Source organism: Pseudomonas sp. PSPC3-2 (genome assembly GCF_049897085.1).
Classification (GTDB): Bacteria; Pseudomonadota; Gammaproteobacteria; order Pseudomonadales; family Pseudomonadaceae; genus Aquipseudomonas; species Aquipseudomonas paraveronii.
On the sequence record NZ_JAFCVO010000003.1, the window covers coordinates 166211 to 222353 of the forward strand.

Sequence of the window (56143 nt, forward strand, 5' to 3'; positions counted from 1 at the left end):
ATCCGGCCCAGGCTTTTCAGGCGGCTGACCACCGCCATCGTGACCTGGGGCGGAAACTGATAGACGTCATGCAGCAGTCCATCGATGCGAAAACGCACGCGGCCCTGGTCGCGACACGGCTCGATGTGGATATCGCTGGCCCGCTGGCCGAACGCGTACTGCAACAGCCAGTCGACGATATTGACGATATGCGCGTCGTTGGCATCCGGCGCCTGGTCGCCGGCGCCGAGGTTGAGCAGGTCGAAATGGCCCGGCGCAGGCGTTGTTTGATCGGCCCCGCTGACCGACTTCGCCAGGCGGTAAAACTCCCCGATGCAGCGCTGGATGGCCTGGGGGTTGGCGACCACGCGCTTGATCGAGCGCTTGAGCACCTGCGCCAGCCCGGCTTCCCAGGCGCTGACATACGGCTCGGCGCTAGCAACTGTGATGCTCTGCGCATCCACGGCCACCGCAAGAATGCCGTGGCGCTGGGCGAACGCGTGGGACATCAACGGCACCAGCGTCGCCACATCGATCTTCAGCGGGTCGATACGCAGGTAAGGTTGCCCGCTACGCTGCGCCAGCCATTGCGTCAGGGTTTCCAGGCAAGGCCCCTGGGCCGCGATGCACTCCAGGGGATGCTGGTTAGGTACGGGCGGCAGCGTCGACAAGCGCTGAGCCACATCGAATGTGACCATGCCTTGTTCGACCAGGGCCGGTAACAACGTGGGCAATTCCAATCGCTGATCAACAGACATTGAGGTATTCCTGGGTGGCACCGGGTGTATTCCCAGGCTAGTCAGCCCCTGGTTCGCTGCCTTCCAGTGTGTATTGCAGGCTTTTACCGGGCGCCTGCCACCACCGCCTGAGGCCGCCCGGAATCAGCCGCCCACATCTCCAGCGAGCACACGCTGATCAGGTTTCGAATCTTTTCACCGATCACTTGGGCGCGGTGCCAGCTCAGGCCATCGATCACGATATCGAGGGTCAGCAAGTCATCCTGGCGATTCACAACGACCTGCCGGGGCGTCAGGAACTGCAGCGCGAAATAGTTGAGCACCCGGCACAGCACGTCGGGTTCGGCCTCGGCGACGATCTGGTAATGGGCCTGGCAATGGGGATTATTGACGGCCCACGCATCGACGCGGGTAGCGGAGTAGGTGGTTTCGACGGCGTGCATGCTGACTCTCCAGATTTGACTGAAGAAATTTTTACATTCGCCAGCGGAGATTTCTTATCTAAGATGAGCCTGATTCGCAGAAAAATGCACAAATCAATTCAAGATAGCCACAACAATAGGTATTTCTATGCACAGCGAGCTGGACGTCTACGACCGCCGTATCCTGGCCCTGCTGCAAGAGGACGCCTCGCTCTCCAGCGCGCAGATCGCCGAGCAGGTCGGCCTGTCTCAATCGCCATGCTGGCGGCGAATCCAGCGGCTGAAGGAGGAGGGCGTGATCCGCGGTCAGGTCACGCTGCTGGACCGTAAGAAGATCGGCCTCAATACGCAGATTTTTGCCGAGGTCAAACTCAATGCCCACGGGCGCTCCAACTTCACCGAGTTCACCGAGGCGATCCGTGGGTTTCCCGAAGTCTTGGAGTGTTATGTGCTGATGGGGGCGGTGGATTTTCTGCTGCGCATCGTCACGTCGGATATCGAGGCGTATGAGCGGTTTTTCTTCGAGAAGTTGTCGATGGTGCCGGGGATTCAGGAGGTCAATTCGATCGTGGCGTTGTCGGAGATCAAGTCCACCACTAGCTTGCCAGTATTGCGCTGACAGGGCTGGCCTCATCGGGAGCAAGCCCCCTCCCACATTGGAATGCATTCCAAAGTGAGAGGGGGCTTGCTCCCGATGGCGATATTACAGACGCAGCAGGGTCTTCCAGGCACGGTTCTGATACACCGCAATCGCCTGGTGCATGCGCGCATCCAGCGATTCATCGGTGATCGGCTGGTTGGCCAGTTGCACCAGCTTGTTCAATTCACCGTACAGGCGGTCGAGTTCCGGGATGTCTACCACCTGGCGTGCGTGGTGCAGCCAGGCCTGGATGCGTTCGATGCGCGGCAGTTGCTCGGCCAGGTCTTCCGGTTGCTGCTGATAGCGCGGCAGTTGCAGGGCGACGGCATCTTCGGCCAGCAGGCGTGGCAGCCAGTTGGTGATTTGCGCAGCGCCCTGGCGGTTGCCGCGCACGTTGCGGTCGGCGGTCCAGGTGCGGTTCAGCAACCAGCGGGAGGTGTTCAGCGAGAACAGGCCCCAGCGCACGTCGGTCAATTCCTCGGCGAATTGCTCCGGCGCGGCTTTGCGAATGTCTTCATCGTCGTCACCGGCCTGGACCAGCGGGCGCCAGTCTTCCAGCAACGCGTCCAGTGCGCTGCGCAGTTCGCTGGTGGATTGACGCGGCGCGGCCTGGCCGAGGCTGCCGAGCAGGGCGCGCAGTTCGCCAAGGTTGTCGACCCAGTCCTGCAGCAGGCGCCAGTGGCCATTGAAACGGTATTGCTCGGCCAGGCGCTGGCTGCTGCCCAGCAGGTGCCACATGATCGCGGCGAAGGCATCGTCCAGTGGCATTTCGGCGTGCAATTGCGGCGCCGGCAGGCTCAGGGAATAGCTGCTGGCGTCATACAGGCGGTAGCCGCGTTCGGCCTTGCTGATGTCACATGGCATTAGCGCCAGGGTCGCGGCCAGTTCGGCGGCCAGTTCCAGCAGGGCGGCGGGTTCACCTTCGCGCAGTTCCAATTCCAACTCGCAGATTTCTTCTTTCTGCTTGCCGGCCACCACATGGCCCAGGTCCAGTGCGGCTTCGATCACCACCTTGGTCTTGCCCCGGCCCCAGGCGATTTCGGCGCGTTCGCGCACGAAGTCGGTGGTGAAGATCGGCTTGAGGGTCTTTTTGTCCAGCTCGGCGAGTTCCTCGGGCCAGCATTCGCCGTCGAGTTTTTTCACGTCGAGCTTGGCTTTGGGCAGTTCCCAGTTGTACTCGTTACGCTCCGACAAGCCGGCGACGCTTTGGCCGCGGGTCTTGAGGGTCTGGATCACGGTGTCACCGTCCTTGCGTAAACGCAGGGCGACTTTGGCCTTGGCCAGGTCGCGCTCGGGGGTGTCGAAGTACTGGTTCATCAACTCAAGGTGTTCCCAGCCACTTTTGTTGCGTTTTTTCAGTAGCGGGTGCTCACGTAGCGCGGCGAGTGTTTCGCGGCTGACGCGGAGCTTGATTTCGGTTTCTTTCTGCATGGCCGGAAAATCCAGGATCGGGAGCGCAGCCGGGAAAAAGAGTGGCTGCCAAGGTCGTGCAGTGTACAGGACTGAGCCCGGCAACGCGCCGCAACGGTTTATTGTGTCGTGCAGATGCCTCTATAGTGAGGTTCATCCGGGAAGTAGGGAGACTGCGCATGCCGTTACCGTCCATGAAAGAGCAATTCGCCGCCTTGATTGCCACGCCGTCGGTCAGTTGCACCCAAGCGTCTCTCGACCAGAGCAACCGTCCGGTGATCGACCTGCTCGCCGGCTGGCTGGGCGACCTGGGCTTCGCCATCGACATCCAGCCTGTCAGCCCCGGCAAGTTCAACCTGCTCGCCAGCTTCGGCACGGGCCCCGGTGGCCTGGTGTTGGCCGGCCACAGCGATACCGTGCCGTATGACGCCGCGCTGTGGAAGACCGACCCTCTCAAGCTGACGGAGGTCGACGGTCGCTGGGTAGGATTGGGCAGTTGCGACATGAAGGGTTTTTTCGCGCTGGCCATCGAAGCGGTATTGCCACTGCTCGATCAGCCGTTCAAGCAACCGCTGTTGATTCTCGCCACCTGTGATGAAGAAAGCTCCATGTCCGGTGCCCGTGCATTGGCGGCGGCCGGGCGCCCGCTGGGGCGTGCGGCGGTGATTGGTGAGCCGACGGGCCTCAAGCCGATCCGCCTGCATAAAGGCGTGATGATGGAACGCATCGACATCCTCGGTCGCAGCGGCCATTCGTCGGACCCGAGCTTGGGCCACAGCGCCCTGGAAGCCATGCACGACGCCATCGGCGAACTGCGCGGCCTGCGCCTGGCCTGGCAGCGCGAGTACCGCAACCCGCAGTTCAGCGTGCCGCAACCGACCCTGAATTTCGGCTGCATCCACGGCGGCGACAACCCCAACCGCATCTGCGGCCAGTGTTCCCTGGAGTTCGACCTGCGGCCCTTGCCCGGCATGGACCCGCAGGTGTTGCGCGCGGCGATCCGGCAGAAGCTCGAACCGGTGGCTGAGCGCCATAAGGTGAAGATCGACTATGCGCCGCTGTTCCCTGAAGTGCCGCCATTCGAGCAGGCCGAAGACGCGGAGCTGGTGCGGGTTGCGGAACGATTGACCGGTCATCGCGCCGAAGCAGTAGCGTTCGGCACCGAAGCGCCTTATCTTCAGCGCCTTGGTTGTGAAACCCTGGTGCTTGGCCCTGGCGATATTGCCTGCGCCCACCAGCCGGGCGAATACCTCGAAATGTCACGCTTGACGCCTACAGTGCGTCTATTGCGGGAACTGATCGAGTATTACTGCCTGACACCGGCCTGATTTAACCCCTGCCCATGCGTACATAAGGAGAGCGAGCGTGTCCCCAAGCCTGTTCCGACGATAACCATCAGCCTGCTGTGCGTTTTCACGACTCATCCTTTTTAGGCTGCTTTTTATTACAGGCCCAGGTTCCATGCCCGACTACGTCAATTGGCTTCGTCACGCTTCGCCCTACATCAACGCCCACCGCGACTGCACCTTTGTGGTCATGCTGCCCGGCGATGGTGTGGATCATCCGAACTTCGGCAATATCGTCCACGACCTGGTGCTGCTCCACAGCCTGGGCGTGCGACTGGTGCTGGTCCACGGTTCGCGCCCACAGATTGAAGCGCGCCTTGAAGCACGCGGCCTCATCCCGGCTTACCATGACGGCCTGCGCATCACCGATGCTGCCACGCTGGAGTGCGTGATCGACGCGGTCGGCCATCTGCGCATCGCCATTGAAGCGCGCCTGTCGATGGACATGGCCTCGTCGCCGATGCAGGGCTCGCGCCTGCGCGTGGCCAGCGGCAACCTGGTGACGGCGCGCCCGATCGGCGTCCTTGAAGGCGTGGACTTCCACCACACCGGCGAAGTGCGTCGGGTCGACCGCAAAGGCATCAATCGCTTGCTGGACGAGCGCTCCATCGTCCTGTTGTCGCCCCTGGGTTATTCGCCCACCGGCGAGATCTTCAACCTGGCCTGCGAAGACGTCGCCACCCGTGCCGCCATCGACCTGGCCGCCGACAAACTGCTGCTGTTCGGCGCTGATCCTGGCCTTATCGATGAAAATGGTCGCCTGGTGCGCGAACTGCGTCCGCAACAAGTGCCGGCGCACCTGCAACGCCTGGGCAGTAACTACCAGGCGGAATTGCTCGATGCAGCTGCCGAGGCGTGCCGTGGCGGCGTAGCGCGTAGCCATATCGTCAGCTACGCCGAAGACGGCGCCTTGCTCACCGAACTGTTCACCCGGGACGGCGGCGGTACGCTGGTGGCCCAGGAACAATTCGAGCTGGTGCGCGAGGCGGCGATCGAGGACGTTGGCGGCTTGCTCGACCTGATCAGCCCGCTGGAGGAACAAGGCATCCTGGTACGCCGTTCGCGGGAAGTGCTGGAGCGTGAGATCGAGCAGTTCAGCGTGGTCGAACGCGAAGGCATGATCATCGCCTGCGCGGCGCTGTATCAGATCGCCGATTCGGATGCGGGGGAGCTGGCGTGCCTGGCGGTCAACCCGGAGTACCGCCACGGCAGACGCGGCGATGAGCTGCTGGAGCGCATCGAGACCCGCGCCAGGGCGCAGGGTTTGAAGACGCTCTTCGTGCTAACCACACGCACGGCGCACTGGTTCCGCGAGCGCGGCTTTGTGCCCAGCAGTGTGGAGCGCCTGCCTTCGGCGCGGGCATCGCTGTACAACTATCAGCGTAACTCGAAGATTTTCGAGAAGGCCCTGTAAAACCCAGCCCTCCCGGCCACTGAGCTGACCCCCATGGGCGCTGGCTTGCCTGCGATGCAGACGTAACGCTATCGCAGCCAAACCAGCCCCCCACTTCGAATATCGCTACGCCCCACGGGCGAAGGGTGCGTCAATGTGCCTACCATCCCCCCTACTAAAGTTTTAGAAATCTTGATCTCAGCCGATATGATCAAGTCGGCAATGGGTAAATTGTATGAAATTGCTGCTGTCAGACGGCTCGGTCGGCGGCGCTGACAGCGCGATGAAATGTTAGCGATACAAAAACTGTAACAAATTGACGGGAAGATGGGCGTTTAGCCATGATGGCGTCGCCTTTTTTGATCGCTGGTTGACGGTCTGTAACGGTGCGTTCAGATCTAAAAGATCTGAAAAACGGAAAAATAATACCCTTTAGGAATTAGCTGGTGCGGCGGTTGGTCTATTCTGACGTGCCCCGCTTCATGCAAAGGCTTATTCCAAAGTAGTATGAAAAAGAATGAAATAATTCTTTTTGGGTGTATGAAAAACTCATTACCCTGCAGGGACCAAATAAACTGCGATTAGACGAAGGTAGTAGACATACAAGGTTACGATTGACTTGGCGGTCACTATCTGGCGCTAATCGCGCATCTGTGGATCTCGGGCGTTAGACCCGAGACCAAAGAAATACAAAAATTAGAAATGAGAGGAGCGGTACATGAAGAAGTCCACATTGGCATTGGCAGTAGCACTCGGGGCAATCGCCCAGCATGCAGGCGCCGCCGGTTTCATCGAAGACAGCAAGGCCACACTGGGTCTGCGTAACTTCTACATCAACACTGACAACCGTGATGGCCAGCCAACGGCTGCCTCGAACACCCGTAGCAAGAACGCCGAATGGGGCCAAGGCTTCGATCTGCGTTTCATCTCGGGTTTCACCCAAGGTACCGTTCAGTTCGGCGTTGACGCCATTGGCCTGTACGGCCTGCGTCTGGACTCCAGCCGCGCAGACCACGGTAACTACAACGGCACCGGCTCCGGCGGCACCGTCTTCCCAAGCGATGGCAATAAGGCTGTGGACGACTACGCCAGCCTGGGTCTGACCGCTAAGGTCAAGATCTCCCAGACCGTGGCAAAATTGGGCACCCTGCTGCCAAACAACCCGGTGATCAAGAGCAACGACGGTCGCCTGTTGCCTCAGACCTTCCAGGGCGGCGAGATCGTTTCTAACGAAATCAAAGACTTGACCCTGACCGCTGGTCAAATCGAGTCGGCCAAGGGCCGTAACTCCAGCAACAACGAAAACCTCTCGATTGCTGGCGCGAACAAAAGCTCCAACTACGACACCGGCAAGTTCAGCAACAAGTTCTACTACGCCGGTGCTGACTACAAGGTCACCAAAGATCTGACCGCTTCGTACTACTTCGGCGAGCTGAAAGATTTCTACTCCCAGAACTTCCTGGGCCTGGTACACAACTGGGCAATCGGCCCTGGTGTGCTGAAAAGTGACCTGCGCTACTACCGTAGCCGTGACAACGGTGCGAACGCCAACACCTCCGGCTACTACACCAGCGGTTACTACGACGATGGCACCAAGCCGGTTACCAGCGGCAAGGTCGACAACGACCTGTACAGCTACCTGGCACTGTATTCGGTCAGCGGCCACACCTTCGGTGGCGGTTATCAGTACACCAAGGGTGACAGTGACTTCCCTTGGCTGAACCAGGGTGACGGTTCGTCGGCCAGCATCACTACCGACATGCAAATCCAGAAGTTCGCCCGTGCCGGCGAGCGTACCTGGCAAGCGCGTTACGCTTATGACTTCGCCCAAGTGGGTGTACCTGGCCTGACCGCGGGTGTGGTTTACCTGAAAGGTACCAACATTCAAACCACCACTGGTGACAAGTCTGAATGGGAACGTGACATCAGCCTGGCTTACGTTATTCCACAAGGCCCACTGAAAAACCTCGGTGTTGCTTGGAAAAACGCTATGTGGCGCACCGACGTTGCTACTCGCGACCAGGACGAAAACCGCCTGATCGTCAGCTACTCGATCCCACTGTTGTAAGCCTGTAAAACCTTGCCCGGCGCAATGCCGGGCAAGGTGTCTTGCTTTTCAAGTCGGGCTCAACCCCCGCAAGCCCTTCCTGAATCCCTCTTTTTACAGCGTCTCAAGGCCTTCTCGAACCTTGGAATGAATGTTGATCCTCGCCCGTTCATAGGTCTAGTGAACACATTTTTAATATTCCTATATCGTCTAAATAAATCGATATTTATTCTTTTTAAATAATCTGTAATCCATGCACAGTGGGCTCCATAAGCATTCATCAGGAGCCACACCATGAGCCTAAGACTGGGCGACATCGCCCCCGATTTCGAACAAGATTCCAGCGCCGGCAAGATTCGTTTCCACGAGTGGCTGGGCGATAGCTGGGGTGTGCTGTTTTCCCACCCGGCGGACTTCACGCCGGTATGCACCACCGAGCTGGGCTTCACCGCCAAGCTCAAGGACGAATTCGCCAAACGCGGCGTCAAGGCCATCGCCCTGTCGGTAGACCCGGTGGACTCGCACCACAAGTGGATCGAAGACATCAACGAAACCCAGAACACGATCGTCAACTTCCCGATCCTGGCTGACGCCGACCGCAAGGTCTCGGACCTCTACGACCTGATCCACCCGAACGCCAGTGACACCCTCACCGTGCGCTCCTTGTTCGTGATCGACCCGAACAAGAAGATTCGCCTGACCATCACCTACCCGGCGAGCACCGGGCGCAATTTCCACGAAATCCTGCGGGTCATCGACTCGTTGCAACTGACCGATAACTACAAAGTCGCCACGCCCGCCAATTGGCAGGACGGCGATGAAGTGGTGATCGTGCCGTCGCTCAAGGATGAGGAGGAGCTCAAGAAGCGCTTTCCCAAGGGTTATCGAGCGGTGAAGCCGTACCTGCGTCTCACCCCGCAACCCAACCGCTGACACAGGACCCATGTGGGAGGGGGCTTGCTCCCGATGGCGGTGTGTCAGGATTGAATGTGTCGACTGACACACTGCTTTCGGGAGCAAGCCCCCTCCCACAGGTTGACCGCATTTCAAGTCACACATAGCAGGGGTTTTCAGGCCGTTTCGACGGCCTTTTTTTCGCCTGGCGATTGATTGGTTTTATATTCTTTTAAAGAATAAACAAATGAAAAAATAAGATTTATAGATATATAAATCTGCTGATAAGGTTTGTTCCATCTTGGCGCCATCGCCACACAGCGAACCGCCGACACTTGCTAAAGGAATTTCCTACATGCTGGTCGTAACACTTGGAGGCAGTCCCAGCCAGCGTTCCCGCTCCGGGGTCTTGCTGGATAAAACCCGTCAGTGGCTGCAACAGCAGGGCGTGGAAGTGGTGAGTTATCAGATACGCGACTTTCCGGCCGAAGACTTGCTGTATGCGCGTTTCGACAGCCCCAAAGTCATCGACTTGTTGCAACAAGTGGCCAACGCCGATGGCCTGGTGATCGCCACGCCGGTGTACAAGGCCTCGTTCTCGGGCGCGCTGAAAACCGTGCTCGACCTGCTGCCCGAACGCGCCCTGGCCCACAAGGTGGTGTTGCCCATCGCCACCGGCGGCAGCATCGCCCACATGCTGGCGGTGGACTACGCGTTGAAGCCGGTACTGTCGGCGTTGAAAGCCCAGGAATTGCTCCACGGGATCTTTGCCGAAGACAGTCAGATCGCCTACGGCGAAGGCAGTGCCCAGGCGCAACTGGTGCCGATCCTCGAACAACGCTTGAACGAGGCCCTGGAAACCTTTTACGCCGCCATGGCCCGTCGCCCGAAACCGCTGGACCCGCATGTGTTGAATGAACGTTTGTTGAGTGCTCGCTGGAGCATTTAAGCCTTACCGATTCAAGAAGTACTCACCTTACTCAGCCGCCAACGGCCAAGCAGGTGCAGCCAACCCCCCAATCGCATTTTTGGAGAGAGCGCCATGCGCACTGTCATCTTGCGTCGTGGTCTGGTCGCACTGTTTGCTGCGGCTGTGTCCTTCGGCGCCATTGTTCAAGCCCACGCCGCCGAAACCCTGCGGATCGGCTATCAGAAATACGGCACCCTGGTGCTGCTCAAGGCCAAGGGCACCCTGGAAAAGCGCCTGGCCGCCGACGGTGTGCAGGTGCAGTGGACCGAGTTCCCGGGCGGCCCGCAATTGCTCGAAGGCCTGAACGTCGGCTCGATCGACTTCGGCGTCACCGGTGAAACCCCGCCGGTATTCGCCCAGGCCGCCGGCGCCGATCTGCTCTACGTGGCCTACGAGCCGCCGGCACCGACCAGTGAAGCGATCCTGGTGCCGAAAGACTCGCCGATCAAATCGGTGGCCGAGCTCAAGGGCAAGAAAGTCGTGCTCAACAAAGGCTCCAACGTTCACTACCTGCTGGTGCGTGCCCTGGAAGATGCCGGCCTGAAATACACCGACGTGCAGACCGTGTTCCTGCCGCCCGCCGATGCGCGTGCTGCGTTCGAGCGTGGCAGCGTGGACGCCTGGGTCATCTGGGACCCGTATCAGGCCGCCGCCGAGAAACAACTGCAAGCCCGAACCCTGCGTGACGGCACCGGGATTGCCGACAACCATCAGTTCTACCTGGCCACCAAGCCCTACGCCGAAAAACACCCCGAAGTGATCAAGGCGCTGGTGGAAGAAGTGCGCGCGGTGGGCGACTGGTCCAAGGCCAACCCGCAGGAAGTCACCGAACAAGTTGCGCCGCTGCTCGGCCTGCCGGCGGACATCACCCTGACCTCGGTGAAACGCCAGGGCTACGGGGCGCTGTTCCTGACTCCGGCCGTGGTCGCCGCGCAGCAGAAGATTGCCGACAGCTTCTATCAACTCAAATTGATCCCCAAACCCTTGAGCATCAAGGACGTGATCTGGACGCCACCCGCTGCTGTGGCCAAAGCGCCGTAATCCGACTTCTTCAGGAGACAACTCCATGAGCCTCACTATTTTCTGGTTCCTGCCTACCCACGGCGACGGCCATTACCTTGGCACCGCCGAAGGCGCTCGCGCCGTCGATCACGGTTATCTGCAGCAAGTGGCCCAGGCGGCTGACCGCCTCGGCTTCGGCGGGGTGTTGATCCCCACCGGGCGCTCCTGCGAAGACTCGTGGCTGGTGGCCGCTTCGCTGATCCCGGTGACCCAGCGTTTGAAGTTTCTTGTGGCCCTGCGCCCCGGGATCATTTCCCCGACGGTGGCCGCGCGTCAGGCCGCGACCCTCGATCGCCTGTCCGGCGGCCGTGCGCTGTTCAACCTGGTGACCGGCGGTGACCCGGAAGAACTGGCCGGCGACGGTTTGTTCCTCAGTCATGAGGAGCGCTACCAGGCTTCGGTGGAGTTCACCCGCATCTGGCGCCGCGTGCTGGAAGGCGAAACCGTGGATTACGACGGCGAACACATCAGCGTCAAAGGCGCCAAATTGCTTTACCCGCCGATCCAGCAACCGCGTCCGCCGCTGTACTTCGGCGGCTCCTCCGAAGCCGCCCAGGACCTGGCAGCCGAACAGGTAGACATGGTGCTGACCTGGGGCGAGCCACCGGCTGCGGTCGCGGAAAAGATCGAACAGGTACGGGCCAAGGCCGCGAAACTCGGGCGCACTGTGCGCTTCGGCATTCGTCTGCATGTGATCGTGCGCGAAACCAACGATGAAGCCTGGAAAGCCGCCGACAAACTGATCTCGCACCTGGACGACGACACCATCGCCCGCGCCCAGGCCTCCCTGGCGCGTTTTGATTCGGTCGGCCAGCAGCGCATGGCGGCCTTGCATGGCGGCAACCGCGACAACCTCGAAGTCAGCCCCAACCTGTGGGCCGGCGTCGGCCTGGTACGCGGCGGTGCCGGCACCGCGCTGGTGGGCGATGGCCCGACGGTTGCGGCGCGGGTCAAGGAGTACGCGGCGCTGGGCATCGACACGTTTATTTTCTCCGGTTATCCACATCTGGAAGAGTCGTATCGCGTCGCCGAGTTGCTGTTCCCGCACCTGGATATCGAACGTCCCGAGTTGCCGAAAAGCGCTGGGTACGTCAGCCCGTTCGGCGAAATGGTCGCCAACGACATCCTTCCCAAAGCTGCGTCACAGAGCTGAGGCGGCGCCATGAATCTGGAAAAACTGAGCCACCGCGTGGCGCCTTGGGTGCTGCCGGTGTTGCTGTTGGCGGTGTGGCAGTTGTCGGTGTCGGCGGGTTGGTTGTCGACGCGCATTTTGCCGGCGCCGAGTGCGGTGATCGAGGCCGGGGTCAACCTGGTGCGCAGCGGCGAAATCTGGACGCACCTGGCCATCAGCGGCTGGCGTGCGGGCCTGGGCTTTGTGATCGGTGGCAGCATCGGCCTGGCCCTGGGCTTTATCACCGGGTTGTCGACGTGGGGCGAGCGCCTGCTGGACAGCTCGGTGCAGATGATCCGCAACGTGCCGCACCTGGCGCTGATCCCGTTGGTGATCCTGTGGTTCGGCATTGACGAGACCGCGAAAATTTTCCTGGTCGCCCTTGGCACGCTGTTCCCGATCTACCTCAACACGTATCACGGCATCCGCAATATCGACCCGGCGCTGGTGGAAATGGCGCGCAGCTACGGCTTGTCCGGCTTCAGCCTGTTCCGCCAGGTGATCCTGCCGGGCGCGCTGCCGTCGATTCTGGTGGGGGTGCGTTTTGCCCTGGGCTTTATGTGGCTGACGCTGATCGTGGCGGAAACCATCTCGGCCAGTTCCGGCATCGGTTACCTGGCGATGAACGCGCGTGAATTCCTGCAAACCGACGTGGTGGTGCTGGCCATCGTCATGTACGCGGTCCTCGGCAAGCTGGCCGACCTCGCGGCGCGTGGCCTGGAGCGTGTGTGGCTGCGCTGGCATCCGGCCTATCAAGTGAATAAAGGAGGTGCGGCATGACCGCTCAACAACCTCCGCGCCTGCTGAACGGCATTCCGCTGGCGGTGCGCAAGTTGCGCAAGGCCTTTGGGTCGCGGGAAGTGCTCAAGGCCATCGACCTGCACATTCCGGCGGGCCAGTTTGTCGCTGTGGTCGGCCGCAGTGGCTGCGGTAAAAGTACCTTGCTGCGCCTGCTGGCCGGCCTGGACAAAGCCAGTAGCGGTGAGCTGCTGGCCGGCGCCGCGCCGCTGAGCGAGGCGATTGAGGACACGCGATTGATGTTCCAGGAAGCGCGTCTGCTGCCATGGAAAAAGGTCATCGACAACGTCGGCCTCGGCCTCAAGGGCAACTGGCGTCCCAAGGCGCTGGAGGCGCTGGAAGCGGTCGGCCTGGCCGAGCGTGCCAATGAATGGCCGACCGCCTTGTCCGGTGGCCAGAAGCAGCGTGTGGCCCTGGCGCGTGCGCTGATTCACCAGCCGCGTCTGCTGTTGCTCGATGAGCCGTTGGGCGCGCTGGATGCGTTGACCCGCATCGAGATGCAGCAACTGATCGAAAACCTCTGGCAGAAGCACGGTTTCACCGTGTTGCTGGTGACCCACGACGTCAGCGAAGCCGTGGCCATTGCCGACCGGGTGATCCTGATCGAAGACGGCGAAATCGGCCTCGACCTGATCGTCGACCTGCCGCGTCCACGCGCCCGAGGCTCGCATCGCCTGGCGGCGCTGGAAGCACAAGTGCTCAACCGCGTGTTGTCGCTGCCCGGTAGCCCGCCGGAACCCGAACCTGTTTCACCGCTGCCTACGCAATTGCGTTGGGCGCAATAACTCACTTGTCCCCTAAAGGAAAAACGACATGACTATTAAAGCCATCAACGTGCGTAACCAGTTCAAAGGCACCATCAAGGAAATCGTCGAAGGCGACGTGCTCTCGGAAATCGACGTGCAAACCGCGTCCGGCATCGTGACGTCGGTGATCACCACCCGTTCGGTCAAGGAGCTGGAGCTGGTGATCGGCAGCGAGGTGATTGCCTTTGTGAAATCCACCGAGGTGTCGATCGCCAAGTTGTGATCGCTTGAGGCCGCTATCGGGAGCAAGTCGAATCGTCGCAAGCCCCCTCCCACATTTTGATCTGTGAATACATTCAACATGTGGGAGGGGGCTTGCTCCCGATGAGGCCCGGCCCGGAGACGCATCCATCAGGCAGTAACGCCCCGCTTGGGCAAATACGCCGGCAAATACAGCCCCATATACGCATCGAACACCCGCATCCCTTCCTCCGCCATACGCGGCGTGATCAGCCCATGCTGATGCACCGAGCGCGCATACACGCGATCACTCAGCTCCAGCGCTAACGCAAACACATCCATGTCCGCAGGCAAGCTCGGCACTTCAAAGTGCCGGTTGAATACGGCCAGCATCAAGTCACCCAACTCCAGATCGTGCTGGCGGTCCGCCTGATTCACTTCGGTCAAACCGTGCTGGGTCAGGATCAACTGGCGGGCGGCGGCGTCGTTGCTGTAGATGGTGAGCATGCGCTGTTCGACGATGTAAGACAGGTCGCGCCAATACTTGAGCGAATCATGCTCGATGGGCGCCAGGATTGCGGCGCGGAATGCCGCATGGACGTCCGCGGTCAACGCTTCCAGCAGTGCTGGCACACTGGCGAAGAAGTGATACACCGACGACGGCGGAATCTGTGCGCGCTCGGCCACGCTGTAGATCGACAAACCGGCCACGCCTTCGGACGCCAGCAACGTTCGGGCGGCGTCGAGGATCGCGTCGATCCGGGCCTGGCTGCGGGCGCGGGGTTTGCGAGGGGCGGCGGGGCGGGTGGTCATGGAAGTCTCCTACAAGGCAGCGGGCATTGTATGAGCAGGAGCCTGTGTTGTCTGCCAAGCCGCCATCGGGGGCAAGTCGAATCGTCGCACCGCCCCTCCCACACTCGAACCGGTTTCTTCAGGAAAACTCGTTCAACTGTGGGAGGGGCGGTGCGACGATTCGACTTGCTCCCGATAAGGCCAACTCGGTCTACCAAAAGCAACCCATAAAAAAACGCCACAGACCAAAGGCCTGCGACGTTTTTTCAGTGCAACCACCGCTTACACGGTATGCAGGTACCAGTTGTACTCAAGGTCGGAGATGGAGTGTTCGAACTCTTCCAGCTCACTTTCCTTACAGGCGACGAAGATATCGATGTATTTAGGATCGATGTACTTGGCCATCACCTCGCTGTCGTCCAACTCGCGCAGGGCATCGCGCAGGTTGTTCGGTAGGCTTTGTTCGTTCTGCTCGTAGCTGTTGCCTTCCACCGGAGCGCCCGGTTCGATCTTGTTGGTCAGACCGTGGTGTATGCCTGCCAGGACCGAAGCCATCAGCAGGTAGGGGTTGGCATCGGCACCGGCTACGCGGTGTTCGATACGCACGGAGTCAGCCGCGCCGGTCGGTACGCGGATGGCGACGGTGCGGTTGTCCAGGCCCCAGCACGGCGAGTTCGGCACGTAGAACTGTGCGCCGAAACGACGGTAGGAGTTGACGTTAGGGCACAGGAACGCCATTTGGGCGGGTAGGGTCTCCAGCACACCGCCGATCGCGTGACGCAATGCGGCGTTCTGCTCGGGATCCTCGCTGGCAAAAATATTCTTGCCGTCCTTGTCCAGGATCGAAATGTGTACGTGCAAACCGTTGCCTGCCTGGCCTGGGTAAGGCTTGGCCATGAAGGTGGTGTCCATCTCATGGTCGTAGGCGATGTTCTTGATCAGGCGCTTGAGCAGTACCGCGTAGTCGCAGGCCTTGATCGGGTCGGCCACGTGGTGCAGGTTCACTTCGAACTGCGCCGGGGCACTTTCCTTGACGATGGCGTCAGCCGGGATGCCTTGCTCTTTGGCACCTTCCAGGATGTCCTGGAGGCAGTCGACGTATTCGTCGAGGTCGTCGATCAGGTAGACCTGTGTCGAGTGCGGACGTTTGCCGGAGATCGGCGAGCGGGGCGGTTGTGGGCGGCCGTTCACGTTCTCCTGGTCGATCAGGTAGAACTCAAGCTCGAAGGCAGCGCAGATGGTCAGACCGAGTTCGTCGAATTTGCTCACAACTTGTCGGAGCACTTCGCGCGGATCGGCGAAGAAAGGTTCACCTTCAATTTCGTGCATGGTCATCAGCAGTTGCGCGGTAGGGCGCTTTTGCCAAGGTTCATTGCACAGGGTGTCGGGGATTGGATAACAGATTCGGTCAGCATCACCGATGTCCAGACCCAGGCCGGTGCTTTCCACCGTTGAGCCGTTGATATCCAGGGCAAATAAAGAGGCAGGCAGGTTAATGCCTTTCTCGTAAACCTTGTGGAGGCTGGTGCGTTCGATGCGCTTACCGCGCACCACACCATTCATATCCGCAATTAGAAGGTCTACGTACAGAACCTCAGGATGATCCTTAAGGAACGCGTTCGCTTCGTTAAGCTGAACGGCACGCGGGGGTACCGACATGATGCAACACCTTTGTTGTTAAAAATATCAATCATTGATCTTTTCTGGTTTCAGTCAACCCGAACCGCATGCCGAAGTCAAGCGAGGCCTTTTTTGCCCCAAAAAAGCGCCTAGTGGGCTTTTTTGGGGCTTTTTGGGGCGGTTTTGTCGGTTTGACCGGCTCGGGACTAGCAGGCTTGAGCGGGCCGTGTTGTATTTTTTACGGGGGTGTTGTGTAAAAAAATGAACAAGGCTAAGCTCGATTAAAACCCATAACAGCAATAATACCGGGGTGCTTCATGTCTGGCCTGCCGATAATCGGCATCACCACCTGCTCGAAACAGGTCGGTCTGCATGCTTTTCACAGCTATCTCGAATGTTGCGAACGCGCATTCCCGTCGACGATTCAATCCCCGATAAATTCCCTCGATCCGGTCATTATTCTTGACGGCCAGGATGCTGTTCGCGTTACCCGTTCATTTTTTTACACCCGCCCTTTCCATGACGCCGATCCGGCCTTTTTTGCGGTTGCCGCTCATTATCCTGCACGGGAGGCAAGCCTTTTGCTTAAGGAGTGCAACGGCACCCCAAATGGCGGTTAAGCTCCCACTCTGATGAACCAGCGACGCCGATGCGTCAACCAAAGCCTGACCTTTAATGGACGTCAGGAAACCCAGCCCAGAGGCATTTATGAGTAACAACCTCGACCAGCTCACCGATTGGTTGAAAGACCACAAGATCACAGAAGTCGAATGCATGATTGGCGACCTCACCGGCATCACCCGGGGCAAGATCTCGCCGACCAACAAGTTCATCGCCGAGAAAGGCATGCGCCTGCCCGAGAGCGTTCTGTTGCAGACCGTGACCGGCGACTATGTCGAAGACGACATCTATTACGAATTGCTCGACCCGGCCGACATCGACATGATCTGCCGCCCCGACCAGAACGCGGTGTTCCTGGTGCCGTGGGCCATCGAGCCCACCGCCCAGGTGATCCACGACACCTACGACAAGCAAGGCAACCCGATCGAGCTGTCGCCGCGCAACGTGCTCAAGAAAGTCCTCAAGCTCTACGCCGACAAAGGCTGGCAGCCCATCGTGGCGCCGGAGATGGAGTTCTACCTGACCAAACGCTGCGAAGACCCGGACTTCCCGCTGCAACCGCCGATTGGCCGTTCCGGCCGTCCGGAAACCGGCCGGCAGTCCTTCTCTATAGAAGCGGCTAACGAATTCGACCCGCTGTTCGAAGATGTCTACGACTGGTGCGAACTGCAGGAGCTGGACCTCGACACCCTGATCCACGAGGACGGCACGGCGCAGATGGAAATCAACTTCCGTCACGGCGACGCCCTGTCCCTGGCCGACCAGATCCTGGTGTTCAAGCGCACCATGCGTGAAGCCGCGCTCAAGCACAACGTGGCCGCCACCTTCATGGCCAAGCCGATGACCGGCGAGCCCGGCAGCGCGATGCACCTGCACCAGAGCATCATCGACCTCGCCACCGGCAAGAACGTCTTCTCCAATGAAGACGGGACCATGAGCCAACTGTTCCTCAACCACATTGGCGGACTGCAGAAATTCATCCCGGAATTGCTGCCGCTGTTTGCCCCCAACGTGAACTCGTTCCGCCGCTTCCTGCCGGACACTTCCGCGCCGGTGAACGTGGAATGGGGCGAAGAAAACCGTACCGTCGGTCTGCGCGTACCGGATGCCGGCCCGCAGAACCGTCGTGTGGAAAACCGCCTGCCCGGCGCTGACGCCAACCCGTACCTGGCGATTGCCGCCAGCCTGTTGTGCGGCTACATCGGCATGGTCGAAGGGCATAACCCGAGCGCGCCGGTCGTCGGCCGTGGTTACGAACGGCGCAACCTGCGCCTGCCGTTGACCATCGAAGACGCCCTGGAACGCATGGAAAACAGCAAGACCGTCGAGAAATACCTGGGTCACAAATTCATCACGGGCTACGTCGCGGTCAAGCGGGCCGAGCATGAAAACTTCAAGCGCGTGATCAGTTCTTGGGAGCGGGAATTTCTGCTCTTTGCCGTCTGATGCGCCGGGCGCGCCCTTTAAACGGTGCGCCCTTCACTGAAAAGTCTAGGAGATTGGTATGTCCAGCAACAACCCGCAAACCCGTGAATGGCAAGCCTTGAGCAATGATCACCACCTGGCGCCGTTCAGCGACTTCAAACAGCTGAAAGAGAAAGGCCCGCGGATCATCACTAAAGCCCGCGGCGTTTACCTGTGGGACAGCGAAGGCAACAAGATCCTCGACGGCATGGCCGGCCTGTGGTGCGTGGCGATCGGTTACGGTCGCGATGAACTGGCTGATGCCGCCGCCAAGCAGATGAAAGAACTGCCGTACTACAACCTGTTCTTCCAGACCGCCCACCCGCCGGTGCTGGAACTGGCCAAGGCGATCTCCGACGTCGCACCGGCCGGCATGAACCACGTGTTCTTCACCGGCTCCGGCTCCGAAGGCAACGACACCATGCTGCGCATGGTCCGCCACTACTGGGCGATCAAGGGCCAGCCGAACAAGAAAATCATCATCAGCCGCAAGAATGGCTACCACGGCTCCACCGTGGCCGGCGCCAGCCTCGGCGGCATGACCTATATGCATGAACAGGGCGACTTGCCGATCCCGGGTATCGTCCACATCGCCCAGCCTTACTGGTTTGGCGAAGGCGGCGACATGAGCCCCGAAGAGTTCGGTGTGTGGGCCGCCAACCAGCTCGAAGAGAAGATCCTGGAACTGGGCGTGGACAACGTCGGTGCCTTTATTGCCGAGCCGATCCAGGGCGCCGGTGGCGTGATCGTGCCGCCTGACAGCTACTGGCCGCGCATCAAGGAAATCCTCGCCAAGTACGACATCCTGTTTGTCGCCGATGAGGTGATCTGCGGTTTCGGCCGTACCGGCGAGTGGTTCGGCAGCGATTTCTACGACCTCAAGCCCGACATGATGACCATCGCCAAGGGCCTGACCTCGGGTTACATCCCGATGGGTGGCCTGATCGTGCGCGACGAGGTGGTTGCGGTGCTGAATGAAGGCGGCGATTTCAACCACGGCTTCACCTATTCCGGTCACCCGGTGGCAGCAGCGGTGGCTCTGGAAAACATCCGTATCATGCGCGATGAGCAAATTATTAAGCGTGTGCATGACGAAACGGCACCCTATTTGCAGAAACGTCTAAGGGAGCTGGCTGATCATCCCTTGGTGGGTGAAGTACGCGGTGTTGGCATGCTCGGTGCAATTGAACTGGTTCAGGACAAAGCGACGCGCAAGCGTTACGAAGGCCGTGGCGTTGGCATGATTTGCCGAACCTTCTGCTTCGAGAATGGCCTGATCATGCGCGCCGTGGGGGACACCATGATCATTTCGCCGCCGCTGGTGATCAGCAAGACCGAAATTGACGAGCTGGTGACCAAGGCTCGTCGTTGCCTGGACCTGACTTTGGCGGCATTGCAGGGCTAGGTGCTAGGCTCAGAACGCAGTCGCTCTTGGGCGCTGCGTTCGGGCAGTTACAAAAGAGCGGGTTGGTTGAAGCCAGCCCCCTAACTTGCCAGATTGTTGTCCTGTTTTGCTGCCCTTCGACGGGCTGCCAAACAGCTATATATCGATGAAGTATGTTGCGGTCCAAAAAAGAAAATCGGAGCATCACCAAATGAAGGCATTAGGTTTGAAGAACGCTGGCAAGACCCTCCTCGCGTTGTCCCTGATGGGCGCAATGGCGGGCGCGGCCCAGGCAGGCGATAAAGTGCTGCACGTCTACAACTGGTCCGACTATATTGCTCCGGACACCATCGCCAACTTTGAAAAAGAGTCGGGCATTAAAGTGGTGTACGACGTATTCGACAGCAACGAGACCCTCGAAGCCAAGTTGCTGGCAGGCAAGTCCGGTTACGACATCGTTGTACCGTCGAACAACTTCCTCGCCAAGCAGATCAAGGCCGGCGTCTACCAGGAGCTGGACAAGTCCAAGCTGTCCAACTACGAAAACCTGAACACGTCCCTGCTCAAGGCCGTGTCGATCAGCGACCCGGACAACAAACACGCGTTCCCCTACATGTGGGGTTCGATCGGCATCGGTTACAACCCGGAGAAGGTCAAGGCCGCGCTGGGCGTCGACAAGATCGACTCGTGGGACATCCTGCTCAAGCCGGAAAACATCGCCAAGCTCAAGAGCTGCGGCGTGAGCTTCCTCGATTCGCCAACCGAAATGTTGCCGATCGCGCTGCATTACCTGGGCCTGCCGACCGACAGCCAGAAGAAGGCTGACCTCAAGCAAGCCGAAGACCTGTTTCTGAAGATCCGTCCTTCGATCGGCTACTTCCACTCGTCCAAGTACATCTCCGACCTGGCCAACGGCAACATCTGCGTAGCCGTGGGTTACTCGGGTGACATCCAGCAGGCCAAGTCCCGCGCGGCTGAAGCCGGTGGCAAGGTCAAAGTGGCGTATGACATTCCGAAGGAAGGCGCCGGTAGTTTCTATGACATGGTCGCCATCCCTAAAGATGCCGAAAACGTCGAAGCCGCCTACAAGTTCATGAACTACCTGCTCGAGCCGAAAGTCATGGCTGCGATCACCAACAGCGTGCGTTTCCCGAACGGTAACGAGAAAGCCACCGCATTGGTCGACAAAGACATCACCAGCGACCCAGGCATCTACCCGCCAGCGGATGTGCAAGCCAAGCTGTATGCCATTGCCGACTTGCCGGCGGCGACTCAGCGTGAAATGACACGCAGCTGGACCAAAATCAAATCGGGCAAATAAGCCTTAAAACCTGTGGGAGCGGGCTTGCTCGCGAAGGCGGAGTGTCAGTCGCCGATGTTCTCGGATGGTACGCCGCCATCGGGAGCAAGCCCCCTCCCACACATTAAATGACATAAAGTTTTGCCGGATCGGTTTATCGAGGGTAAGTTGCGCGCCGGTTTTGTTGCCGGGCAACAACTTTGGGCCCAACTATTTAAGAGGACCTCCACTTGCCATTTTCTTTATTTCGCCAAGCCTTGCTGGTAGGTGCAGGTATCACGCTGGCCGTCAGCGTGCAGGCCGCATCGACTGTGCATGTTTATAACTGGTCGGACTACATCGGCCCCGACACCCTGGCCAACTTTGAAAAGGCCTCCGGTATCAAGCCGGTGTATGACGTGTTTGATTCCAACGAAACCCTGGAAGGCAAGTTGCTGGCCGGGCGTACCGGTTACGACGTGGTGGTGCCGTCCAATCACTTCCTCGGCAAACAGATCAAGGCCGGGGCGTTCCAGAAGCTCGACAAGTCGTTGCTGACCCACTACGCCAACCTCGACCCGGCGCTGCTCAAGCGTCTGGAAAAGAACGACCCGGGCAACCAATACGCGGTGCCGTACCTGTGGGGCACCAACGGCATCGGTTACAACGTCGATAAAGTCAAAGAAGTGCTGGGCGTCGACAAGATCGACTCCTGGGCCGTGCTGTTCGAGCCGGAAAACATGAAGAAGCTGGCGAAGTGCGGCGTGTCCTTCATGGACTCGGCAGATGAAATGCTGCCGGCGGTGCTCAACTACATGGGCCTGAACCCCAACAGTGAGAATCCCGAAGACTACAAGAAGGCCGAAGCGAAACTGCTGAAAGTGCGGCCTTATGTGACCTACTTCCATTCTTCCAAATACATCTCCGACCTGGCCAACGGCAACATCTGCGTGGCGGCCGGGTTCTCCGGCGATGTGTTCCAGGCCAAGGCTCGCGCAAGCGAAGCGGGCAAGGGCGTGAATATCGCCTACGCGATTCCGAAAGAAGGCGGCAACCTGTGGTTTGACGTGCTGGCGATCCCCAAGGACGCGACCAACGTCAAAGAGGCCCACGCCTTCATCAACTATTTACTGCAACCTGAGGTTATCGCTCAGGTCAGTGATTACGTCGGTTATGCCAACCCTAACCCAGGGGCGGACACACTGATGGAACAATCGATACGCACCGACGAAGCGGTTTACCCACCGCAGGCGGTTCTCGACCGGACATTTGTCAACGTCGAGCTACCCCCGAACGTGCAGCGTTTGATGACCCGTAGCTGGACCAAGGTCAAGACGGGCAAGTAAGGCTCAAATTATCCTGGGTTCGCCCGCCTCGGGCGAACTGCATTTTTTTTTCGGGAGTTTCGTAAATGGCAGTTGCCTCCGGCGCCTATAAGAAAGCCCTCGAGGGCGACCAGACACCGAAAAAGGTGCTGGTCAAAATCGACCGGGTCACGAAGAAGTTCGACGAGACGATTGCGGTGGACGATGTGTCCCTGGAAATCAAGAAAGGCGAGATCTTCGCCTTGCTCGGCGGTTCGGGTTCGGGCAAATCCACCTTGTTGCGTATGCTCGCAGGTTTTGAGCGCCCAACCGAGGGTCGCATCTACCTCGACGGTGTGGACATCACCGACATGCCGCCCTACGAGCGGCCGATCAACATGATGTTCCAGTCCTACGCCCTGTTCCCGCACATGACTGTGGCGCAGAACATCGCGTTTGGTCTGCAGCAGGACAAGATTCCCAAGTCCGAAGTCGACGCCCGCGTGACCGAGATGCTCAAACTGGTGCAGATGAGCCAGTACGCCAAGCGCAAGCCGCACCAGTTGTCCGGCGGCCAGCGTCAGCGTGTGGCCCTGGCCCGTTCCCTGGCCAAGCGCCCAAAACTGTTGCTGCTCGATGAGCCGATGGGTGCCCTCGACAAGAAACTGCGTTCGCAGATGCAACTGGAACTGGTGGAAATCATCGAGCGCGTCGGCGTGACCTGCGTCATGGTGACCCACGACCAGGAAGAGGCCATGACCATGGCCGAGCGCATCGCGATCATGCACCTGGGCTGGATCGCGCAGATCGGCAGCCCGGTCGACATCTACGAGACGCCGACCAGCCGGCTTGTGTGCGAGTTCATCGGCAACGTCAACATCTTCGACACCCAGGTGGTCGACGACGCCGAAGGCCACGCGGTGCTCCAGTGCCCGGACCTGGACCGTGACATCTATGTGGGCTACGGCATCGCCACTGCGGTGGAAGACAAGTCGGTGACCTACGCCATTCGCCCGGAAAAACTGCTGGTCACCACTGAAATGCCGACCTGCGAGCACAACTGGTCCAGCGGCAAGGTCCACGACATCGCCTACCTCGGCGGGCACTCGGTGTTCTACGTGGAGTTGCCGAGCGGCAAGCTGGTGCAGTCCTTCGTCGCCAACGCCGAACGCCGTGGCCAGCGGCCGACCTGGGGTGACCAGGTCTACGTGTGGTGGGAAGACGACAGCGGCGTGGTACTTCGCTCATGAACATGAAGAAATTCAAGCGGCGCTTGCACCGCATAATCCCCAGTGGCAAGCAGGTGGTCATCGGGATTCCCTTCCTGTGGCTGTTCCTGTTTTTCGCGCTGCCGTTTTTCATTGTCCTGAAAATCAGCTTTGCCGAAGCCGATGTGGCGATTCCGCCCTACACCGAGATCTACACCTACGTTGAGCAGAAGCTGCAACTGGTGCTCAACCTCGCCAACTACAGCTTGCTGGCGGGCGACGAGTTGTACATCGCCGCGTACCTGGGTTCGCTGAAGATGGCGTTCTTTAGCACCTTGCTGTGCCTGCTGATCGGTTACCCGATGGCCTACGCTATTGCCACCGCGCGCAAAGAGATGCAGACCGTGCTGGTGCTGCTGATCATGATGCCGACCTGGACCGCGATCCTGATCCGCGTGTATGCGTGGATGGGCATCCTTAGCAACAATGGTTTGCTCAATAGCTTCCTGATGTCCATTGGGCTGATAAACGAACCGATTCAAATCCTCAACACCAATATCGCGGTGTATATCGGCGTGGTCTATTCGTACCTGCCGTTCATGATCCTGCCGCTGTACGCCAACCTGGTGAAGCACGACCAGAGCCTGCTGGAAGCTGCCTCGGACCTCGGTTCGAGCACCTTCAACAGCTTCTGGAAGATCACCGTGCCGCTGTCCAAGAACGGCATCATCGCCGGTTGCATGCTGGTGTTTATCCCGGTAGTCGGCGAGTTCGTGATCCCGGAACTGCTCGGCGGCCCGGAAACCCTGATGATCGGTAAAGTGTTGTGGCAAGAATTCTTCAACAACCGTGACTGGCCGGTGGCTTCCGCCCTGGCGGTGGTGATGCTGGCGATCCTGATCGTGCCGATCATCCTGTTCAACCGCAGCCAAGCCAAAGAGATGGAGGGCAAGATATGAAGCGCGTCAGTTTCTCAAGCTTCATGCTGGTGGCGGGGTTGTTGTTCATCTACCTGCCGATGCTGATCCTGGTGATCTATTCGTTCAACGAATCCAAGCTGGTGACGGTGTGGGGCGGTTGGTCGATCAAGTGGTACGTGGGCCTGTTGGACAACACCCAATTGATGGGCTCGGTGGCACGCTCGCTGGAAATCGCTTGCTACACGGCCATCGCGGCCGTGGCACTGGGTACGCTGGCGGCGTTCGTGCTGACGCGCATCAGCCAGTTCAAGGGCCGCACGCTGTTTGGCGGCCTGGTGACCGCGCCGCTGGTCATGCCGGAAGTGATCACCGGTCTGTCGTTGTTGCTGCTGTTCGTGGCCATGGCGCAGATGATCGGTTGGCCCCAGGAACGTGGCATCGTCACCATCTGGATCGCCCACACCACGTTCTGTGCGGCGTATGTGGCGGTGGTGGTGTCGGCGCGTTTGCGTGAGCTGGACCTGTCGATCGAAGAAGCGGCGATGGACTTGGGTGCGCGGCCGTGGAAGGTGTTCTTCCTGATCACCATCCCGATGATCGCGCCGTCGTTGGCGGCGGGTGGGATGATGTCCTTCGCGCTGTCGCTCGATGACCTGGTACTCGCCAGCTTCGTCTCCGGCCCGGGCTCGACCACCTTGCCGATGGAAGTCTTCTCGGCCGTGCGCCTTGGGGTTAAACCCGAGATCAACGCCGTGGCCAGCCTGATTTTGCTGGCGGTATCGCTGGTGACCTTCCTGGTGTGGTTCTTCAGCCGTCGTGCCGAAGACCTGCGCAAGAAAGCCATCCAGCAAGCGATCGAAGAAGCCGCCGCCGATGGCTGGCAGCAGCCGGACAAGCGTCGGGCGCCCGCGCCGGTCTAACGGCCTGCGCCGGGTTAAAAATGTGGGAGGGGGCTTGCCCCCGATGGCGGTGGATCTGTCACAGCTTCAGTGACTGACACTCTGCTATCGGGGGCAAGTCGAATCGTCGCACCGCCCCTCCCACATTTGGACCGCATTCCAGGTTGATTACGCAGCCCACGGCGACTGGCGAATCACCTCGACAAAGTTCATCGGCTTGAACCCCGGCTCCTGATCCACCAGCACATCGGTCTTCACGTTGCCAAACGTGGTCTGCGGGCGATGGCGCAAGCCGTCGGCGAAGGCGCAGATGATGCACTCCTTGAACCCTTCACCGCGTGGATGCGCATGCACCACGGCTTCGCGCTGCACGGGGGTAAACGCGGCGTAGTCCATGCCCAGCACGTCCATCTCGACGCCGGCGGTGACCAGCGCCACGGTCGGGCGCAGATGTTGCGGCACACCCGGCGTCGTGTGCAGTGCGATGGACAGCCACACCTGCTCGATATCGTCATCGCTCAGCCCATACGGCGTGAGGAAGTCCGCCGCTGCGTTGGCACCGTCGACTTCGAAACGCTGGTCATCGCTGCGATGGCCTTGCACCAGGCCCAGGTCATGGAACATCGCGCCGACGTACAGCAACTCCGGGTTGTAGGCCAGTTGCTTGCGCTCACCGCTCAACGCGCCAAACAGAAACACCCGGCGCGAGTGGTGGTAGAGCAGGTCGGACTCGACGTCGCGGATATAGTCGGTGGTGGCCTTGGCCAGGGCGCTGTCCGGGATCTTGATGCCGGCGATGGTGGTGCTCATGGTCGTTCTCCGCAAGAAAGCGCCGGGGTGGCGCCGAGGAAGCCAGTCTGGTCGTGCGCCTGGGAAGGGGCTATCGCAACGAGGGTGCGATGTCGGCCAATGTGCCGCTACATCGTGCCAAGTGAAAATCGGCTAGGGTGTAGCAGGTAATATCACCCTCCAAGCCTGCGAAAATCCAAAGGTGGGAGGGGCGGTACGACGATTCGACTTGCCCCCGAGGGCGGCGGATCAGTCACTGCTTCAGTGACTGACACTCTGCTATCGGCGGCAAGTCGCACCGCCCCTCCCACAGGGGTTCTGTGTTTATCCAGTTAGGTAAAGGTGTGCCTGTTCATGAGCAAAACTGTCGCCATCCTGATCTTCCCCGGCGTCCAGTCACTGGACGTGACCGGGCCGATGGATGTGTTCTGCGAGGCGAACCGTTTTCTCGCGCCTGAAGATCACTACCAACTGGAAGTGATCGGTATCGGCCACGGCACGATGGCGGCCTCCAACGGCTTGTCGTTGCAAGCTCATCGGCATTACCGCGAAGCCCTGCAAGCCTATGACCTGCTGCTGGTGGCGGGTGGCCCGCAGCTGCCGTTCGAGGATTTCGGCCCCGACTTCGATGACTGGCTACGCAGTGCCGCCGCCAGGGCGCGGCGCTTCGGCTCGATCTGCAACGGCGCCTTCATACTCGCTCGCGCCGGTTTGCTCGACGCCCGCACGGTCACCACGCACTGGGGCGATGCCGCCGACCTGGCGCGCCTGTGCCCGACCACTCGGGTCGAGGCCGACCGCCTCTACGTGCAGGACGGCAACCTCTACACCTCGGCCGGGGTCACGGCGGGTATCGACCTGTCGCTGTACCTGCTGGCCCAGGACCACGGGCCCGAAGTGGCGCTGAGCGTGGCCAAGCGCCTGGTGGTGTTCACCCAGCGCTCCGGCGGGCAGTCGCAGTTCAGTCCGTTCCTCACGCCCCACGCCGAAGCCACCTCGGCGGTGGCGCTGGTGCAGTTGTATGTGCTGGCCAACCTGACCGGCGATTTGACCATTGCGGACCTGGCCAAGGCCGCCAATATGAGTGCGCGCAACTTCTCCCGGGTGTTCGCCCGTGAAGCGCGGATCACCCCGGCGGAGTTTGTCGAGCGGGCGCGGGTGGACGCGGCGCGGGTGATGCTCGAAAGCAGCCACGCGCCGCTCAAGACCGTGGCCTATCAATGCGGGTTTCGCGATGCCCAGCACATGCGCAGTGTGTTCAACCGCCGGCTGGGGGTGACGCCACAACAGTTCCGGCTCAACTTCGCGCCGCCGGTGTAGGCACAACACCGCAGATCCAAGGTGGGAGGGGGCTTGCCCCCGATAGCGGTGGTTCAGTCATATATGCATCGACTGACACACAGCTATCGGGAGCAAACCCCCTCCCACATTTTGATCGATTTCCAAGCGATCAGCGTGCTGGCAGCAACTTCAGCGTGCCGCGCGTATTAGCCGTGACTTCCTCATCGCTGAAATGCGCCTGCTCATAGCCACCCTCGATATACGTCTCCGCCTGGTCCCCATAGTGCTTGTCGAACGGCACACCGCTTTGCCCCACCGGGTTGATGGTCAGCGCGTGGGGCACGTCGGCGAAGTCGATCAGGCGCCGTGTCGACGGGCCGTAGGTCACCGGCCATGGCGCCGGGCCGATATTGGCCGACTGGTTGTTCGGCACTTCGTGGGTGCCGGGCGCGGGGAAGGGGCCGACGTTGACGATCAGGTCCAACGGTTTCTGCGAGCCCAGCGGGTGGCCGTGGGTCAGCGTATGGGCCTTGCCCCACTGCCATTGGCCCGGGTCATCGCCGAGGGTGGCCTTGAGGTGTGCGAGGCTGTTGTCCCAGGCGAGCTTGACGGTGTCGGCGCGCTTGCCGTTCCACCAGGGTGAGTCCGGGGTTGCGGCCAGGCGTGGCAACGCGGCGTCGATCACCCGCGTGCTGAGCAGCGTCTTGAACATGCCGTCGCCCAGTTTCGGGTGGAAGGTCGCGTCGGCAAGGTTGAACAGGAACTGGTTGAACAGCGTGGCGCTGGTGGAGTCCAGCGGGTAATCGCCTTTCCAGGCCGCCAGTTGTTCCACCAGTTGCAATTGCGCCGGGTCCTTGACCACCTCGCGCAGCACCGGCAACAGCGGCGCCAACAGGCGCGGGGCGAAGGCGGTGGTGGTGCCCAGTTGCAGCGCCTGGCTGTTGTTCAATTCCCACTTCACGCTTTTGTCGCTCAACTGCGCATTCAACTGCTGGCCGCGGTCGGCCAGGTTGTAATAGCCGGGGATTTCCATGCCGCTGGGCGACACCGGCTGCGCATTGGCCGATACCACATAGCCACGCGCCGGGTTTTCTTCCTGGGGGTTGGCGCTGAACGGGTAGAAGCCCAGCTTGTCGGCCTGGGCCGTGCTGCCGTCGAGGATAAACCCGGGGTTGACGCCCGCCGGACGGATCGGCAACTGCGCCGCCGCCCACCAGCCTATATCGCCCTTGGCATTCGCCCACACGATGTTCAGGCCCGGTGCCGAGACCTTGGCTGCTGCGGCGCGGGCCTTGGCCAGGGTGTCGGCGCGGTTGAGCTGGTAGAAACCTTCGAGGATCGGGTTCTGGGTGTCGAGGAACGCCCACCACATGGCGATCGGCGTCTTGCCGGCGTTCTCGCCGAGCACGTCATTGATGATCGGGCCATGGGGCGACTGGCGCAGGGTCAAGGTGACCGGTGCCTGGCCCTTGACCGCGATCTGTTGCTCGCTGCTGCTCATGTCGACCCATTGGCCGTGGTACCAGACCTGGTTGGGGTTTTGCGGATTGACCTTCTCGGCGATCAGGTCGAGGTCGTCGTTCTGGAACATGGTCAGGCTCCAGCCGAAATCCAGGTTGTGCCCCAGGAACGCCACCGGCACCAGCGCGTTGTGATAGCCATACAGTTCAAAGCCCGGCGCCGAGAGCTGCGCCTCGTACCACACCGACGGCACCGAGAAGCGGATATGCGGGTCACCCGCCAGCAACGGCTTGCCGCTCTTGGTGCGGCTGCCGCTGACGGCCCAGGCGTTGCTGCCCTCGAACTGCGGCAAGCCGTTATCGGCCAGGGCCTGTTCACTCAGGGATGCAATGGCGCCGAGGCGTTGCCAGTCGCTGGCGGCCAGGTTGAGCGCGCCCTTGGGTTGCCAGGCGAGGTCGAACACGTTCAGGTAGTCGCTGCCCAACTGGTCGCGTACATACGTCAGCAATGGCTCGGTACGAAACGCGGCAGCAAAGCTGTAGGCCATATACCCGGCGACGCTGATGGTGTCCTCTGCGGTGAACGGCCGCTTCGGGATGCCCAGCACATCGAACTCCATCGGGCTGGCGTGGGTGTCCTGATACTGGTTGATCCCGTCCAGATAGGCTTGCAGGGCCTTCCAGTGCGCCGACTCATGGTCCAGCTGCGCGACATAAGTGGCGGACCGTTCGCGAATGCGCAGGCTGCGGAACAGTTTGTCGGTCTCCAGCAGCTTGGGGCCGAGCACTTCGGCCAATTCGCCGCGAGCCAGGCGCCGCATGATTTCCATCTGGAACAACCGGTCCTGGGCATGCACGTAGCCCAGGGCGCGGTACAGGTCGGTCTCGTTCTCGGCGCGGATATGCGGCACGCCACGGTCGTCGTAGCGCACCGTGACCGAACCTTGCAGGTTCGCCAGCGTCACTGCGCCCTGGCGGGTGGGTTGCTTGCTGTAGACGTACCAGCCGGCGCCGACGGCAACCAGCGCCAGCAGCACCGCGAGAACCTGCAAGACGCGCTTCATGAACATTCCTTACCAAGAGTGGGGCGGCGGGCTACGAACCGGTTGGCCACGAACAATAGCAGCCCACCGCCAGGGTGTGAGTGGCATTCACCGCGCGTCCCGCTTCAAGGGCTTTGAGGATCGGCTCGATAAAGCTGTTGTTGGCGTTGCACGTCAGCCCTTCGCTGTAGGGCCCGAAATACGCAAGCTTGCCTGTGCGGTCCCAGATCGCCACGGCCGGGGTCGCCGGTATTTGATCGGCGCCGGGCAGGCTGCTGAGGATTTTCATCTGGCGCAGGTTGTCGGGCAGTTGGCCGTGGCTGCCGGGCTTTTGCAGGGCGTAGAACTCAACGCCTTGGGGCGCGTAGTGCTCGATCAACTCGCCCAGGTGCTGCTGGTTGCCGACGTTGCACGGGCAGGCCGGGTCCCAGAAATGCACGAGACGGATCGGGCCGGGGCCGGCGAGGTCGTCGGGCAGGCGCAGGGCGTCGCCGGAAAACACCGCCGTGTGTTCGTTGAAGGTGCGCAGGTAGCGTCCCTGGAACCAGTCATACGCGGCCCATAACACGCCGGCGCAGAGCAGCAGCACCAGGCTGGCGAACAGGGTGGTGCGGTAGGGTTGTCGCATTCAGATCAATCCTCGAAGGACGCGTAGCTTGCCATGCTTGCCCCGACAGATGAATATCGCAGCTCGATATTCCTCTGCGCAGCGCGTGAAGCCCCCAAGTCTGGAACCTCTTATGCCCGTTACCTTTGACCCCGATCATCTGCGCGACAGCTTGCGGCCCCTGGTGGATGCGCAGCCGCTCAGCGCCGAGGCGCGGGTCTACCAGCGTTTCTACGGGCTGGACCTGAGCGCGCGCAAGGTGCCGGCGGTGAGCCGTCTTGGCCGCTTCGGGGTCGATGGCTTCGAGGTGGTCGCCCAAGTGTGGTGGCCGCCCGTGCCGGTGGCGACGATGTTTATGTTCCACGGGTTCTACGACCATATGGGGCTGTACCGCCACGTGGTCGACTGGGCGCTGGACCAGGGGTTTGTGGTGATCGCCTGCGACCTGCCGGGGCATGGCTTGTCCAGCGGGGTGCGGGCCAGCATCGATGATTTTGCGGTGTACCAGGACGTGGTGCAGGCGCTGTTCGCCCAGGCCGAATCGCTGCACCTGCCCCGGCCCTGGCACCTGTTCGGGCAAAGCACCGGCGGCGCGGTGGTGGTGGATCACTTGCTCAACCATGGCGTCGACAGCCCGGCCCAGGGTAAGACTTTTCTGCTTTCACCCTTGGTGCGCCCGCGTGGGTGGGGCTGGTCGCAGGTCAGCTATTACCTGCTGCGGCCGTTCGTCAAAGGCATCGCCCGGCGGTTCAGCGAAAACACCAATGACCCGGCCTTCAAGCCGTTCCTCGAAGCCGACCCCTTGCAGCCGCGCCAACTGCCGACCGCCTGGGTCGGGGCACTGGCGCGCTGGATCAAGCAAATCGAAGCCGCACCGCGCAGCCCGCGGCGGCCGCTGATTGTGCAGGGCGAAGAGGATATGACGGTGGATTGGCAGCACAACCTGAAGATGCTGCGGGGCAAGTTCGATCAGCCTGAGGTGTTGATGCTCAAGCGTGGCCGGCATCACTTGGCCAATGAGATTCCCGAGATTCGCAATGAGTACTTCAAGTACCTCACCGACCACCTGAAATAACGCGGTGAAAATGTGGGAGGGGGCTTGCCCCCGATAGCAGGGTGTCAGTCAGCACATCTGATACTGACCCACCGCCATCGGGGGCAAGCCCCCTCCCACATTTTGTTACTGCGCCAGGCTGGAAGTGCTTTGACCGACCGCCAAGCCTGCGCGTACCGCTGCCAGTGCCGCCTGGTAATACGCTTTACCCTGCGGCGACTCGGCAAACGTAGCGAACTCTTCCAGCTCCGGGTCGGACAAATCCCGATAGACGTACAGCAGCGTGTTGTTCAGGTCATTGCCGATCTGTTGCATCAGCCGCTCGCGTTGCCCATCCAACATGCCCTGGGCCTGGCCGCCGCCCAACAGGCCGGGGATCATCTGGCTCAAGCTGTCGGCCGCCACGCCGGCGATCGCCAGGCTGACTTCGGCGCCGGCTTCACGGGCAGGCAGGGCCTGGGCCAGGTGGCCGATGATCAGGCTGCGGGTGGCGTCGGCTTCGATGTGCGGCAGGCCTTGGGCATTTTTTGCCAACTGGTCGCGGCGGGTGGCGAGCAATTCGGCGGCGACAACCTTGCGCCCCAGCGGCGATTGAAAAAACGCCAGGGCTGGCGCTGGGTCCGCCAGGCGCTTGCGCAACTGGGCTTCGGCGCGCCGGTCCATGGCCTGGGCGGCGAAGCGCTTATTGCTGTTGTCGACCAGCGCCTGGTACACCGCCGGCGGCAGGCTATTGCGGTAGCGTTGCTGGGCGGCACTGAGGGCGTCATTGAAATGCGCACGTTGTTCGGCCCAGCCGGCGACCTTGTACAACAGGTCATGGCCGTCTGCCCAGGCGGGCAAAACGCAGAACATCAGCAAGGAAAAAAACAAACGACGCATATGGACTCCTGTCAGTCGGCCACTATTGTCCGTGTCGGGCGTAGGATTTGTCGAGAAATCCTATCAGTCACCTGACTAAAGTGCGTTCAGACGCTCAACGGCCCTGTTGGATTCACAGGCGTATGGATACTATGCGCGCCATGCAAATACCCCTCGATCACCCATTGCTGCAACGCATTGTCGACGACCTGGCCGAAAAGGGCTGGTCGCAGCAGAACGGCTTCCTGCCCCAGGCTCTGACCCTGGAACTGGCGGCTGAGTGCCGTAAACGTGCGGTTGAAGGTGAACTGGCACCGGCGGCGATCGGGCGCGGGCCGGCCCAGGAGATTCGCGAGGGCATACGCGGCGACCATATCCAGTGGTTGGAGGAGGGCGACTCCGCCGTCTGTGACCGCTATATGGCGGTATTGGATAGCTTGCGCCTGGCGATAAACCGCAGCTTGTTCCTCGGCCTGGAAGATTTTGAAGGCCACTTCGCGATGTACCCGCCGGGGGCGTTTTACCTCAGGCACCTGGACCGGTTTCGCGACGATGACCGGCGCTCGGTCTCGGCGGTGATCTACCTGAACGACGAGTGGCTGGCGGAGCAGGGCGGCCAGTTGCGCATGTACCTCAAGGACGGCGTCGAACATGACGTGGTGCCCAGCGGCGGTTGCCTGGTGGTGTTCCTGTCTGGAGAAGTTCCCCACGAAGTCCTGCCCGCCACCCGCGAGCGCCTGTCGCTGACCGGCTGGTTTCGCCGGCGCGGCAACGAGCCGTTTTAAGCATGCAAAAAATTCTCGTCAGCCGCTGCCTGCTCGGGCACAAGGTGCGCTACGACGGCGGCGCCAGCGGGCCGTTCGATCAACTGGCGGCGTGGCAGGCCGAAGGCCGTGTGGTTGCGATTTGCCCGGAAGTGTCGGGCGGTTTGCCCACGCCCAGGCCTTCCGCCGAGATTCCAGGCGGGCAGGGCATCGACGTGTGGGAGGGCCGCGCCCAGGTGCTGACCGCTGCGGGCGAGGACTTCAGCGCCGCCTTCCTCGACGGCGCCCGCCAGGCGTTGGCGCTGGTGCAGCGCCACCAGATCCAGATCGCCGTGCTCAAGGCCAATAGCCCGTCCTGCGGCAATGTGCTGACCTATGACGGTAGCTTCAGCGGCGTGAAGGTGAGCGGCGAGGGCGTCACGGCGGCGCTGCTCAAGCGCCATGGAGTGTTGGTGTTCAGTGAGCTGGAGTTGCTTGAGGCGGCACAAGCCCTGGCCCACATTTGATCTACTGCGCCTTGACTGCCGCTGTGTCGCCTTCGAACCATTTCTGAGCCAGCGCCTTCAACCGTCCATCGGCCTTCACCCGTTGCAGCGCCTTGTCCAGGCTCGCCTTGAACGCCGGGTTGCCCTTCTGGAACGCAATGGCCAACTCCGGTTTGTCGCGATAAGGCTCACTGAAATCGAACCGATCCTGCAACTCGGCAGTCATAGCGATATGATTGATGGCCACGTCGTACTTGCCAGTTGCCACGCCGGGCAGCAGGTCGCTGTCATCGGTGGTGATAAACGAGGGGCGCACATCCATCTCTTTGGCCAGTTGTTCACCGAGTTCAACTTCAAAACCGCTGAGTTTCTCACCGTCCTTGAAGTTGTAGGGCGGGGTGTTGGCCTCCAGGGCGATGCGCAGCTCACCGCGATCAAACACATCATCGATCAGTTCGGCGTGAGCCAAGGGGCTCATCAGGGGAAGCAGCAGTAACAGGCCAGGCGAAAAGCGCATGGTCACTCCTAAAGAATTCGAATGTGCGAGGCGTGGTTCAGCATCGCTTTGTTATGGTGTTGAGTGCCTTGGACAGCAATTTGTCGCTAAGTTGTCATAACCCTACAAATTTCATAGAGAAGTGGAGAAGCGAATGAAAGCCCTTTTGTCTCGTGCAACGATTGCCAGCGTGCTGCTGGGTGCTTCGATGTTGGTGACTGCCGCAGACGGCATCCCGCGCAGCGCGCCACCTGAAGGTGCAAAAGTGTTTATCGTTTCGCCGAAAGACGGCGCCACCGTCGATAAAACCTTCACCGTCAAATTCGGCATGGAAGGCCTGAAGCTGGCTCCGGCCACCGAACAGGCCCCAGGCACCGGCCACCATCACCTGCTGGTCGACCAGAAAGCGCTGCCGGACGCCAGCGTGCCGATCCCGGCCACTGACACCGTGATCCACTACGGTAAGGCCCAGACCGAAACCGAACTGACCCTCACCCCTGGCAAGCACACCTTGCAACTGGTCGCCGGCGACAAGTTGCACATGCAGTTCAACCCGACTGTAGCCTCGAAAGTGATCACGGTTAACGTCAAGTAAGATTTGTTCAGACAAAAAAAGGGAGACCCCTGTGGGTCTCCCTTTTTTTGTACGGCGTTTGAAGCCTTAGAACAACACGCGGCAACGAATCGTGCCGTTGATGTGCTGCAGCTTCTGTTGTGCCAGGTCCGAGTACTCGGCGTCGACGTCGATTACCACGTAGCCGACCTTCTCGTTGGTCTGCAGGAACTGACCGGAGATGTTGATGCCGTTTTCTGCGAAGACCTTGTTGATCTCCATCATCACACCCGGGATGTTCTGGTGGATGTGCAGCAGGCGGTGCTTGCCAGGGTGAGCCGGCAGGGCCACTTCCGGGAAGTTGACCGAGGACACCGACGTACCGTTGTCGCTGTACTTGACCAGTTTTTCCGAGACTTCCAGGCCAATGTTGGCCTGGGCTTCAGCAGTGGAGCCGCCGATGTGCGGGGTCAGGATCACGTTGTCCAGGCCACGCAGCGGGCTTTCGAAGATGTCGTCGTTGGAGCGTGGCTCCACCGGGAACACGTCGATGGCGGCGCCGATCAGGTGTTTGTCCTTGATCGCGTCAGCCAGGGCGTCTAGCTCGACCACGGTGCCGCGTGCAGCGTTGATCAGGATGCCGCCTTTCTTGATCGAGCGGATTTCCTTCTCGCCGATCATCCACTGGGTTTCAGCGGTTTCCGGCACGTGCAGGGTGACGATGTCGGACATGCCCAGCAGTTCGGTCAGGCTCGACACTTGCGTGGCGTTACCCAGTGGCAGCTTGGTCAGGGTGTCGTAGAAGAACACCTGCATGCCCAGGCTTTCGGCCAGGACCGACAGTTGAGTGCCGATCGAGCCGTAACCGACGATACCCAGCTTCTTGCCGCGGATTTCGAAGGAGTTGGCTGCGCTCTTGATCCAGCCGCCACGGTGGCAGGAGGCGTTTTTCTCCGGAATACCGCGCAGCAGCAGGATGGCCTCGGCCAGCACCAGTTCCGCAACGGAACGGGTGTTGGAGTACGGTGCGTTGAACACCGCGATGCCGCGCTCGCGCGCCGCATTAAGGTCGACCTGGTTGGTGCCGATGCAGAAACAGCCGACCGCCACGAGTTTCTTGGCGTGATCGAAGACCTCTTCGGTCAGCTGAGTGCGGGAGCGAATGCCGATAAAGTGCGCGTCGGCGATCTTTTCCTTGAGCTGGGCTTCCGGCAGAGAGCTGGTGATGTACTCAATGCTGGTATACCCGGCGGCCTTCAGAACCTCGACGGCCGATGGGTGGACGCCTTCCAGAAGAAGGAACTTGATCTTGCTCTTATCGAGAGAAGTCTTGCTCATCTGCGTAAACCTGTATCCCGGAGAAAAATGGCAGGGAATCGAGCAGCGCAAGCTGACCCGGACGGCAGGAAAGCCGTCACCGCAGAACGCCCTTGGGCTCTGTCCTGCGGGGGCGGTATGCTAGCATATGCGCCCCGCTAAACACCTATTCCTGCGACGTGAAGCGTTCTCAGGATGACCATGAATTGTTCGAGAGTTCTGTCGATGACCCATCCTGCCCTGATTGATGAGCTAAAGACCCTGGTTGAGCCCGGCAAAGTGCTGACCGACGCCGACTCCCTGGAGGCTTACGGCAAGGATTGGACCAAGCACTTCGCGCCGGCCCCGACTGCCATCGTGTTCCCCAAGACGACTGAGCAAGTGCAGGCCATCGTGCGCTGGGCCAATGAGCGCAAGGTCGCGCTGGTGCCGTCCGGTGGGCGTACCGGCCTGTCGGCCGCTGCCGTTGCGGCCAATGGTGAAGTGGTCGTCTCGTTCGACTATATGAACCAGATCCTGGACGTGAACCTCACCGACCGCACCGCCAAGTGCCAGCCGGGCGTGGTCACCAAGCAATTGCAGAACGCCGCCGAAGAGCACGGCCTGTACTACCCGGTGGACTTCGCTTCGTCCGGTTCGAGCCAGATTGGCGGCAATATCGGCACCAATGCCGGCGGGATCAAGGTGATTCGCTACGGCATGACCCGTAACTGGGTCGCCGGCATGAAGGTCGTCACCGGCAAAGGCGACGTGCTGGAACTGAACCGCGACCTGATCAAGAACGCCACCGGCTACGACATGCGCCAGTTGTTCATCGGCGCCGAAGGCACCCTGGGTTTTGTCGTGGAAGCCACCATGCGCCTGGACCGTGCGCCGAAAAACCTCACCGCCATGGTGCTCGGCACCACCGACTTCGACTCGATCATGCCGGTGCTGCACGCGTTCCAGAGCAAGCTGGACCTGACCGCTTTCGAGTTTTTCTCCGACAAGGCCCTGGCCAAAGTCCTCGGCCGTGGTGACGTGCCGGCGCCGTTCGAGACCGAATGCCCGTTCTACGCACTGCTGGAATTCGAAGCTACCACCGAAGACGTCGCCAACCACGCCCTGGAAACCTTCGAGCACTGCGTCGAGCAGGGCTGGGTGCTGGACGGCGTGATGAGCCAGAGCGAAACCCAACTGCACAACCTGTGGAAGCTGCGCGAGTACATCTCCGAGACCATTTCCCACTGGACGCCGTACAAGAACGACATTTCGGTAACGGTATCGAAAGTACCGGCATTCTTGAAGGAAATTGACGCGATCGTCGGCGAACACTACCCCGACTTCGAAATCGTCTGGTTCGGCCATATCGGCGACGGCAACCTGCACCTGAACATCCTCAAGCCGGAAAACCTGAGCAAGGACGAGTTCTTCGCCAAGTGCGCCACCGTGAACAAGTGGGTGTTCGAGACCGTCGCGAAGTACAACGGCTCGATCTCCGCCGAGCACGGTGTGGGCATGACCAAGCGCGATTACCTGACCTATAGCCGCTCGCCGGTTGAAATCGAATACATGAAGGCAGTCAAAGCGGTGTTCGACCCGAACGGGATCATGAACCCCGGCAAGATCTTCGCTGTTTAACCGCCCCTGAAGGAGTCGTTCCATGAGCTACCAGCACAAGTATGTCGACGGCACCAACATCCACTTCCCTATGGGCAAAGTGGTGTGTATCGGGCGTAACTACGCCGAACATGCCAAGGAACTGGATAACCCGGTACCGACCGAACCGTTGCTGTTCATCAAGCCGGGAAGCTGCGTTGTGGCGCTGGAAGGCGGTTTCAGCATTCCGACCGAACGCGGTTCGGTGCATTACGAAGCGGAAATCGCGGTGCTGATCGGCAAACCCCTGTCGACCAAGCCCAGCCGCGAAGAAGTACTCGACGCCATCTCCGGCTTCGCCCCGGCCCTCGACCTGACCCTGCGCGACAAGCAGGCCGAGTTGAAAGCCAAGGGCTTGCCGTGGGAAATCGCCAAGTCCTTTGACGGCGCGGCGGTGATCGCGCCGTTCGTGGTCGGCAGCACCTTCCCTGACCTGACCGATATCGGCATTCGCCTGACCATCAACGGCGAAGTGCGCCAGGATGGCAACAGTGCGGTCATGCTCAACCCGATCATCCCGATGATCCAGTACATGGCCGGCTGCTTCTCGCTGCAAGCCGGGGATGTGATCCTCACCGGCACCCCAGCCGGCGTGGGTCCGCTGAATGTCGGTGACGAGCTGGTGCTGGAATTGTCCGGTGTGAACCGTTTCGAAAGCAGCGTTCGCTAACTTCAGCAGCACCCTGTGGCGAGGGCGCTTGCTCCCGCTGGGCCGCGAAGCGGCCCTGAAAATGGGACTGCTAAGCAGTCCAGCGGGAGCTAGCGCCCTCGCCACAGGTCCCTCGCTAGTCTCGGTTGTTTGCATATTTTTCACACCCCATCCGGATAATCTTCCGCCTCCTAAGCGCGGGGCGGTTATTCCTGTGCTATCACCTAATGCTGACTTCCCGGAAAAAGCGCCCAATGGCCGTGTCCCTGCCTACCGTCACCCCCAAGCCACGCTCTCGTTTTGCTCTGCGCTGGTATTCCTGGCTGTTTCTGGCCGGGGCGATTGTGTACGGTATTGCCTGGGCCATGCATTGGGACGACCGCGGTGTGTTGTGGGTAGTCGAGCGTTTTGAAAGCCCGGCCAAACGCCAATCGAGCGTGTGGCTCCCGGATTACCATGCCGTCATCGACGCCAAGCTGCTGCCCGGCATGGAGAAGGACGAGGCCTCGGACCTGTCCTACAACCCACAGACGAAAACCCTGTTTTCTGTCATGGGCAAAAATGCATTCCTCGTCGAGTTGACCCTGCAAGGCGATGTGCTGCGCAAGATGCCCCTTAACGGTTGGAGCAACCCGGAAGGTGTGACGGTGATGGAAAACGGCCTGATGGCCGTGGTCGATGAACGCCAGCACAGCCTGACCATCGTCAAAGTCGACGCCGGCACCACGGCGTTGAACAAGGCCGACTTCCCGAGTTACGACCTGGGCCCGTCCAAAAACCAGAACAAAGCCTTTGAAGGCGTCACCTGGGACAAGCGCAACCAGCAGTTCGTGCTGGGCGAAGAACGCCCGCCGGCGCTGTTCACCTGGAAAAGCGACGGCAGCCAGACCCTGGTCGGTGACAAGCAAAAGCTCGCCAATACCAAGCTGGACATGCGCAACCTCTCGGCCCTGGCCATCGACCCGCGCACCGGGCACCTGCTGGTGCTGTCGGCCGACTCCCACCTGCTGCTGGAACTGGATGAAAAGGGCGAGCAAGTCAGCTTCATGACCTTGCTCGGCGGCTTCAACGGCCTCAAGAACACGATCCCCCGTGCCGAAGGCGTGACCCTGGACGAGCGCGGCAACCTGTACATGGTCAGTGAGCCGAACCTGTTCTATCGTTTCGAAAAACAGCCATAACAGACCGATAACGTCGGATACGTTTCTATCCGCGGCATACGCCACACACCGGGCGCGTTTAAGTTTAGATTCAGATGGGCGTGATATTTATTCGCCACTTTTGACTTTGAGCCCGCCCGATGCGTCGACTAGCCCGCCCCAAGCCTGCTTTTTTCATACTGGTGCTGATCGCCTTGATCGGCGTGGGCGTTGTCGCGCAACAGTTTCGCCTGTTCGAACGTGCCTGGTTCAACTGGCAGGCGTGGGGCCAGCCTGCCGACGAACGCTCCATTGGCCTGGCAGATTACCGGGTTAGCGTGGAGGGCCAGGTGATCGAAGGGCTGGATGATGACGTTTCCGCGCTGACCTACGACCCGGTGCGTAAAAGCCTGTTTACCGTCACCAACAAAAACGCCGAGCTGGTCGAGTTGTCCCTTGAAGGCAAGATCCTGCGACGGATTCCCCTGGTCGGCTTCGGTGACGCCGAGGCTGTGGAATTCATCAGCGACAACATCTACGTCATCAGCGATGAACGCCAACAGCGCCTGATCAAGGTGCATGTGGATGACGATACCCAATTCCTCGACGCCGCCGATGCGGAGCAGATGACCCTGGGTGTCCATGTGGAGGGCAACAAGGGTTTTGAAGGCCTTGCCTACGACTCGGTGGGCAAGCGCCTGTTCGTGGCGAAGGAGCGCGACCCGATGGTGATTTACGAGGTCCACGGCTTTCCCCATTTCAAACCGGAAAAAACCTACTCGGTCCACGTCATCAACAACCCCAAGCGCGATGCCGGGCTGTTCGTGCGCGACCTGTCGAGCCTGCAATACGACGAGCGCAGCGGGCATTTACTGGCGCTGTCGGATGAGTCGTTCCTGGTGTTGGAACTGGATATCGACGGTCGCCCGCTGAGCAGTCTGTCCCTGATGGGCGGGCGCCATGGCCTGAGCAGGCGTGTGCCTCAGGCCGAAGGGATCGCCATGGATGACGAGGGTACGTTGTACCTGGTCAGCGAGCCGAACCTGTTCTACGTATTCAAGAAACCAAAATCCTGAAAACACCGCCGACCCCATCTGGGAGGGGGCTTGCTCCCGATAGCGGTGGTTCAGTCAAGTAGACGTCGACTGACACACTGCTATCGGGAGCAAGCCCCTCCCACATTTGGCTGTGCATCAAGCCTTGAGGGTTTTCACGCCTTCAGCTGTGCCCAGCAGCAACACGTCAGCCGGGCGCGCGGCGAACAGGCCGTTGGTGACCACGCCGACGATGGCGTTGATCTGGGTTTCAAGCTCCACCGGGTTGGTGATCTGCATGTTGTACACGTCGAGGATGATGTTGCCGTTGTCGGTCAGCACGCCTTCGCGGTACACCGGGTCGCCGCCCAGTTTCACCAGTTCGCGGGCCACGTGGCTACGGGCCATCGGGATCACTTCCACCGGCAGCGGGAAGGCGCCGAGTACTGGCACCAACTTGCTGGCGTCCGCGATGCAGATAAAAGTCTTGGCCACGGCCGCGACAATCTTCTCGCGGGTCAGGGCGGCGCCACCGCCTTTGATCAGGTTCAGGTGTTCGTCGCTTTCATCGGCGCCGTCGACGTAGAACTCCAGGTCGCTCACGGTATTGAGCTCGTACACCGGAATGCCATGGCCCTTGAGGCGCGCGGCGGTGGCTTCGGAGCTGGCCACTGCGCCGTCGAATGCGCCCTTGTGCTTGGCCAGCGCATCGATGAAGCAGTTGGCGGTGGAGCCGGTGCCGACGCCGACGATGCTCTTGTCATCGAGTTTAGGAAGGATTAAATCGACGGCGGCCTGGGCCACTGCCTGTTTGAGTTGATCCTGGGTCATGCGGGCTCCGGAACGGGCGGGGGAGTAGAGAGGGGCGCGAGTATAACCCATCAAAACCTTTGGATTCGTGTGGTCGCCCGGCCGAACGCTGAGTTAGACTCGTTGGCCCTGCCCAACCCGCCCAGTGATGCCTGCCGATGCTTGAACAGTACGTCAAAAAGATCCTCACCTCGCGCGTTTATGACGTTGCCGTAGAAACCCCATTGCAGCCCGCCCGCCAGCTCTCCGAGCGACTGGGCAACAAGGTCTTGCTCAAGCGGGAAGACTTGCAGCCGGTGTTCTCGTTCAAGATTCGCGGTGCGTATAACAAGCTGACCCAGTTGACGGCGCAAGAGCGCGCGTGCGGCGTGGTCACCGCTTCGGCGGGCAACCATGCCCAGGGCCTGGCCCTGGCGGCCAAGGTGCTGGGGGTCAAGGCCACTATCGTGATGCCCAAGACCACTCCGGAGATCAAGGTCGAAGGCGTGCGTTCCCGTGGTGGCAAAGTGGTGCTGCACGGTGATTCTTTCCCGGAAGCCCTGGCCTATTCGCTGAAACTGGTCGACGAAAAAGGCTACGTCTACATTCACCCCTACGATGATCCGCACACCATTGCCGGGCAGGGCACCGTGGCGATGGAGATCCTGCGCCAGCATCCCGGGCCGCTGGACGCGATTTTCGTGCCGGTCGGCGGCGGCGGGCTGATCGCCGGCATCGCAGCCTATGTGAAATACCTGCGCCCTGAGATCAAGATCATCGGTGTCGAGCCGGACGATTCCAACTGCCTGCAGGCCGCCATGGCCGCTGGCGAGCGCGTGGTGCTGCCGACCGTGGGCATTTTTGCCGATGGCGTGGCGGTCGCGCAGATCGGCCAGTACACCTTCGACATCTGCAAGGACTATGTGGATGAAGTGATCACCGTCAGCACCGATGAAATCTGTGCGGCGATCAAGGACATCTATGACGACACCCGCTCCATCACCGAGCCAGCAGGCGCCTTGGGTGTGGCGGGCATCAAGAAATACGTCGAAACCCGTGGCGTTACCGGGCAAACCCTAGTGGCCATCGACTCGGGCGCCAACGTCAACTTCGACCGTCTGCGCCATGTGGCCGAGCGCGCCGAGCTGGGTGAAGGGCGCGAAGCCATCATCGCCGTGACCATCCCCGAGAAGCCGGGCAGCTTCAAGGCGTTCTGCGAGGCCGTGGGCAAGCGCCAGATCACCGAATTCAACTACCGCTACCACTCCGGCCGGGAGGCGCACATTTTCGTTGGCGTGCAGACCCATCCGGAAAACGATCCGCGCAGCGCGTTGATCGCCAGCCTGACCAGCCAGGGTTTCCCGGTGCTGGACCTGACCGAGAACGAACTGGCCAAGTTGCACATCCGCCACATGGTCGGCGGGCACGCGGCGAAGGTCAGCGATGAAGTGGTGTTTCGCTTCGAATTCCCGGAGCGGCCAGGCGCCTTGTTCAACTTTCTTAACAAATTAGGCGGGCGCTGGAACATCTCGATGTTCCACTATCGCAACCACGGCGCAGCCGACGGCCGTGTGGTCGCCGGGCTGCAGGTTCCGGCGGACGAGCGTCATCTGGTGTCGGCAGCCCTTGAAGCCATTGGCTACCCGTACTGGGATGAAAGCGATAACCCGGCTTACAAACTGTTCCTCGGTTGAGCGACTACGCTGATTGGGCGGCCTTTAAGGAAGACGACACATGGAAACCCTGACCACCCTCAAAGTTATCCACATGGCGGCCACTGTATTGTTGCTGCTCAGTGGCCTCGGCCTGGCGCTGCTGGCCTGGCGCAAACGCAGCGCCGGCCCGGCGATCACCGTGCAGCGCCCGTGGGTGTTCGTATGGTTGTTGATGGGGATCTGCCTGATCAGCATGCCGTTTACCGGCTGGTGGCTGGTGCATCTGGTCGGCTGGCCGCTGGGGCAAGCCTGGATCCTGGGTTCCAGCCTGCTCTACACCATTGCGGCGCTGTGTTGGTTCTGGCTGGTTGCGCGGCTCAATCGCCTGCGCAAGGGCGAGGGCGGTAGCCTGAATTTCACCCTGGTACTGGCGGTGGTCAGCCTGGTGGGGTTTGTGGCGATTGCGGGGCTCATGGGCGCCAAGCCGGTTTAAGACTTGGGACCGAGTTGTCTGCATCGGGGGCAAGCCCCCTCCCACATGTAACCGCATACATCCGTTGGAATGCGGTTAAAGGTGGGAGGGGGCTTGCCCCCGATAGGGCCATCAGCTATGCAACGTAATCACCGGCCAGCCGCGTTTTTCAGCCTCAGCCCGCAGATTCGGATCCGGATCTACCGCGATCGCATGCGTCACCTGCTCCAACAGCGACAAGTCATTCATCGAATCGCTGTAGAAGTAGCTGCCTTCCAGGCTATGCCCGGTTTCTTCCAGCCAGCGGTTCAGGCGCGTTACCTTGCCCTCGCGAAAGCACGGCACATCCGTACTGCGCCCGGTGTAGCGGCCGTTTTCCATCTCGCATTCGGTGGCGATCAGGGCGTCCACGCCCAGGCGTGCGGCAATTGGCGCGGTGACGAAGCGGTTGGTCGCGGTGATGATCACCAACTTGTCGCCGGCGGCGCGGTGCTTGGCCAGCAGTTCCGCTGCCTGCGGCAGCATGATCGGCTCGATGCAGTCGCGCATATAGTCGTTGTGCCATGCGTCCAGTTGGGCCATCTCGGTGCGGCCGAGGATTTCCAGGCAAAAATTCAGGTAGGCCGCGTTATCCAGCCGGCCGGCCAGGTAGTCTTGGTAGAACTCGTCGTTGCGAGCCTTGTAGGCCACCGGGTCGAGAATCCCGCGTTCACAGAGGTAATCCCCCCAGGCGTGATCGCTGTCACCCCCAAGAAGCGTGTTGTCCAAGTCGAATAAAGCCAGGCGCATTACAGTTACCCGCTGAAAAGTCTGTAAAAAGGCGTCCAGAATACGGTCTTTTCACAAGAGTGCACATAAGCTAAGAAGCCTCGTTGCCGCTGGAACAACCTTTGTGGAACAATGCGACGACATGCGTTTGCGAGGTTGTTGCCGTGATCGACCCCGATGGTTTCCGTCCTAATGTCGGGATTATTCTTACGAATGATTCTGGACAGGTCCTATGGGCTCGCCGAATCAACCAAGACGCCTGGCAGTTTCCTCAAGGTGGAATCAACCCTGACGAAACCCCTGAAGACGCCTTGTACCGCGAGTTGAACGAAGAAGTCGGACTTGAGCGCGAAGATGTACAAATTCTGGCCTGTACCCGTGGCTGGTTGCGTTATCGTTTGCCGCAACGCCTGGTGCGTACCCACAGCCAACCGCTGTGTATCGGCCAGAAGCAGAAATGGTTTCTCCTGCGCCTGATCTCCAACGAGCAGCGGGTGCGGATGGATTTGACCGGTAAACCGGAGTTCGATGGCTGGCGCTGGGTCAGTTATTGGTATCCGCTGGGCCAGGTGGTGACATTCAAGCGCGAAGTTTATCGTCGCGCTCTCAAAGAGCTTGCCCCGCGCCTTTTAACGCGCGACTGACGACGGAGTTCGACCCCGAGCCATGCTCAATACGCTGCGCAAGATCGTCCAGGAAGTTAACTCCGCCAAGGATCTCAAGGCGGCGTTGGGGATTATTGTGTTGCGCGTCAAGGAAGCCATGGGCAGCCAGGTCTGCTCGGTTTACCTGCTGGACCCCGAGACCAACCGTTTTGTGCTGATGGCGACCGAGGGCTTGAACAAGCGCTCCATCGGCAAGGTCAGCATGGCGCCCAATGAAGGTCTGGTGGGCTTGGTAGGGACGCGTGAAGAACCCCTGAACCTTGAAAACGCGGCTGATCACCCGCGTTATCGCTATTTTGCCGAAACCGGCGAAGAGCGCTACGCCTCGTTCCTGGGCGCACCGATCATTCACCACCGCCGCGTTGTCGGCGTGTTGGTCATCCAGCAGAAAGAGCGGCGCCAGTTCGACGAAGGTGAAGAAGCCTTCCTCGTGACCATGAGCGCGCAATTGGCCGGGGTTATCGCCCACGCTGAAGCCACCGGCTCGATTCGCGGCCTGGGGCGCCAGGGCAAGGGCATCCAGGAAGCCAAGTTCGTCGGCGTACCGGGTTCGCCGGGTGCTGCCGTCGGTACGGCCGTGGTCATGTTGCCGCCGGCCGACCTCGATGTGGTGCCGGACAAGACGGTCAGCGACATCGACGCCGAAATCAAACTGTTCAAGACCGCCCTGGAAGGCGTGCGCGCCGACATGCGCAACCTGTCGAACAAGCTCGCCACCCAACTGCGCCCCGAAGAGCGAGCGCTGTTCGAGGTGTACCAGATGATGCTGGATGACGCGTCGCTGGGTAACGAAGTCAAGACCGTGATCAAGACCGGCCAGTGGGCCCAGGGTGCGCTGCGCCAGGTGGTTTCCGATCACGTCAACCGTTTCGAATTGATGGACGACGCCTACCTGCGTGAGCGGGCCTCGGATGTGCGTGACCTCGGTCGCCGTCTGCTCGCCTACTTGCAGGAAGACCGCTCCACCAACCTGGTCTACCCCGACAACACCATCCTGATCAGTGAAGAACTGACCGCCACCATGCTCGGTGAAGTGCCGGAAGGCAAACTGGTGGGCCTGATCTCGGTGCTCGGTTCGGGCAACTCCCACGTCGCTATCCTGGCCCGGGCCATGGGTATTCCGACGGTGATGGGCCTGGTGGACCTGCCGTACTCCAAGGTCGACGGCATCGCCATGATCGTCGACGGCAACCGTGGCGAGGTGTTTACCAACCCCAGCGAAGTGCTGCGCAAGCAATACGCCGAGGTGGTGGAAGAAGAACGCCAGCTGTCCCAGGGCCTCGACGCCCTGCGCGAACTGCCCTGCGTGACCCTCGACGGGCATCGCGTGCCGTTGTTGGTCAACACCGGCCTGCTCGCCGATGTGGCCCGTGCGCAACAACGCGGCGCCGAAGGTGTCGGGCTGTACCGCACCGAAGTGCCGTTCATGATCAACCAGCGTTTTCCGAGTGAGAAGGAGCAGCTGGCGATTTATCGCGAGCAACTGTCCGCCTTCCATCCGTTGCCGGTGACGATGCGCAGCCTGGACATTGGCGGCGATAAGTCACTGTCGTATTTCCCGATCAAGGAAGACAACCCCTTCCTCGGCTGGCGCGGCATTCGTGTGACCCTCGACCACCCGGAAATTTTCCTCGTACAAACCCGCGCCATGCTCAAGGCCAGCGAAGGCCTGAACAACCTGCGCATCCTGCTGCCGATGATCTCCGGCACCCATGAGCTGGAAGAAGCCCTACACCTGATCCACCGCGCCTGGGGTGAAGTGCGCGACGAAGGCGCCGACGTACCGATGCCGCCGATCGGCGTAATGATCGAAATCCCGGCAGCGGTGTACCAGGCCAAGGAACTGGCGCGGCAGGTGGACTTCCTGTCGGTGGGCTCCAACGACCTGACCCAATACCTGCTGGCCGTGGACCGCAACAACCCACGGGTGGCCGACCTCTACGACTACCTGCACCCGGCGGTGCTGCAAGCGCTGCAACATGTGGTGCGCGACGCCCATGCCGAAGGCAAACCGGTGAGCATCTGCGGTGAAATGGCCGGCGACCCGGCGGCGGCGGTACTGCTGATGGCGATGGGCTTTGACAGCCTGTCGATGAACGCCACCAACTTGCCGAAGGTGAAGTGGCTGCTGCGCCAGGTCAACCTGAGCATGGCCAAGGAACTGCTGGCCGAGCTGATGACCATCGACAACCCGCAAGTTATCCACAGCTCGCTGCAACTGGCGCTGAAGAACCTCGGGTTGACGCGAATGATCAATCCGGCCGCTGCCAAAACCCTCTAAAGCCTGGCGCTGATTAAAAATGTGGGAGGGGGCTTGCCCCCGATTGCGGAGTGTCAGTCAGCACACTTTTGGCTGATACACCCTAATCGGGGGCAAGTCGAATCGTCGCACCGCCCCCCCCACATTGGTTTTGTGGTGTGGCTAGAAATTGAGTTCAACTTCGCCGAGCCGGCCACCATGCGGCCCAAAACTACGCTCCACCATCTGCCGCGTGCCGTCCGCATTCACAATCAACGCTGTACTCGCCCGTGTCCCATAACTGGGGCTGGCGATAAATACGCTTGATAGCAAACTCTCGGTCGCCAAGCCCACGCCGGTATCGGGCAAGTCAGCAAACGGTGCGGTCTGCGGGTCGCTCAAAATCTCCAGTAACGCCTCCGTCTGCGGGTTCTCCAGCACCGCGCTTAACGCCGTCTTGGCCTTCACCAGCTTCGGCCACGGCGTATCCAGCCCAGCATTGGAAAGCCCATAGACTCCCGCTGCCAGCAACGTGGGCTCGGTGTCATTGGCGTTGTAATGCCACAGCTCCTCCCGCGTGCCCACCAGCAGGTTGAACCCGGCGTATTCAATCGAACGGCCGTTAATGTCGGCCAAATACTGCTCAAGCGGCAGCGAACCGCTGAGAAACCGCGCCACCAGTTCCCCGCGCGACTTGCGTGCCGGCGGCTGGTGCGGGTCGCGGATATTGGTCAGGGCGGCAAAACGCCCATCGGCATTCACCCCCAGCCAGGTGCCGCCCGCTTCCTGATCGCGGCCGGCGTAGACCGCAGGCGCATCCGGCCACTGGGCCAGCGGCAGGCTGGGGCGGGCGTAGAACTCATCACGGTTGGCCGCGACGATCAGCGGTTGGGCATGGCCCGGCCGCCAGGCGAAAACTATCAGGCACATCAGGCGATCCCCTTTTGTGTGTTTGGCCACTCTACCGACACTGGCGCGGGCGTTCCATCGTATCCAGTTGGGTCGCATGCCTTCCATCCGTTAACATGCCGGACTTGGTTTGGGGGCTCCCATGGAATTTCTGCTGTATTTGCTGCTGGGCGCCTGTGCCGGCGTGCTCGCCGGGCTGTTTGGCGTGGGTGGCGGGATCATTATCGTGCCGGTGCTGGTGTTCAGCTTCACCTTGCAGGGTTTCGACCCGCAGGTGCTGACCCATCTGGCCGTGGGTACGTCCCTGGCGACGATTATCTTTACCTCGATCAACGCCGTGCGTGAGCACCACCGACTAGGCGCGGTGCGCTGGCCGATTTTTGTGTGGATGACCGTGGGCATCCTGATCGGCGCCGGCTTTGGCGCGTTGACCGCCGAGGCGATTTCCGGCCCCCACTTGCAGAAGATCATCGGCGTGTTCGCGCTGATCATCTCTGTGCAACTGGCGCTGGAGGTCAAGCCCAAGGCCAGTCGAACGGTGCCGGGCAAGGTCGGTTTGACCGTGGCAGGCATGGTGGTCGGCTGGGCCTCGGCGATTTTCGGGATAGGCGGCGGTTCGCTGACCGTACCGTTTTTGACCTGGCGCAGCGTGCCGATGCAGCAAGCGGTGGCCACCTCGTCGGCCTGCGGGCTGCCGATTGCACTGGCCAGTGCATTAAGTTTCATGATTCTGGGCTGGCATGACCCGCTGCTGCCCGCTCATAGTTTAGGGTTCGTGTATTTGCCGGCACTGCTGGGCATTGCCCTGACCAGCATGGTGTTTGCCCGCTTCGGCGCACGCCTGGCGCACCGCTTGTCGCCGCGCTTGCTGAAACGGCTGTTTGCCGCGCTGCTGTTTTGCGTGGGTTTGAATTTCTTGCTGTAACGAAGGCTTAATCGCGCCCGGGCAAGGTCCGGTCGCTATAACGAATGATTTAACGAGGAGTCGCAATGCTGCCTTACCCGCAGATCGACCCGGTGGCCCTGGCCATCGGTCCGCTGAAAATCCACTGGTACGGGTTGATGTACCTGATCGGCATCGGCGGTGCCTGGTTTATGGCGTCCCGGCGCCTGAACCGTTTTGACCCGACGTGGACCAAGGAAAAACTCTCCGACCTGATTTTCTGGTTGTCGATGGGGGTCATCGTCGGTGGGCGCCTGGGGTATGTGCTGTTTTACGACCTGTCGGCCTACATCGCTAACCCGACGCTGATTTTCGAGGTATGGAAGGGCGGCATGGCCTTCCACGGTGGCTTTGTCGGCGTAATGATTGCCGCCTGGTGGTTCGGCCGCCGCAACGGCAAGTCATTCTTCCAACTGATGGACTTCGTTGCGCCGTTCGTGCCGATCGGCCTGGGCGCCGGGCGTATCGGTAACTTCATCAACGCCGAACTGTGGGGCAAGCCGACCGACGTGCCGTGGGCGATGGTGTTCCCGCCGTTCAGCGATCCGGCGCAATTGCCGCGCCATCCGTCGCAGCTGTACCAGTTCGCCCTGGAAGGTGTGGCACTGTTCCTCATTCTGTACCTCTTCTCGCGCAAGCCGCGGCCGACCATGGCGGTGTCGGGTATGTTCGCGTTGTTCTACGGGATCTTCCGTTTTGTCGTCGAGTTCGTGCGCGTACCGGATGCGCAACTGGGCTACCTGGCGTTCGGTTGGGTGACCATGGGGCAGATCCTCAGTATCCCGATGATTGTCGCCGGCTTGGGCCTGCTGTGGTGGGCGTACAACCGTGCGCAACCGTTGAAGAACACCGCGCTTTAAATTCGAATGCCGAGGCCTGCGAGGTCTCGGCTGCAACGATACGGGTAATGACATGAAGCAATATCTCGAACTACTGAACGACGTCGTGACCAATGGCCTGACCAAGGGCGATCGCACCGGCACCGGCACCAAGGCCGTGTTTGCCCGTCAGTATCGGCATAACTTGGCCGACGGCTTTCCGCTGTTGACCACCAAGAAGCTTCACTTCAAAAGCATCGCCAACGAATTGATCTGGATGTTGAGCGGCAACACCAACATCAAGTGGCTGAACGAGAACGGCGTGCGCATCTGGGACGAGTGGGCCACCGAAGACGGTGATCTGGGCCCGGTGTACGGCGAGCAGTGGACCGCCTGGCCGACCAAGGACGGCGGCAAGATCAATCAGATCGACTACATGGTCCAGACGCTGAAGACCAACCCCAACAGCCGCCGCATCCTGTTCCACGGCTGGAACGTCGAGTACCTGCCGGACGAGACCAAGAGCCCCCAGGAAAATGCGCGCAACGGCAAGCAGGCCCTGCCGCCGTGCCACCTGCTGTACCAGGCGTTCGTGCATGACGGCCATCTGTCGATGCAGTTGTATATCCGCAGCTCCGACGTGTTCCTCGGCCTGCCGTACAACACCGCCGCGCTGGCGTTGCTGACCCATATGCTGGCCCAGCAGTGTGACCTGATCCCCCACGAGATCATCGTCACCACCGGCGACACCCACGCCTACAGCAACCACATGGAACAGATCCAGACCCAGTTGGCGCGCACGCCGAAAAAACTGCCGGAATTGCTGATCAAGCGTAAGCCTGCGTCGATCTACGACTACAAGTTCGAAGACTTCGAAATCGTGGGCTACGACGCCGACCCAAGCATCAAGGCCGACGTCGCCATCTAAAGGCTGCCTCAGTCTAAAGGTGTGGGCTTGTGTGGGAGGGGCGGTGCGACGATTCGACTTGCCCCCGATAGCGGTGGATCAGCTAAATATTTGGTGGCTAAAACTCCGCTATCGGGAGCAAGTCGAATCGTCGCACCGCCCCTCCCACAGTTTGATTCGGTTACCAGGCTGAATTAATGCCCATGGCTTCTGCCCACATGCGAAGGCTCAGCCTCGCTGGCGGCAACACTGCCGCTGACCTCCAGCCGCTGCAATATCCCGCACTGATCCAGCTCCGGCCCGCTGCCACAGCGCTGGCGCAGGTCGATCAACTGTTCCTGCAAGGCCAACAGCCCGTCGATCCGCGCTTTGACATGGTGGATATGCTCATCGATCAACGCGTTGACGTTTTCGCATTGGTCCTGCGGGCTGTCGCGCAGGCCGAGCAGGCTGCGGATTTCTTCCAGGGTCATGTCCAGGCTGCGGCAGTTGCGGATAAACACCAGCCGCTCGGTGTGCGCCTGGGTGTACACGCGGTAGTTGGCCTCGGTGCGTGCCGGTGGCGGCAGCAGGCCTTCCTTCTCGTAATAACGGATGGTTTCCACCGGGCAGTCGGTCAGTTTGGCCAATTCGCCGATCTTCATTGCAGCAATCTCCAAAAGGGTGCTTGACCCTATAGTGGCTACAGGGTCTTTACTTGGCAACAGGCACCTTTACGGACGCGACCCGATGAGCGACTCCCTGCACACCCCGCACAAACATGATCATGCGCATGACCACGATCATGCGCCGAAAAAACTGACGCCGGTGCATGACCACGGCCACGCCGGTTCCTGCTGCTCCGGCACGCCAGCCCCGGCGTTGGTGCAACTGAGCGAAGCACCCACCGCAGGCTCGCGCCTGAGCACCTTCCGCATCGAAGCCATGGACTGCCCCACCGAGCAGACGCTGATCCAGAACAAACTGGGCAAGCTCGCCGGTGTGCAGCAACTGGAATTCAACCTGATCAACCGCATCCTCGGCGTCACCCATGACCTGCCGAGCACCGCGCCGATCATCGACGCCATCAAGTCCCTGGGCATGCAGGCCGATCCGATCGAAGAGGGCACCCCGGCCGCCGCGCCGCCAGCCAAGAAACACGGGTGGCCGCTGGCGCTGTCTGGCGTCGGCGCCCTGGCGGCTGAAGTGATCCACTTCACCAACGCAGCCCCGACCTGGGTGATTGCTCTGGTGGCGCTGGTTTCGATCCTCAGCGGCGGCCTTACCACTTATAAAAAGGGCTGGATCGCCCTGAAAAACCTCAACCTGAACATCAATGCGCTGATGAGTATCGCGGTGACCGGTGCGATCCTGATTGGCCAATGGCCGGAAGCGGCGATGGTGATGTTCCTGTTCACCGTGGCCGAATTGATCGAAGCCAAGTCCCTCGACCGTGCGCGCAATGCCATCAGCGGCTTGATGCAGATGACCCCGGAACAGGCCACGGTGCAGCAGGCCGACGGTAGTTGGGTCGAACGGGAAGTGAAAAGTGTCGAATTGGGCGCTATCGTGCGGGTTCGCCCCGGCGAGCGCATCGGCCTGGACGGCGAAGTCACCGCCGGCCAGTCCACCATCGACCAAGCGCCGATCACCGGTGAAAGCCTGCCGATTGAAAAAACCGTGGGCGATAAAGTCTTCGCCGGCACCATCAACCAGGCCGGCTCCCTGGAATACACCGTCACGGCGGCCGCCAACAATTCCACCCTGGCGCGGATCATTCACGCCGTGGAGCAGGCCCAGGGCGCACGCGCGCCGACCCAGCGCTTTGTCGACCGCTTCGCGAAGATCTACACCCCGGCGGTGTTCCTGTTTGCCCTGGGCGTGGCGCTGATCCCGCCGCTGTTCATGGCCGGTGTGTGGTTCGACTGGATCTACCGCGCCTTGGTGCTGCTGGTAGTGGCGTGCCCCTGCGCCTTGGTGATTTCCACCCCGGTGACCATCGTCAGCGGCCTGGCGGCGGCGGCGCGCAAAGGCATCCTGATCAAGGGCGGCGTGTACCTGGAGGGCGGTTACAAACTCGACTACCTGGCCCTCGACAAGACCGGCACCATCACCCACGGCAAGCCGGTGCAAACCGATTACCTGGCGCTGTTCCCGAATGTCGAAGACAGTGCGCCGGCCTTGGCCGCCAGCCTCGCCGGGCGCTCCGACCACCCGGTATCGCTGGCCATCGCCAACGCGGCGGTGGATAAAAACCTGGCGCGCCACGCTGTGGATAACTTCACTGCCCTGACCGGTCGTGGTGTGCGCGGTGATATCAACGGCGAAACCTACCACCTGGGCAACCACCGCCTGGTGGAAGAACTCGGCCTGTGCTCGCCCGCGCTGGAAGACAAACTCTTCGCCCTGGAGAAACAAGGCAAATCCGTGGTGCTGCTGCTCGACAAGTCCGGCCCGCTGGCGCTGTTCGCCGTGGCCGACACGGTCAAGGACAGCAGCCGCGAAGCCATCCAGCAGTTGCACGAACTGGGCATCAAAACCCTGATGCTCACCGGCGACAACACCCACACCGCCCAGGCGATTGCGGCTCAGGTCGGCATCGACCAGGCCCAGGGCGACCTGTTGCCCACCGACAAACTGCAAGCCATTGAAGCGCTCTACGGCCAAGGCCGGCGCGTGGGCATGGTCGGCGACGGCATCAACGACGCCCCGGCGTTGGCCCGCGCCGAGATTGGTTTTGCCATGGCCGCAGCGGGCACCGACACCGCCATCGAAACCGCCGACGTGGCCTTGATGGACGATGATTTGCGCAAGATCCCGGCTTTCATTCGGTTGTCGCGGCAAACCTCGAGTATCCTCAAGCAGAACATCGCCCTGGCGCTGGTGATCAAGGCGATCTTCCTCGCGGTCACCTTCCTGGGCATGGCCACCATGTGGATGGCGGTGTTCGCCGACATGGGCGTGAGCCTGCTGGTGGTGTTCAATGGCCTGCGCCTGCTGCGCAAATAGATGATGTGAGGGTGGTGTGCTGAGTGCCGAGTTGAAGGCGTTTTTTATGGTCGCCCGCCTGGGCAGCATCACCCAGGCGGCGAAAAAACTCGGCCTGAGCCAGCCCACCGTCACCACGCAGATTCGCAACCTGGAAAGCCAGTACGGCGTCGAGTTGTTCTATCGCGGTGGCCGCCGCTTGACGGTCAGTGACGAAGGCGCGCGCCTGCTGCCGATGGTCAAGACACTGTTGCAGCAGGAAGCGGACATTGAGTTTTTCCTGCGTAACAGTGGTCAGGTCCAGGGCGCATTGCGGATTGCCGCGACGGCGCCGTATTACATCCTCGACCTGGTCAAAGCCTTCCGCGAGCGCCTGCCCCAGGTGGAGGTGTCGGTGGAAATCGGCAACTCCCAACAGGTGCTCGAAGCCCTGGATGATTACCGCGTCGACGTCGCTGCGTCTTCGCAGTTGCTGGAAGACCCACGCCTGATTCGCCGTGTGCTGGGCACCGACCCGCTGGTGCTGGCGGTGCATCGCAACCACCCGTTGGCGACGCTCGATCATGTGCCGTTGACCGCGCTTGCCGGGCATACGTTGTTGATGCGTGAAGCCGGCTCCACCACACGACGCCTGACCGAACAGATGCTGCAGGGCGCCGGCGTGAGTTACGGGCCGCTGCTGGAAATCGGCAGCCGCGAGTCGATTCGTGAAGCGGTGCTGCGCAATATCGGCATCAGCATCATCGCCCGTCAGGAAGTGCCCCATGACCCGCAGTTGCGGGTGCTGACTATCGAGAATGCGCCGCAAATTCTTGAGTACCTCTACTGCCTCAAGGAAAGAAAAGGCGCTCGCCTGCCTGCTGCTTTTCTTGGGTTGGCGCAGGAAATGTCGCCGATCTGAAAAGTGCTGGTGGCCTTGAGGGCGCTATCGGGGGCAAGTCGAATCGTCGCACCGCCCCTCCCACATGTTGACCGCATTCTCATGTTGGAACTCGGTCAAGTGTGGGAGGGGCGGTGCGACGATTCGACTTGCCCCCGATTGGCCCTCAAGGCCACCCCCCTCTGGATAAACCCTACCCAAATCCACCAATACCACTATCGCCACGTTTTGCCTTTCTGCCACACCAGGGACGCATTGCCTGCCTAGCATGGCCCTCATCCGTTTGATGAGGTGCCTTCATGAACACAGCCCTGACCCAACCCGGCGCGCCAATGAAGGTGCGGGGTATCCAGAAACGTTTCGGCGCCTTTACCGCGCTGGACAACGTGTCCCTGGACGTCGCCGCTGGCGAGCTGGTGTGCCTGCTGGGCCCGTCCGGTTGCGGCAAGACCACGCTGCTGCGCTGCATCGCCGGCCTGGAGCACCAGGACAGCGGTGAGATTTACCTGGGCGAACGGGATGTTTCCCTGCTGCCGCCCCAGGCTCGGGACTACGGCATTTTGTTCCAGTCCTACGCGCTGTTCCCCAACCTCACCGTTGAAGCGAATATCGGCTACGGCCTCACCGGCAGCGGTCGCGATGAAGTGCGCAAGCGCGTCGGCCAGATGCTCGAACTGGTTGGCCTGCTCGGCAGCGAAAAGAAATACCCCGGCCAACTCTCCGGCGGCCAGCAACAACGGGTCGCGCTGGCCCGCGCCCTGGCGCCGGCCCCCTCGCTGTTGCTGCTCGATGAGCCGATGTCGGCCCTCGACGCCCGCGTCCGTGAGCACCTCTGTACCGAGCTGCGCCAACTGCAGCGTCGCCTGGGCATCACCACGCTGATGGTCACCCACAATCAGGACGAAGCCATGTTGATGGCCGACCGCATTGCCGTGATGAACAACGGCAAGGTCGAGCAATACGCCACGCCCCAAGAGATTTACGACCGCCCGGCCACGCCGTTCGTGGCGGAGTTCGTCGGCCAGGGCAACTGGCTGCCGTTCAGCCGCAGCAGCGCGAGCCACGCCCAGGTCGGCGGGATGCACATGCGCCTGGCCGAGGATGCCGGCGCGGCCACCTCCGGGCGCTTGTTCTGCCGCCCGGAAGCGATCAGCGTCAACCCGCCGGTGCATGAAGAGAACCTGTTTGCGGCCAAGGTCCGCGAGATCACCTTTCTCGGCAACCGTTGCCGCATGAGCTTTGAACTGGCGCAACTGCCCGGTCATCCGCTGCTGGCCGAACTGGCCCCGGAGGCCATGCCGCGCCTGGGCGCCCAGGACATCTGGGTCGCGTTGCCACCGCGCAGCCTGCAGGTGTTTGCCTGACATGGGTGCGCTGATGACGCTGCCCGTTGCGCGGCGGGTGTCTCGTGCCGAGCTGGGCGACCGCCTTTTTGTGCTGGGCGGCAAATGGCTGTGGTTGTGCCTGCTGGGCGTCGCGGTGTTGCTGCCGCTGCTGGCGATCTTCTGGCGCGGCTTCAGCAGCGAAGCCGGGCAGGGCGGCGGGCTGGTGGCGGCACGGGAACTGCTCAGCAGCGCCAACTTCCACTGGCTGCTCGGTAACAGCCTGAAAGTTTCCC

At 60.9% G+C, this 56143-nt stretch carries 54 protein-coding genes (2 of these 54 cut by a window edge); 39 read left to right on the top strand and 15 right to left on the bottom strand.

Annotated features, from left to right (window positions below; translation table 11 throughout):
* Together ACP7CJ_RS07470 and ACP7CJ_RS07475 are read right to left on the bottom strand one after the other, a co-directional pair.
* Nucleotides 1-737, bottom strand: the beginning of a protein-coding gene (locus tag ACP7CJ_RS07470) for a GspE/PulE family protein (RefSeq protein WP_426099935.1). The gene continues 946 nt to the left of window position 1, outside the view; 737 of the gene's 1683 nt are visible here — the first part of the coding sequence; it begins with the start codon at nt 735-737; its stop codon lies off the left edge, out of view.
* Nucleotides 738-820: 83 nt separating this feature from the next.
* Complete coding sequence (locus tag ACP7CJ_RS07475) at nt 821-1159, bottom strand: hypothetical protein (protein WP_426099936.1); 339 nt, start codon at nt 1157-1159, stop codon at nt 821-823.
* A gap of 127 nt (nt 1160-1286) precedes the next feature.
* Here ACP7CJ_RS07475 and ACP7CJ_RS07480 point away from each other — a divergent pair, with 127 nt between their 5' ends.
* The gene (locus tag ACP7CJ_RS07480; protein WP_010167872.1) at nt 1287-1757 is read left to right on the top strand and encodes an Lrp/AsnC family transcriptional regulator; all 471 of its coding nucleotides are present in this window, start codon (nt 1287-1289) and stop codon (nt 1755-1757) included.
* 84 nt (nt 1758-1841) lie between these two features.
* Here the strand turns inward: ACP7CJ_RS07480 and ACP7CJ_RS07485 are convergent, their stop codons facing one another.
* The gene (locus tag ACP7CJ_RS07485) at nt 1842-3209 is read right to left on the bottom strand and encodes an inorganic triphosphatase (RefSeq protein WP_426099937.1); all 1368 of its coding nucleotides are present in this window, start codon (nt 3207-3209) and stop codon (nt 1842-1844) included.
* Between the two features lie 158 nt (nt 3210-3367).
* Between ACP7CJ_RS07485 and argE the strand changes: the two genes are divergently transcribed.
* The 10 genes from argE to ACP7CJ_RS07535 all read left to right on the top strand — a co-directional run bounded on the left by argE (nt 3368) and on the right by ACP7CJ_RS07535 (nt 13898).
* The gene (gene argE / locus ACP7CJ_RS07490) at nt 3368-4516 is read left to right on the top strand and encodes an acetylornithine deacetylase (RefSeq protein ID WP_426099938.1); all 1149 of its coding nucleotides are present in this window, start codon (nt 3368-3370) and stop codon (nt 4514-4516) included.
* Between the two features lie 133 nt (nt 4517-4649).
* Complete coding sequence (gene argA, locus ACP7CJ_RS07495) at nt 4650-5948, top strand: amino-acid N-acetyltransferase (protein ID WP_426099939.1); 1299 nt, start codon at nt 4650-4652, stop codon at nt 5946-5948.
* A 697-nt stretch (nt 5949-6645) separates the two neighbouring features.
* Nucleotides 6646-7995 (top strand): OprD family porin, encoded by a 1350-nt coding sequence (locus ACP7CJ_RS07500; protein ID WP_426099940.1) that lies wholly within the window; start codon nt 6646-6648, stop codon nt 7993-7995.
* A 273-nt stretch (nt 7996-8268) separates the two neighbouring features.
* A complete protein-coding gene (locus tag ACP7CJ_RS07505) occupies nt 8269-8907 on the top strand; it encodes a peroxiredoxin (protein ID WP_276195354.1) in 639 nt (212 codons plus the stop codon).
* A 316-nt stretch (nt 8908-9223) separates the two neighbouring features.
* Nucleotides 9224-9817 carry an NADPH-dependent FMN reductase gene (ssuE, locus tag ACP7CJ_RS07510; protein ID WP_276195353.1) on the top strand — a complete coding sequence of 198 codons (594 nt, stop codon included), beginning with the start codon at nt 9224-9226 and terminating at the stop codon, nt 9815-9817.
* 93 nt (nt 9818-9910) lie between these two features.
* Complete coding sequence (locus ACP7CJ_RS07515; RefSeq protein WP_276195352.1) at nt 9911-10879, top strand: sulfonate ABC transporter substrate-binding protein; 969 nt, start codon at nt 9911-9913, stop codon at nt 10877-10879.
* Between the two features lie 25 nt (nt 10880-10904).
* Nucleotides 10905-12053: an FMNH2-dependent alkanesulfonate monooxygenase gene (ssuD, locus tag ACP7CJ_RS07520; RefSeq protein ID WP_247402582.1), complete on the top strand. Its 1149-nt coding sequence runs from the start codon at nt 10905-10907 to the stop codon at nt 12051-12053.
* 9 nt (nt 12054-12062) lie between these two features.
* Nucleotides 12063-12851, top strand: a complete 789-nt coding sequence (gene ssuC / locus ACP7CJ_RS07525) for an aliphatic sulfonate ABC transporter permease SsuC (protein WP_276195351.1) — start codon at nt 12063-12065, stop codon at nt 12849-12851.
* Nucleotides 12848-13654 (top strand): aliphatic sulfonates ABC transporter ATP-binding protein, encoded by an 807-nt coding sequence (gene ssuB, locus ACP7CJ_RS07530; RefSeq protein WP_276195349.1) that lies wholly within the window; start codon nt 12848-12850, stop codon nt 13652-13654. The genes ssuC and ssuB overlap by 4 nt, the downstream gene beginning before the upstream one ends.
* A 28-nt stretch (nt 13655-13682) precedes the next feature.
* Nucleotides 13683-13898 (top strand): TOBE domain-containing protein, encoded by a 216-nt coding sequence (locus ACP7CJ_RS07535; RefSeq protein ID WP_003213899.1) that lies wholly within the window; start codon nt 13683-13685, stop codon nt 13896-13898.
* A gap of 128 nt (nt 13899-14026) precedes the next feature.
* Here the strand turns inward: ACP7CJ_RS07535 and ACP7CJ_RS07540 are convergent, their stop codons facing one another.
* Together ACP7CJ_RS07540 and ACP7CJ_RS07545 are read right to left on the bottom strand one after the other, a co-directional pair.
* Nucleotides 14027-14668, bottom strand: a complete 642-nt coding sequence (locus ACP7CJ_RS07540) for a TetR/AcrR family transcriptional regulator (RefSeq protein ID WP_276195348.1) — start codon at nt 14666-14668, stop codon at nt 14027-14029.
* Between the two features lie 261 nt (nt 14669-14929).
* Nucleotides 14930-16306: a glutamine synthetase family protein gene (locus ACP7CJ_RS07545; RefSeq protein ID WP_247402177.1), complete on the bottom strand. Its 1377-nt coding sequence runs from the start codon at nt 16304-16306 to the stop codon at nt 14930-14932.
* A 278-nt stretch (nt 16307-16584) separates the two neighbouring features.
* On the opposite strand from ACP7CJ_RS07545, the gene ACP7CJ_RS07550 reads away from it, so the two are divergent.
* The 8 genes from ACP7CJ_RS07550 (at nt 16585) to ACP7CJ_RS07585 (ending at nt 25367) form a co-directional block, all read left to right on the top strand.
* Complete coding sequence (locus ACP7CJ_RS07550) at nt 16585-16887, top strand: glutamine amidotransferase (RefSeq protein ID WP_276195347.1); 303 nt, start codon at nt 16585-16587, stop codon at nt 16885-16887.
* An 88-nt stretch (nt 16888-16975) separates the two neighbouring features.
* The gene (locus tag ACP7CJ_RS07555) at nt 16976-18334 is read left to right on the top strand and encodes a glutamine synthetase family protein (protein WP_426099941.1); all 1359 of its coding nucleotides are present in this window, start codon (nt 16976-16978) and stop codon (nt 18332-18334) included.
* 58 nt (nt 18335-18392) lie between these two features.
* Nucleotides 18393-19757, top strand: coding sequence for an aspartate aminotransferase family protein (locus ACP7CJ_RS07560; protein WP_426099942.1), 1365 nt, complete (start codon nt 18393-18395; stop codon nt 19755-19757).
* Between the two features lie 205 nt (nt 19758-19962).
* A complete protein-coding gene (locus ACP7CJ_RS07565) occupies nt 19963-21057 on the top strand; it encodes a polyamine ABC transporter substrate-binding protein (RefSeq protein WP_276198008.1) in 1095 nt (364 codons plus the stop codon).
* A gap of 209 nt (nt 21058-21266) precedes the next feature.
* Nucleotides 21267-22361 (top strand): polyamine ABC transporter substrate-binding protein, encoded by a 1095-nt coding sequence (locus tag ACP7CJ_RS07570; RefSeq protein ID WP_426099943.1) that lies wholly within the window; start codon nt 21267-21269, stop codon nt 22359-22361.
* 65 nt (nt 22362-22426) lie between these two features.
* Nucleotides 22427-23569 carry an ABC transporter ATP-binding protein gene (locus tag ACP7CJ_RS07575; RefSeq protein WP_276195345.1) on the top strand — a complete coding sequence of 381 codons (1143 nt, stop codon included), beginning with the start codon at nt 22427-22429 and terminating at the stop codon, nt 23567-23569.
* Nucleotides 23566-24486, top strand: coding sequence for an ABC transporter permease subunit (locus ACP7CJ_RS07580; RefSeq protein ID WP_426099944.1), 921 nt, complete (start codon nt 23566-23568; stop codon nt 24484-24486). Before ACP7CJ_RS07575 ends, ACP7CJ_RS07580 begins: the two co-directional genes overlap by 4 nt.
* Entirely contained in the window at nt 24483-25367 is an 885-nt protein-coding gene (locus tag ACP7CJ_RS07585; RefSeq protein ID WP_247402191.1) for an ABC transporter permease subunit, read from the top strand. Before ACP7CJ_RS07580 ends, ACP7CJ_RS07585 begins: the two co-directional genes overlap by 4 nt.
* A gap of 147 nt (nt 25368-25514) precedes the next feature.
* Here ACP7CJ_RS07585 and ACP7CJ_RS07590 read toward each other — a convergent pair whose 3' ends face one another.
* Nucleotides 25515-26156 (bottom strand): HD domain-containing protein, encoded by a 642-nt coding sequence (locus tag ACP7CJ_RS07590; RefSeq protein WP_276195344.1) that lies wholly within the window; start codon nt 26154-26156, stop codon nt 25515-25517.
* A gap of 333 nt (nt 26157-26489) precedes the next feature.
* Between ACP7CJ_RS07590 and ACP7CJ_RS07595 the strand changes: the two genes are divergently transcribed.
* Entirely contained in the window at nt 26490-27455 is a 966-nt protein-coding gene (locus ACP7CJ_RS07595) for a GlxA family transcriptional regulator (protein ID WP_426099945.1), read from the top strand.
* Between the two features lie 130 nt (nt 27456-27585).
* Here ACP7CJ_RS07595 and ACP7CJ_RS07600 read toward each other — a convergent pair whose 3' ends face one another.
* The gene (locus tag ACP7CJ_RS07600) at nt 27586-29940 is read right to left on the bottom strand and encodes a penicillin acylase family protein (protein ID WP_426099946.1); all 2355 of its coding nucleotides are present in this window, start codon (nt 29938-29940) and stop codon (nt 27586-27588) included.
* Between the two features lie 31 nt (nt 29941-29971).
* On the bottom strand, nt 29972-30547 hold the full coding sequence (locus tag ACP7CJ_RS07605; RefSeq protein WP_247407550.1) for a DUF6436 domain-containing protein: 576 nt from the start codon (nt 30545-30547) through the stop codon (nt 29972-29974).
* Nucleotides 30548-30659: 112 nt separating this feature from the next.
* Between ACP7CJ_RS07605 and ACP7CJ_RS07610 the strand changes: the two genes are divergently transcribed.
* Nucleotides 30660-31601, top strand: coding sequence for an alpha/beta hydrolase (locus ACP7CJ_RS07610; RefSeq protein ID WP_276195341.1), 942 nt, complete (start codon nt 30660-30662; stop codon nt 31599-31601).
* Nucleotides 31602-31706: 105 nt separating this feature from the next.
* Here the strand turns inward: ACP7CJ_RS07610 and ACP7CJ_RS07615 are convergent, their stop codons facing one another.
* A complete protein-coding gene (locus tag ACP7CJ_RS07615) occupies nt 31707-32459 on the bottom strand; it encodes a DUF2059 domain-containing protein (RefSeq protein WP_426099947.1) in 753 nt (250 codons plus the stop codon).
* A 131-nt stretch (nt 32460-32590) separates the two neighbouring features.
* Here ACP7CJ_RS07615 and ACP7CJ_RS07620 point away from each other — a divergent pair, with 131 nt between their 5' ends.
* Complete coding sequence (locus ACP7CJ_RS07620; protein WP_426100012.1) at nt 32591-33223, top strand: 2OG-Fe(II) oxygenase; 633 nt, start codon at nt 32591-32593, stop codon at nt 33221-33223.
* Between the two features lie 2 nt (nt 33224-33225).
* On the top strand, nt 33226-33708 hold the full coding sequence (locus ACP7CJ_RS07625; RefSeq protein WP_426099948.1) for a DUF523 domain-containing protein: 483 nt from the start codon (nt 33226-33228) through the stop codon (nt 33706-33708).
* A 1-nt stretch (nt 33709) separates the two neighbouring features.
* Here the strand turns inward: ACP7CJ_RS07625 and ACP7CJ_RS07630 are convergent, their stop codons facing one another.
* Nucleotides 33710-34204, bottom strand: coding sequence for a transporter substrate-binding domain-containing protein (locus ACP7CJ_RS07630; RefSeq protein ID WP_276195338.1), 495 nt, complete (start codon nt 34202-34204; stop codon nt 33710-33712).
* A gap of 133 nt (nt 34205-34337) precedes the next feature.
* Here ACP7CJ_RS07630 and ACP7CJ_RS07635 point away from each other — a divergent pair, with 133 nt between their 5' ends.
* Nucleotides 34338-34778, top strand: a complete 441-nt coding sequence (locus ACP7CJ_RS07635) for a DUF4399 domain-containing protein (RefSeq protein WP_247396887.1) — start codon at nt 34338-34340, stop codon at nt 34776-34778.
* A gap of 66 nt (nt 34779-34844) precedes the next feature.
* On the opposite strand, the gene serA is transcribed toward ACP7CJ_RS07635, so the two are convergent.
* Complete coding sequence (gene serA, locus ACP7CJ_RS07640; RefSeq protein WP_276195337.1) at nt 34845-36074, bottom strand: phosphoglycerate dehydrogenase; 1230 nt, start codon at nt 36072-36074, stop codon at nt 34845-34847.
* Nucleotides 36075-36278: 204 nt separating this feature from the next.
* Between serA and ACP7CJ_RS07645 the strand changes: the two genes are divergently transcribed.
* The 4 genes from ACP7CJ_RS07645 (at nt 36279) to ACP7CJ_RS07660 (ending at nt 40555) form a co-directional block, all read left to right on the top strand.
* Entirely contained in the window at nt 36279-37673 is a 1395-nt protein-coding gene (locus tag ACP7CJ_RS07645) for an FAD-binding oxidoreductase (protein WP_276195336.1), read from the top strand.
* 22 nt (nt 37674-37695) lie between these two features.
* Nucleotides 37696-38361 carry a fumarylacetoacetate hydrolase family protein gene (locus ACP7CJ_RS07650; protein WP_276195335.1) on the top strand — a complete coding sequence of 222 codons (666 nt, stop codon included), beginning with the start codon at nt 37696-37698 and terminating at the stop codon, nt 38359-38361.
* Nucleotides 38362-38594: 233 nt separating this feature from the next.
* Nucleotides 38595-39521 (top strand): SdiA-regulated domain-containing protein, encoded by a 927-nt coding sequence (locus tag ACP7CJ_RS07655; protein ID WP_426099949.1) that lies wholly within the window; start codon nt 38595-38597, stop codon nt 39519-39521.
* Between the two features lie 119 nt (nt 39522-39640).
* Nucleotides 39641-40555, top strand: a complete 915-nt coding sequence (locus tag ACP7CJ_RS07660) for an SdiA-regulated domain-containing protein (RefSeq protein ID WP_426099950.1) — start codon at nt 39641-39643, stop codon at nt 40553-40555.
* Nucleotides 40556-40672: 117 nt separating this feature from the next.
* On the opposite strand, the gene rpiA is transcribed toward ACP7CJ_RS07660, so the two are convergent.
* Complete coding sequence (gene rpiA, locus ACP7CJ_RS07665; protein ID WP_276195332.1) at nt 40673-41344, bottom strand: ribose-5-phosphate isomerase RpiA; 672 nt, start codon at nt 41342-41344, stop codon at nt 40673-40675.
* Nucleotides 41345-41481: 137 nt separating this feature from the next.
* On the opposite strand from rpiA, the gene ilvA reads away from it, so the two are divergent.
* Both ilvA and ACP7CJ_RS07675 read left to right on the top strand, forming a co-directional pair.
* Entirely contained in the window at nt 41482-42996 is a 1515-nt protein-coding gene (gene ilvA / locus ACP7CJ_RS07670; RefSeq protein WP_247396877.1) for a threonine ammonia-lyase, biosynthetic, read from the top strand.
* Between the two features lie 40 nt (nt 42997-43036).
* Nucleotides 43037-43450 carry a DUF2269 family protein gene (locus ACP7CJ_RS07675; RefSeq protein WP_426099951.1) on the top strand — a complete coding sequence of 138 codons (414 nt, stop codon included), beginning with the start codon at nt 43037-43039 and terminating at the stop codon, nt 43448-43450.
* A gap of 111 nt (nt 43451-43561) precedes the next feature.
* Here ACP7CJ_RS07675 and ACP7CJ_RS07680 read toward each other — a convergent pair whose 3' ends face one another.
* A complete protein-coding gene (locus ACP7CJ_RS07680) occupies nt 43562-44218 on the bottom strand; it encodes an HAD family hydrolase (RefSeq protein ID WP_426099952.1) in 657 nt (218 codons plus the stop codon).
* Between the two features lie 143 nt (nt 44219-44361).
* Between ACP7CJ_RS07680 and ACP7CJ_RS07685 the strand changes: the two genes are divergently transcribed.
* Nucleotides 44362-44841 (top strand): RNA pyrophosphohydrolase, encoded by a 480-nt coding sequence (locus ACP7CJ_RS07685; RefSeq protein WP_026139795.1) that lies wholly within the window; start codon nt 44362-44364, stop codon nt 44839-44841.
* A gap of 22 nt (nt 44842-44863) precedes the next feature.
* Nucleotides 44864-47143 (top strand): phosphoenolpyruvate--protein phosphotransferase, encoded by a 2280-nt coding sequence (gene ptsP, locus ACP7CJ_RS07690; RefSeq protein ID WP_276195329.1) that lies wholly within the window; start codon nt 44864-44866, stop codon nt 47141-47143.
* Between the two features lie 141 nt (nt 47144-47284).
* Here ptsP and ACP7CJ_RS07695 read toward each other — a convergent pair whose 3' ends face one another.
* Complete coding sequence (locus ACP7CJ_RS07695; RefSeq protein ID WP_276195328.1) at nt 47285-48031, bottom strand: NRDE family protein; 747 nt, start codon at nt 48029-48031, stop codon at nt 47285-47287.
* Nucleotides 48032-48152: 121 nt separating this feature from the next.
* On the opposite strand from ACP7CJ_RS07695, the gene ACP7CJ_RS07700 reads away from it, so the two are divergent.
* The 3 genes from ACP7CJ_RS07700 to ACP7CJ_RS07710 all read left to right on the top strand — a co-directional run bounded on the left by ACP7CJ_RS07700 (nt 48153) and on the right by ACP7CJ_RS07710 (nt 50699).
* The gene (locus tag ACP7CJ_RS07700; RefSeq protein ID WP_276195327.1) at nt 48153-48935 is read left to right on the top strand and encodes a sulfite exporter TauE/SafE family protein; all 783 of its coding nucleotides are present in this window, start codon (nt 48153-48155) and stop codon (nt 48933-48935) included.
* Between the two features lie 65 nt (nt 48936-49000).
* Nucleotides 49001-49813 (top strand): prolipoprotein diacylglyceryl transferase, encoded by an 813-nt coding sequence (gene lgt, locus ACP7CJ_RS07705; RefSeq protein ID WP_276195326.1) that lies wholly within the window; start codon nt 49001-49003, stop codon nt 49811-49813.
* Between the two features lie 52 nt (nt 49814-49865).
* Nucleotides 49866-50699: a thymidylate synthase gene (locus tag ACP7CJ_RS07710; protein WP_253399984.1), complete on the top strand. Its 834-nt coding sequence runs from the start codon at nt 49866-49868 to the stop codon at nt 50697-50699.
* Nucleotides 50700-50872: 173 nt separating this feature from the next.
* Here the strand turns inward: ACP7CJ_RS07710 and cadR are convergent, their stop codons facing one another.
* Nucleotides 50873-51322 (bottom strand): Cd(II)/Pb(II)-responsive transcriptional regulator, encoded by a 450-nt coding sequence (cadR, locus tag ACP7CJ_RS07715; protein ID WP_017845051.1) that lies wholly within the window; start codon nt 51320-51322, stop codon nt 50873-50875.
* An 85-nt stretch (nt 51323-51407) separates the two neighbouring features.
* On the opposite strand from cadR, the gene ACP7CJ_RS07720 reads away from it, so the two are divergent.
* From ACP7CJ_RS07720 to ACP7CJ_RS07735, 4 genes are all read left to right on the top strand, one after another.
* Nucleotides 51408-53666 (top strand): heavy metal translocating P-type ATPase, encoded by a 2259-nt coding sequence (locus ACP7CJ_RS07720; RefSeq protein ID WP_426099953.1) that lies wholly within the window; start codon nt 51408-51410, stop codon nt 53664-53666.
* A 16-nt stretch (nt 53667-53682) separates the two neighbouring features.
* On the top strand, nt 53683-54546 hold the full coding sequence (locus ACP7CJ_RS07725; protein WP_247396855.1) for a LysR family transcriptional regulator: 864 nt from the start codon (nt 53683-53685) through the stop codon (nt 54544-54546).
* A 278-nt stretch (nt 54547-54824) separates the two neighbouring features.
* Nucleotides 54825-55889: a putative 2-aminoethylphosphonate ABC transporter ATP-binding protein gene (locus tag ACP7CJ_RS07730; protein WP_426099954.1), complete on the top strand. Its 1065-nt coding sequence runs from the start codon at nt 54825-54827 to the stop codon at nt 55887-55889.
* Nucleotide 55890: 1 nt separating this feature from the next.
* A protein-coding gene (locus ACP7CJ_RS07735) for a putative 2-aminoethylphosphonate ABC transporter permease subunit (protein WP_426099955.1) crosses the window boundary here: on the top strand, nt 55891-56143 show its 5' end (the start). 1460 nt of this gene lie beyond the right edge of the window; only the first 253 of its 1713 coding nucleotides appear in the window; the start codon lies at nt 55891-55893; its stop codon lies beyond the right edge, outside the window.

Excerpts from the sequence above, each read along its gene's own strand:
- ACP7CJ_RS07475 (WP_426099936.1), bottom strand. The coding sequence starts at position 1,159 with ATGCACGCCGTCGAAACCACCTACTCCGCTACCCGCGTCGATGCGTGG.
- ACP7CJ_RS07480 (WP_010167872.1), top strand. The coding sequence starts at position 1,287 with ATGCACAGCGAGCTGGACGTCTACGACCGCCGTATCCTGGCCCTGCTG.
- ACP7CJ_RS07485 (WP_426099937.1), bottom strand. The coding sequence starts at position 3,209 with ATGCAGAAAGAAACCGAAATCAAGCTCCGCGTCAGCCGCGAAACACTC.
- argE (WP_426099938.1), top strand. The coding sequence starts at position 3,368 with ATGCCGTTACCGTCCATGAAAGAGCAATTCGCCGCCTTGATTGCCACG.
- argA (WP_426099939.1), top strand. The coding sequence starts at position 4,650 with ATGCCCGACTACGTCAATTGGCTTCGTCACGCTTCGCCCTACATCAAC.
- ACP7CJ_RS07500 (WP_426099940.1), top strand. The coding sequence starts at position 6,646 with ATGAAGAAGTCCACATTGGCATTGGCAGTAGCACTCGGGGCAATCGCC.
- ACP7CJ_RS07505 (WP_276195354.1), top strand. The coding sequence starts at position 8,269 with ATGAGCCTAAGACTGGGCGACATCGCCCCCGATTTCGAACAAGATTCC.
- ssuE (WP_276195353.1), top strand. The coding sequence starts at position 9,224 with ATGCTGGTCGTAACACTTGGAGGCAGTCCCAGCCAGCGTTCCCGCTCC.
- ACP7CJ_RS07515 (WP_276195352.1), top strand. The coding sequence starts at position 9,911 with ATGCGCACTGTCATCTTGCGTCGTGGTCTGGTCGCACTGTTTGCTGCG.
- ssuD (WP_247402582.1), top strand. The coding sequence starts at position 10,905 with ATGAGCCTCACTATTTTCTGGTTCCTGCCTACCCACGGCGACGGCCAT.
- ssuC (WP_276195351.1), top strand. The coding sequence starts at position 12,063 with ATGAATCTGGAAAAACTGAGCCACCGCGTGGCGCCTTGGGTGCTGCCG.
- ssuB (WP_276195349.1), top strand. The coding sequence starts at position 12,848 with ATGACCGCTCAACAACCTCCGCGCCTGCTGAACGGCATTCCGCTGGCG.
- ACP7CJ_RS07535 (WP_003213899.1), top strand. The coding sequence starts at position 13,683 with ATGACTATTAAAGCCATCAACGTGCGTAACCAGTTCAAAGGCACCATC.
- ACP7CJ_RS07540 (WP_276195348.1), bottom strand. The coding sequence starts at position 14,668 with ATGACCACCCGCCCCGCCGCCCCTCGCAAACCCCGCGCCCGCAGCCAG.
- ACP7CJ_RS07545 (WP_247402177.1), bottom strand. The coding sequence starts at position 16,306 with ATGTCGGTACCCCCGCGTGCCGTTCAGCTTAACGAAGCGAACGCGTTC.
- ACP7CJ_RS07550 (WP_276195347.1), top strand. The coding sequence starts at position 16,585 with ATGTCTGGCCTGCCGATAATCGGCATCACCACCTGCTCGAAACAGGTC.
- ACP7CJ_RS07555 (WP_426099941.1), top strand. The coding sequence starts at position 16,976 with ATGAGTAACAACCTCGACCAGCTCACCGATTGGTTGAAAGACCACAAG.
- ACP7CJ_RS07560 (WP_426099942.1), top strand. The coding sequence starts at position 18,393 with ATGTCCAGCAACAACCCGCAAACCCGTGAATGGCAAGCCTTGAGCAAT.
- ACP7CJ_RS07575 (WP_276195345.1), top strand. The coding sequence starts at position 22,427 with ATGGCAGTTGCCTCCGGCGCCTATAAGAAAGCCCTCGAGGGCGACCAG.
- ACP7CJ_RS07580 (WP_426099944.1), top strand. The coding sequence starts at position 23,566 with ATGAACATGAAGAAATTCAAGCGGCGCTTGCACCGCATAATCCCCAGT.
- ACP7CJ_RS07585 (WP_247402191.1), top strand. The coding sequence starts at position 24,483 with ATGAAGCGCGTCAGTTTCTCAAGCTTCATGCTGGTGGCGGGGTTGTTG.
- ACP7CJ_RS07590 (WP_276195344.1), bottom strand. The coding sequence starts at position 26,156 with ATGAGCACCACCATCGCCGGCATCAAGATCCCGGACAGCGCCCTGGCC.
- ACP7CJ_RS07595 (WP_426099945.1), top strand. The coding sequence starts at position 26,490 with ATGAGCAAAACTGTCGCCATCCTGATCTTCCCCGGCGTCCAGTCACTG.
- ACP7CJ_RS07600 (WP_426099946.1), bottom strand. The coding sequence starts at position 29,940 with ATGAAGCGCGTCTTGCAGGTTCTCGCGGTGCTGCTGGCGCTGGTTGCC.
- ACP7CJ_RS07605 (WP_247407550.1), bottom strand. The coding sequence starts at position 30,547 with ATGCGACAACCCTACCGCACCACCCTGTTCGCCAGCCTGGTGCTGCTG.
- ACP7CJ_RS07610 (WP_276195341.1), top strand. The coding sequence starts at position 30,660 with ATGCCCGTTACCTTTGACCCCGATCATCTGCGCGACAGCTTGCGGCCC.
- ACP7CJ_RS07615 (WP_426099947.1), bottom strand. The coding sequence starts at position 32,459 with ATGCGTCGTTTGTTTTTTTCCTTGCTGATGTTCTGCGTTTTGCCCGCC.
- ACP7CJ_RS07620 (WP_426100012.1), top strand. The coding sequence starts at position 32,591 with ATGCGCGCCATGCAAATACCCCTCGATCACCCATTGCTGCAACGCATT.
- ACP7CJ_RS07625 (WP_426099948.1), top strand. The coding sequence starts at position 33,226 with ATGCAAAAAATTCTCGTCAGCCGCTGCCTGCTCGGGCACAAGGTGCGC.
- ACP7CJ_RS07630 (WP_276195338.1), bottom strand. The coding sequence starts at position 34,204 with ATGCGCTTTTCGCCTGGCCTGTTACTGCTGCTTCCCCTGATGAGCCCC.
- ACP7CJ_RS07635 (WP_247396887.1), top strand. The coding sequence starts at position 34,338 with ATGAAAGCCCTTTTGTCTCGTGCAACGATTGCCAGCGTGCTGCTGGGT.
- serA (WP_276195337.1), bottom strand. The coding sequence starts at position 36,074 with ATGAGCAAGACTTCTCTCGATAAGAGCAAGATCAAGTTCCTTCTTCTG.
- ACP7CJ_RS07645 (WP_276195336.1), top strand. The coding sequence starts at position 36,279 with ATGACCCATCCTGCCCTGATTGATGAGCTAAAGACCCTGGTTGAGCCC.
- ACP7CJ_RS07650 (WP_276195335.1), top strand. The coding sequence starts at position 37,696 with ATGAGCTACCAGCACAAGTATGTCGACGGCACCAACATCCACTTCCCT.
- ACP7CJ_RS07655 (WP_426099949.1), top strand. The coding sequence starts at position 38,595 with ATGGCCGTGTCCCTGCCTACCGTCACCCCCAAGCCACGCTCTCGTTTT.
- ACP7CJ_RS07660 (WP_426099950.1), top strand. The coding sequence starts at position 39,641 with ATGCGTCGACTAGCCCGCCCCAAGCCTGCTTTTTTCATACTGGTGCTG.
- rpiA (WP_276195332.1), bottom strand. The coding sequence starts at position 41,344 with ATGACCCAGGATCAACTCAAACAGGCAGTGGCCCAGGCCGCCGTCGAT.
- ilvA (WP_247396877.1), top strand. The coding sequence starts at position 41,482 with ATGCTTGAACAGTACGTCAAAAAGATCCTCACCTCGCGCGTTTATGAC.
- ACP7CJ_RS07675 (WP_426099951.1), top strand. The coding sequence starts at position 43,037 with ATGGAAACCCTGACCACCCTCAAAGTTATCCACATGGCGGCCACTGTA.
- ACP7CJ_RS07680 (WP_426099952.1), bottom strand. The coding sequence starts at position 44,218 with ATGCGCCTGGCTTTATTCGACTTGGACAACACGCTTCTTGGGGGTGAC.
- ptsP (WP_276195329.1), top strand. The coding sequence starts at position 44,864 with ATGCTCAATACGCTGCGCAAGATCGTCCAGGAAGTTAACTCCGCCAAG.
- ACP7CJ_RS07695 (WP_276195328.1), bottom strand. The coding sequence starts at position 48,031 with ATGTGCCTGATAGTTTTCGCCTGGCGGCCGGGCCATGCCCAACCGCTG.
- ACP7CJ_RS07700 (WP_276195327.1), top strand. The coding sequence starts at position 48,153 with ATGGAATTTCTGCTGTATTTGCTGCTGGGCGCCTGTGCCGGCGTGCTC.
- lgt (WP_276195326.1), top strand. The coding sequence starts at position 49,001 with ATGCTGCCTTACCCGCAGATCGACCCGGTGGCCCTGGCCATCGGTCCG.
- ACP7CJ_RS07710 (WP_253399984.1), top strand. The coding sequence starts at position 49,866 with ATGAAGCAATATCTCGAACTACTGAACGACGTCGTGACCAATGGCCTG.
- cadR (WP_017845051.1), bottom strand. The coding sequence starts at position 51,322 with ATGAAGATCGGCGAATTGGCCAAACTGACCGACTGCCCGGTGGAAACC.
- ACP7CJ_RS07720 (WP_426099953.1), top strand. The coding sequence starts at position 51,408 with ATGAGCGACTCCCTGCACACCCCGCACAAACATGATCATGCGCATGAC.
- ACP7CJ_RS07730 (WP_426099954.1), top strand. The coding sequence starts at position 54,825 with ATGAACACAGCCCTGACCCAACCCGGCGCGCCAATGAAGGTGCGGGGT.